Raw genomic sequence first — 57,671 nt, 5'->3', positions numbered from 1 at the left:
GGGCGACCAGCAGCAGGCCCCGGCCCCCCTCGTCGTAGATCCGGGCGCGCCGCATGTGCGGGGTGGAGCCGCTGGCGTCGTAGACCTCGCAGATCAGGGTGGGGTCCTGGTGGATCAGCCGCAGCCGGATGGGCGGCCGGCCGTGGCGGATGGCGTTGGTGACCAGCTCGCTGACCACCAGCTCGGTGGTGAAGGCGGCCTCCTCCAGCCCCCACGCGGAGAGCTGGTCGCTCGCGTGCTTGCGGGCCCGGGCCACCACCGTGGGATCGCTCGTCAGCTCCCAGGAGGCCACCCGGTCGGCGCGCAGCGCCCGGGTGCGGGCGACGAGCAGGGCGGCGTCGTCGTCGGGACGACGGGTCGTCAGCTCGGTCAGCACCCGGTCGCAGAGCGCGTCCAGGGTCGGCGCGGGCCGGCCGAGGGCGCCGAACAGCGGGTCCAGTGCCTCGTCGGCGTCGGGATCGTGGGGTTCGAGCAGTCCGTCGGTGTAGAGGACGAGCAGGCTGCCCTCGGGCAGCTCGGTCTCCAGGGCCTCGAAGGGGAGCCGCCCGCCGAGGCCGAGCGCCGGGCCGGCGGGCACGTCGAGGATGCGGACGGCGCCGTCCGGGGTGACCACGGCGGGCGGGGGGTGGCCGGCCCGGGCCAGGGCGCAGTGACGCGAGACCGGGTCGTAGACCGCGTACAGGCACGTGGTCCCGATGCCGCCCGCCGCCTCGCCGGCCGGGTCCGCGCCCTCGTCCGCGGCCAGCCGCAGCACGAGGTCGTCGAGGTGGGTGAGCAGTTCGTCCGCGGGGAGGTCGACGTCGGCCAGGGTGCGCACCGCCGTGCGCAGCCGGCCCGTGGTGGCGGAGGCCCGCGTCCCGTGGCCGACGACGTGGCCGGCGACCAGGGCGACGCGCGCCCCGGACAGCGGGATCACGTCGAACCAGTCACCGCCGGCCCCGGCCCGGGCGCCGGCGGGCAGACGGCGGCCGGCGATGTCCAGGGCGTCCTGGCCGGGCGGTGCGTGCGGCAGCAGGCCGCGCTGCGCGGCCGTGGCGGCGGGGTGCGGCCGGGCGTACCGCCGCTCGTTGTGCAGGCCGGTGGCCGCCCGGGCGGCCAGCTCCTCGGCGAGCAGCAGGTCCTGCGGGCCGAACGGCTCCCTGCGCCGGTCGCGGCCGAAGAGGGCGACGCCGAGCGTGCTGCCCTCGGCGAGCAGCGGGACCGCGATCAGCGAGTGCGGGCCGGACGGGCCCGGCCGCGCGGCGCCCGGGTCCGCGGCCGCCCTCCCCGGGCCCACCGGGTCCGAGGAGTCGCGCAGCACGGACCGGCCGGTGGCCAGGGACTCGGCGGGAGCCGTCCCCGGCTCGTAGGCGACCGTCCCGCCCACCCCGGGCCCGGCCGGGGGGCCGCCGTCGTCGGACTCGGCCCGCACCGCGGCGCGGCGCAGGACGGCCCGCCGGGCGCCGGCGCCGGACGCGTCGTGAGGGCCGCCGGGTGCGGGCGGGGAGTCGAAGAGGTCCACGGCCGTGAAGTCCGCGAGCCGGGGGACCGCGGCGTCGGCCAGTTCCCGCGCGGTGCGCTCCAGGCCGGGGGCGATGGGATCGTGCGCGGCGGTCTCGTCCGGGGCGTGCTGCCGGAGCGCGGGGCCGGGGGCGTGCCGCTGGGTCGCGAGACAGACCGCGCGCACCGCGCCGGTGCCGTCCTTGAGCGGGGTGAGCACGGTGGGCCGGTCGAGGTCGGGTCCGAGGACGGCCCGCACCTCGCGCGGCTCCCCGGTCTCCAGCACCTGGCGCATGGTCCGCTCGGCCTCGTCCCGCGCCGGCCCGGGCGCGATGTGCGTCAGCCGCAGCCCGCGCATCGCCGCCTCGGGCAGGGACAGCGCCCGTTCCAGCCGGCGGTTGGCGCGCATCAGCCGCAGTTCGGTGTCGAAGATCGCCAGCGGGAAGGGGGACTGGATGAAGGTCCACTCCTCCAGCGGCTCGCCGCGCGGCGGCTGCGGCCGGTCCGCGACGGCGGTGACCACGAGCCAGCCGGACTCGCCGGCGCGCCGCGTCCGGCGGTGGGCGAGCAGCCCCTGCTCCAGCCGCCGGCCGTCCCGGTGCCGCAGCGCGACCGTGCCGTGCCAGCGGTCGTGGCCGGCCAGGGCGTGCCGGACCGCCGGTCCGTCCGCGGCGGCGAGCAGCGCGGTGGCGGGCCGTCCGACGACGACCGCGTCCTCGTAGCCGAGCAGCCTGCGGGCACCCTCGCTCCAGCTGGTGAGGATGCCCTGCTCATCGATGGTGGCCGTGGCCGTGTACGTGGACTGTCGCTCCATCGCCGCTCATCTCGCCCCTGTCCGGCAGGCTCTCCCTGACCAGAATGATCCCGGGCGGCGCGGAGCACCAACGCAGCGCAACGGCGGCCGTCCGCGGGGACGGCCGCCGTGGTGGGACGCGGGGCGGGGATCAGCCGTTGGCCAGGGCCTGCACCCGGTCCAGTGCGCCGTTGAACTTGTCGTGGTCACCGACCGTCGGGCCGGAGGAGGTGTACTGCCACATCGTGTAGTACGACCAGCCCGCCGGCAGCGTCCCCACGGTCGAGGCGTAGCGGGCGATCCACAGCGGGTTGTTGGCGGCGAAGCCGCCGTAGTTGCCGGTGCAGTCGGTCCACCAGCTCGTCGCCGTGTAGATCACGGCGTCCCGGCCGGTGCGCGCCTTGTAGGTGTTGAGGAAGTCGGCGATCCAGCTGACCATCCCGCTCGCGGTCTTGCCGTAGCAGGCGGCGCCGTACGGGTTCCACTCGATGTCGAGCACGCCGGGCAGGGTCTTGCCGTCCCGGGACCAGCCGCCGCCGTGGTCCACGAAGTAGTTGGCCTGGGTGGCGCCGCTCGTGGTGTCCGGGGTGGCGAAGTGGTAGGCGCCGCGGATCATGCCGACGTTGTACGAGCCGTTGTACTGCTGGGCGAAGTACGGGTTCGTGTAGTACGTGCCCTCCGTGGCCTTGGTGTAGGCCCAGCGGACGCCGCTGTTCCAGAGGGTCGACCAGGCGACGTTGCCCTGGTAGCCGGAGACGTCGACGCCCTCGGTCTGGGTCGCGTCACCGGTGCTGGGGGTGCCGTGCTGCCCGTCGTGGGCGGCCACCCCCATGCCCATGGACGCCGAGCCGCGGCTGGGGGTGGTCGCCGCCTGGGCGGTGGTGAGCGGGAGGGCGAGGCCGAGCGCCATGAGCAGGGCCGTGACGAGGACGGCGAGCGGGCGCGGGCGGAGGGAACCAGGTCTGTGCACGGGCATGACGTGCCTCCGGGGAGAGGGGTGGGGGGGATCGTGGGGTGTCCGCTTGACCACTGGCGTGGGCATGTCATTGCTTGCCTGACACAGAAGCTACGCACGTAGATGACACCCTGGGAAGGGGCTCCGGATGCTGCCGTTGGTCTAAGCCTGCGAAATACTTGAAGAGCTGCGGCTATGAAGCCGGTTGGCGAAAACTTTCAGGACGGCGAAACCGATCAGGGGTGCTGACGTGCACGAGGACGCGAACGGCGACGGACGCCGTGTCACCGGACAGGTGACGCCCAGTGGTGCAGACCAGGAATTCCTGGCACTGGAACGCGAGTTGACCTTGCTGCTCCGGCGGGCCCGGGCCAACCAGGGCGAGATGGCCCGCGAGGTCCACCCCGACCTGGAGTCCTCCGCCTACGGTCTGCTCATCCGCCTCGACGAGCTCGGCGGCCAGCGCGCCACCGAGCTCGCGGCCTACATCGGCGTCGGCAAGGCCACCATGTCCCGCCAGCTCCGCGCCCTGGAGGAACTGGGGCTGATCGTCCGCGAGCCCGACCCGGCCGACGGCCGCGCCTGGCTGGTCACCCTGACCGACGAGGGCCGCCGCCGCGTCGGCACCGTCCGCCAGGCCCGCCGCGCCCGCTACGTCAGCCAGCTCGCCCACTGGGACCGCCGCGAGGTCGCGGAACTGGCCAGACTGCTCCACGAGTTGAACGGCGTCACCGAGCGCTGAGCCGCGTGCTCACAGCTCGGCGAACACCACCGTCGCGTCGTCGTGCGTCTTGCCGGGGCCGAGGAACGCCCGCTCCTCCCGGTCCGCCGACTCCAGCCCGCGCACCCGGTCGACCAGCGAGCGGGCGCCCTCCTTGGCGACGAGCGCGAACAGGTCCGCCCAGTCGCCCTCCCGGAACCGGTCCGTCCAGCGGGTCGCGCCGTCCGACAGCGCCGCCAGCGCGCGGACCCGGCCGCGCGGGAGGGTGCCGGCGACGGCGCGGGCGGCGACCGAGGGGTCGGCGGCGGCCGTGAAGAAGCCGCCCTCCCGGTTGCGGAGGTTGGCGTCGACCAGCGCGTCGGTCGCCAGGGCGGAGCGGGGCAGCCGGGCCAGCCGGTCGTCCAGCACCGCGGTGACCGCGCCCCCGGGGGCCTGCAGGAGCAGGGCCGCGTCGGACAGCACCAGGTACTCCACCAGGTCGGCGGACCAGCGGGCCAGGGCCACGGTTGCCTGCGGGGTGCGCGGGTGAGAAAGGTCACAGGTGTCCGCGTGGGCCTCCGCCGTCCGGGCGATCGCCCGCGACAGGACCTCCGGCAGCGTCAGATCTCGGCCGGAAACGGCCAGTTCGGTCAGCGCGCCGCCGAGCCGGGACGTGAACCAGTGGACGGAGTGTGTGCAACCCGTCGCGCCGCGCGGCGGTGTCACTCCGTCCAGCAAGATCACACAACCACCCTGACCGGAAGCGGGTAGTCCGACGCCCGCGAAGTCCTCGTTGGGGCGGTTCGCGTCGCCGGGTTCCGAAACGAGATCTGTTCGCATCCGGCCAGTCTGCACCAGCCCTTCACAGCTTCCGCCAAAGGCGGCCATCGGTCGCCGAATTGGCACGGCCTCGCAGGTCAGGTGCCTGCTTTGGGGGAAAATGACGTACTCAGGCAACGCGTGGTGGCGAATACTGCCAAAGCCTGCCGCGCGCGTCCAACCGGCCCGCCGCGCCCGCGCGCCGCACGCGCCGCCGGAACTTGCCCGCCAACTCCCCTCCGATGTTCACTCCTTCGAGTGGCGGGTCAGGTGATGCGCGACCACTGCCCACCGGCGCTGGGAGGGTCGGAAACCGTATGAACCGGGTGTACGCACCACTTGGCCCCGAGACGACGGGCCGCCACCCGGGCCCTTGAGCAGACGAGTTCAGGATTGCGAGCACCGGTGCAGAAGAAGTGGCCTCGGCGCACAGGCAGGCAGACGGCTCCCGAAGGGGGCGTCGGACAGACCCCCGTGGGCACGGGTCGCCCCCGTCACGTGCGAACCCGGCTGATCGTGGCCGTGACCGTGGTGGCCGCCGCCATCGCCGGAGCGGGAGCACCCTCGCTGCTCGCCGCCTCCCAGGACGTCAGCGACTCCCAGGAACTGGTCACCCTGTCCGTCCGCACCCAGGACGCCCTCGCGCTGGCCCACTCGCTGGCCGACGAACGCGACGAGGTCACCTCCTACATAGCCGCGGGCCGGCCCAAGTCCAAGGCGCCCACCGAGCAGCGCAGCGCCCGCGTCGACCGCCAGGCCGAGGACCTGCGCGCCGACCCCGACACACCGGCCGACCTGCGCACCGCCCTCGACCGCGTCGCCGCCGTCCGGCATGCCGCGCTCACCGGCAAGTCGGACGCGCTCAAGACCCATCAGGCGTACTCCGCGACCATCACGGAGCTGCACCGGCTCGCCGGCGAACTGGCCGACACGATGCCGCCGCGGGCCGGCTCCGGCGGCCACGCGCTCGCCGAACTGGACTCCGCCGTCCAGCAGTCCGCCGCCGCCCGGGGCCTGCTGCTGGCCGCGCTCGGCGTACCGTCCAGCACCCGGACGGTGATCGACCCCGCCACCGGCCTGCCCAGCACGACCAGCGAGCCCACCGAGGAGGGCCGCAAGCAGCGCGACGCGCTCACCGCCGCCGCCCAGCAGGCCCGGCTGCGCGCCGACGCGGCCCTCGCCGACTTCCGCGAGACCGCCCCCAAGGCGTCCGTCGCCTCCTACGACTCCACGGTCACCGGCCCCGAGGTCAACTCGGCCGAGAAGTACCTCGCCGCCCTCACCGACCAGCCCACCCTCACCGGCAGCGACCCCGCCACCAGCGCCAGGAAGCTGGACGCGGCCCTGTCCGCCCGGGTGGACCTGATGCGGGGCGCCGAGTCGGCCCTCTACGACCACCGCACCAAGGACCTCGAGAAGCTCCGGGACGACGACGTCACCGCGCTGGAGATCCGCATCGCCGTCCTCGGCGCCCTGATGCTCCTCGCCGTCGGCATCGCCACCGCCATGGCCCGCACCCTCACCCGCCCGCTGTCGGTGCTGCGCCGCGGATCGGCCCGGCTGGCCGAGGCGGAGGACCCGCTGGGCCAGGAGCCGGTCGCCTTCACCGGCCGCAACGACGAGTTCGCCCAGGTCGTCCGCTCGGTCAACGCCCTGCACGCGCGCGCCGCCGCCCTGCAGGAGCGGGTGACCACCCTGGAGGCCGACCGCAAGCACCTGGTCGGCCAGCGGCAGAAGATGGCCGACGCCCGCGAGGAACTGCGCGCCGAACTCGACGCGTCCGCCGCCCACCTGGAGCGGCTGCGCACCAGCATCGGCGGCACCTTCGTCAGCCTCGCCCTGCGCACCCTCGGCCTGGTCGAGCGGCAACTGGCGGTGATCGAGGGCCTGGAGGAGCGCGAGCAGGACCCGGAGCGGCTCGCCACCCTCTTCAAGCTCGACCACTTCGCCACCGTCATGCGCCGGCACAGCGAGAACCTGCTGGTCCTGGCCGGCACCGAGCACGTCCAGCAGTCCCACGGCCCGGTGCCGCTGGTCGACGTGGTGCGCGCGGCGGTCAGCGAGATCGAGCGCTACGAGCGCGTCCGCATCGCCGCCCTGCCCCCGCACGCCCACGTGGTCGGGTTCGTCGCCGACGACCTCTCCCACCTGCTCGCCGAACTCATGGAGAACGCCGCCTCCTTCTCCCCGCCGGACCTGCCCGTCGAGGTCTCCGGCTGGCTGCTGGAGTCCGGCGAGGTCATGCTGTCCGTCCAGGACGAGGGCATCGGCATGACCGGCGACCGCCTGGACCGCCTCAACGCCCGCCTCGCCCAGTTCGACCCCGAGTCGCCGTACGACCAGGAGGGCGACGACGGCCTCGGCCTCGGCCTGTACGTCGTGGCCCGGCTCGCCCACCGCCACGGCATCCGCACGCAACTGCGCGAGCAGAAGCAGGGCGGGGTGGCGGCGGTCGTGGTCCTGCCCCGGACCCTGCTCGCCGAGGCGCCCGCGAAGGCGGCCCCGCGCCCGGCCACCCTCTCGGACACCCAGAGCTTCTCCCTCCCGGGTGCCGACGCCGAGGTCAACTCCAACGTCCTGCACGCCCGCACCAAGGACGCCGACCCCCTGGTCGCCCTCGCCGAGAAGGCCGCCCGCGAGGCGGAGGCCGAGGCCGGTCCGGCGGAGGGCACCGAGGTCCACGCGCGGGCGGAGGCCGCCGAGCCGGCCGCCGAGGAGACCGCGACCCGGCCGAAGGAACCCGCGGAGACCTTCGCCGAGACGACGATGGAACTCCTGCTCCCGGAGGTCGCCACGCAGGCCGCGGCCGCCGTCGCCGAGGACACCCCACCGGTACCGCCCGCGCCCGCCGCCGAGAGCCGCACGGCCGAGGCGAGTGGCACCGAGTCCGCGGACGCCGAAGGCGAGGCGCTCACCAGCAAGGGCCTCCCCAAGCGCACACCCAGGATCACCGCTCCCGCCGCCGCCCAGCCCCGCCGGCGCGGCTCGTCCGTCGACGCCGACGCCCTCCGCCGCAGGCTCGGCGGCTTCCGCCAGGGAGCGCAGGCCGGCTACCGGGACGTAGAGGCGGAGATCACAGAACGCACCGAAGAGACCACGGGGGGCACCGTCGAGGAGGCAAGCAGTTGACCGCGCCCAGTACCTTCGGCCTGAGCAGGGAGGCCCGCAACCTGCACTGGCTGCTGACCAACCTGGTGGAGGAAGTCCCCGGCATCCAGTCCGTCGCCGTGGTCTCGTCGGACGGCCTGCTGCTCCTGTCGTCGGACCCCGGCCACGCCGAGCAGTCCCGCCAGTCCCGCCCGACGAAGGGCCCCCGGGGCTCCGCCGCGGACCTCGCGACCATCGTCTCCGGCATCGGCAGCCTCACCGTCGGCGCCGCCAAGCTGATGAAGTTCGGCGGGGTCAAGCACACGATGGTCGCGATGGACGAGGGCAGCCTGTTCGTGATGTCCATCAGCGACGGCTCGCTGCTCGGCGTGCACGGCTCCGCGGAGTGCGACATGAGCGTCGTGGCGTACCACATGGCGCTCTTCGTCGGCCGGGCCGGGCACGTCCTGACCCCCGAACTCCGCAGCGAGCTGCGGAAATCCATGGAAGCCGAGTCCACGGGGAGCGCCCGATGAGCGGCACACCGAACAAACTTCCCGTGCGCGGCGGCGAGCGCAAACCCGCCCGGGTCCGCCCCTACTCGCTCACCGGCGGCCGCACCCGCTTCGGCCACGTGCTCCTCGTGGAGACCTTCGTGGCCGCGCTGGAGGCCCCCGAGGAGCGCCGGGAACTGACGAACGGCTCCCTCACCACCCGGGTCATGCCCGAGCTGCGGGCCATCGTCGAACTGTGCCGCCGTATGCGCACGGTGGCCGAGATCGCCGCGCTGCTGAAGATGCCGCTCGGCGTGGTCCGCGTGCTGCTGAGCGACCTCGCGGACCAGGGAAAGATCCGTGTGTACGGCACCGGAACCGGTCACGGCACCGGCCGCCCGGACCGCGCGCTGCTGGAAAGGGTGCTGAGTGGACTCCGCCGTCTCTGACGCCACGGGCGTCGCCCCCCTCGTCGTCGGGTTCAGCGAACCCGACGAGGACCTGAAGGCCTGGCAGCAGGACCGGACGCAGGCTCCCACCGCCACGAAGATAGTGGTGGCGGGCGGCTTCGGCGTCGGCAAGACCACGCTGGTCACGGCCGTCTCGGAGATCACGCCGCTGCAGACCGAGGCGCTGATGACCGAGGCGAGCGAGGGCACCGACGACCTCACCGCCACGCCGGGCAAGTCGACCACCACCGTGGCCATGGACTTCGGCCGCCTCACGCTCGACGACGACCTGGTGCTCTACCTCTTCGGCACGCCGGGCCAGCAGCGGTTCTGGTTCATGTGGGACGACCTGGTGCGCGGCGCGATAGGCGCCGTCGTGCTGGCCGACACCCGCCGCCTGAAGGACTGTTTCCCCGCACTGGACTACTTCGAGAGCTGCGGACTGCCGTACGTCGTCGCGGTCAACCACTTCGACGACAGCGAGCTTTTCGAACCGGAGGACGTACGCGAGGCGCTGACCATACCCGCGCACATCCCTGTCATGATCATGGACGCGCGGCGCCGGATCTCGGCGATCGAGACCCTACTGGCCCTCGTCGGCCACGCGCTGGACGAAACCCCCGAGTAGTCCCGACCTAGGAGCACCACCCGCATGCGGAAGATACTCGTCGTCGGAGCCGGCCAGTCCGGACTCCAGCTCGCCCTCGGCCTGCAGTCGCACGGCTACGAGGTCACCCTGATGTCGAACCGGACCGCGGACGAGATCCGCTCCGGCCGGGTCATGTCGACGCAGTGCATGTTCGACACGGCCCTGGGGCACGAGCGCGACCTCCAGCTCAACTTCTGGGAGTCCCAGGCCCCGAAGATCGAGGGTCTCGGCGTCTCGGTCGCGGCCCCCGGCTCCTTCGACCCGGGCCCCTCCCAGCGCGCGATCGACTGGGTGGGCAGGCTGAACGGCTTCGCCCAGTCCGTCGACCAGCGGGTGAAGATGGCCGGCTGGATGGAGACGTTCGCCCAGCGCGGCGGCCAGCTCGTCATCCACGGCGCGGCCGTCGGCGACCTCGACTACTTCTCCCGCGCCTACGACCTCGTGCTCGTCTCCGCCGGCAAGGGCGAGCTGGTGTCGATGTTCAGCCGCGACCCCGAGCGCTCCCCGTACAGCGAGCCGCAGCGCGCCCTCGCGGTGGCCTACGTGCACGGGCTCGGCCCGCGCCCGGAGCACCCGGACTTCGACGCGGTCCGCTGCAACCTCGTCCCCGGGGTCGGCGAGCTGTTCATCATGCCGACCTACACCACCTCGGGCCGCGCCGACATCCTGTTCTGGGAAGGCGTCCCCGGCGGCCCGCTGGACGTCTTCAACGGCGTCAAGGACCCCGCCGAGCACCTCTCCCTGACCCTCGAGCTCATGGAGAAGTTCACGCCCTGGGAGTACGCGCGGGCGACGAAGGTCGAGCTGACGGACGCGGGCGGCACCCTGGCCGGCCGCTACGCCCCGACCGTGCGCAACCCCATCGGACGGCTGCCCTCGGGCGGGCTGGTCCTGGGCGTCGCCGACGTGGTCGTGGCCAACGACCCGATCACCGGGCAGGGGTCCAACTCCGCGTCCAAGTGCGCCGCCGCGTACCTCGCGTCGATCCTCGAGCAGGGCGACAAGCCGTTCGACGAGGACTGGATGCGGGCCACCTTCGACCGGTACTGGGCCACGGCCCAGCACGTCACCAAGTGGACCAACGCCATGCTGGCGCCGCCGCCGGAGCACGTCCTGAACCTCATCGGCGCGGCCGGCCAGCTCCAGCCCGTCGCCGACCGGTTCGCGAACGCCTTCAACGACCCGGCCGACTTCGAGAACTTCTTCTACGACCCGGAGAAGACGAACGCCTACCTGGCCTCGGTCGCCGGAGCCTGACGGGCCGGGCCCGGGCGGCCCCGGCCGCACCGGCGCCGAGACGCTCCTCACCTCGGCGCCGCAGGCCGGCTGCCCGCCTCCGGCGGGACGCCGCGCGGGGGGTCGTCCGGGCGTACGGCGCCGAGGACCGGCGCGGACGCCAGCGGGGTGACCTCGACCCGCTCGCCGGGTCTCGGCGCCTGGACCACCCGGCCGCCCCCGACGTACAGCGCCACGTGCGTCGCCCCGGGGAAGTACACCACCAGGTCGCCCGGGCGCAGCCGGTTCAGCGGGACCTTCGGCAGCCGGGCCCACTGCTCCTGGCTGGTGCGCGGGATGGGGGTGCCGGCGTGCCCCCACGCCTGCGAGGTGAGCCCCGAGCAGTCGTACGACGCCGGGCCCTGCGCTCCCCACTGGTACGGCTTGCCGACCTGGGACAGCGCGTAGCGGACGGCCCGGTCGCCCTCGCCGGACGGCGGCTTGTCGTCGCCGAGGGCGCCGGAGGCCGTGAGGCGCTGCTGGGCCTCGGCGACCCCGGTCCGCTCCAGCGCCGCCACCGCGGCGAGCTGCTCCGGGGTCAGCGAGGCGAGGAGCCGCTCGACGTCGCCGAGCCTGGCCGTGACGTCGTCGCGCTGCCTGCGCTGCTTCCCGGTGAGGGTGAGCTGCTCGTCCAGGGCCTTGCGGGCTGCCCTGGCCAGCGCGTCCCGCTTCCGCTCGGCGCCGGTGAGCTGGTCCACCGTCTCGGCGCGCTCGCGGGAGAGCCGGCCGATGACATGGCCCTCGTCCAGCGCGTGCTGCGGGTCGCGGGCGAGCAGCAGACGGAGGTAGGGGGAGAGGTCGCTGCTGTTCTGGTACTGCTGCCGGGCCAGGCGCCCGGCGTCCCTCCTGCCGCCCTGCAGCGCCAGCCGGGCGCGGGTGAGTTCGCCGTCGAGCCGGGTCACCTCGGCGCGCTGCCGCTTCAGCCGCTCCGCGGTGGCGTTGTACGACTCGGTGGCCTCCTCGGTCTGCCGGTACAGCGCCTGAAGGTCCGTCAGGAGCTGGGAGACGGACCGCGGCGGCGCTGGTTCGGCCACCGCGGGCACGGGCGCGAGGACGGCCTGGGCCGCCACCGCCGCCGTACAGGCCAGGCGCAGGAGTACTGCTGACACGTCTTCACCTCCGGTACGGGGCGGACGGTCCCTCCGTCCGCATCCGCACGGTGATATTCAGACGTGTTCATGGGCTTGTGTGCCGATTGTGGGCCGGACGGCCCCACGCTCTCACCCGGTCGTGTCACCCGGCTTGCGGGACGGAGCACCGCCCGGCTTGGACCAGGGCCACCTGAGCCCCTCGCCGGGCCCGCCCTCCGGGTCGTAGCGGTACTTCCAGCCCCGCACCAGACCGAGCCGTTTGCTGTGCCCCCTCGGCACGCGCCGATAGACGTGCACGAGGGGCGGGCCGCCGGCCGCGTCCGGCACCGGAACGCGGTACGTCTTCGGGGGATGGCCGGTCAGGCCCAGCAGCACCGGCAGCACGCGCCCGTCCAGGGGGCCGCCCTCGAACGGGGTGTCCTCACTCTTCACCGGTCCGGCCCTCAGCCTTCCTCGGCGAACGCGCCGACCACGTCCGCCGTCTGCGGATCACGCCCCGCGGTCACGGTCAGGACCGCCACGAACTGCTCGACCAGCCAGTCCCGCAGCTCCTCGACCGGCGGCTGCTTCCCCTCGTCCAGCCAGATCAGCGAGGCGGCCTCCACCGCCGTGATCCACGTCCGGACCGTCATGCGCAGGCGCGGCCCCGGCGCGCGGACGCCGAGGTGGCTGTAGATGTGGTCGGCCGCGGCCCGCCGTACGCCGTCCACGATGGCCGTCGTCCGGGAGGTCTCCACCACGCTGCCGCCCTGCAGCAGCGCGCTGAAGCCGGTGTCGTGCTGGTCCACGAAGGCCAGGTAGCGGTCGAGCGCGCGGGACAGGCGGGGCAGCAGGGGACCGAGCCGGGGCTCGTCGAAGCACTGCTGGAGCTCCTCGCCGGCCGACCTGAGCGCGGCCTCGTAGAGCTGCTGCTTGCCGCCGGGGAAGTACCGGTACACCAGCGGACGGGAGACCCCGGCCGCCTCGGCCACGTCGTCCAGCGACACGTCCTCCGGCGCGCGGTGCGCGAAGAGCGAGAGAGCGGCGTCGAGGAGCTGGCTGCGCCGCTCCTCGACACTGAGACGACGGTAGGCGGGGGTGGCGGCCTGCGGGGTCATGCCAAGAAGCGTAATCGGACCGTGAAGAAGCCGCGCAGGCACGGCCACACCCGGCCGTGCCCGCACCCCGCCTCAGTGGCGCGGAACCGTCCGGGCAGGGTCTGGGCCGAGCGCCCCGACGACTTCCACAGCCGCTTCGTGGCCGGCCTCGGGCTAGGCCAGGAGCCCCGACGACTTCCACAGCCGCCGGCCCACACCCCGCAGGACGCCGATGTCGTCGAGGAAGTCCGTGAGCCGCTTGGCGCCGGTCTGCATGACCTCCCGGCGGTGCCCGCTCGCCTTCACCTGCGCCATCGCCTCCCGCTTGTCCAGTCCCACGTTCGTGTAGACGTCGGGGTTGATGAACGCCACCGAGAACACCCGCGCGAACTCGCCGGACGTGACCCGGGTGAACTCCTGCGACCACTTCGGCGCCGTCAGCATCTGGCGCCGCAGCTCCTCACGCGCGTACCGCACATGACGGGCCTCCTCGACCACGTGGATGCGCGTGACGCCCCGGATCAGCGGCTGCACCCGCTCGTCCGGGAAGGTCAGCCGCTGCATCCAGTCCAGCACCTCCTCGCCGAGCAGCGTGGCCGTGAAGGAGCCGGGCGTGGTGGAGATGGTCTTGAACAGCCGGCCCAGGTTCTGGTGGACCCGGCTCACCGGGTACCAGGGGGTGCCGCCGTGCGAGATCAGCCGCGCGAACATCTTCGAGTGCCGGCACTCGTCCTCGATCTCGGTGAGGGCGTACCGCACGTGCGCGCTCGTCGCCGCCTTGTCGTAGATGTGCCGGACGAGGAGCTGCATCAGGATCAGCTCGAACCAGATGCCGAGCGAGGCCAGCGCCGCGGCCTCGTGCTGGGAGAGCAGGATCCGCTGCTCCTCGCTCATCCGCTCCCACATCGGCGTGCCGTACAGCGAGACGAGCTCCGGCGGCCAGAACCACTTGCCCTCCTCGAAGGGCGCGTCCCAGTCCAGCTCCTTGTCCGGGTCGAAGGAGTGCTTGGCGGAAGAGACGAGCAGCCGTTCGGCCACCTGTTCGCGGTCCTTGAGCAGGCCGAGCGCGTCGCGCAGTCCGTCCAGCGCGTCCGCTTCCGTCAGGGTCGTCATGGCTCCCTCACCTCGTTACCCGGGGGTACGTTCCGCTTCTTATGAGACTGCCTGTCAGCAAGCCCGTCAATCCCCCGCGCATGACTTGTTGACTCGGCGTCTACGTGTGAGCCTGCGAAGTATGCCGACGCATGACCTGTACACCGACGAGCCGGGAGACTCCCCCTGGCAGGTGCCCGCGAGCGGGGCGGCCAGGTTCAGCTGGGAGTACGACCAGGGCCGCGACCGCCTGCTCGCCCTGTACCAGAAGGGCAAGGACAAGCAGTGGGACGGGCAGCGGCGCATCGACTGGGAGCTGGAGGTCGACCCGTACGACCCGCTCGGCACCCCCGACGAGGCGATGTCCCTCTACGGCACCCGGCACTGGGCCGGTCTCACCGAGCGGGACAAGGGCGAACTGCGCAGGCACTACGCCTCCTGGCAGTTCAGCCAGTTCCTGCACGGCGAGCAGGGCGCGATGATCTGCGCCGCCCGGATCGTGGAGTCCGTGCCCGACCTGGACGCCAAGTTCTACTCGGCGACCCAGACCATGGACGAGGCCCGGCACGCCGAGATCTACGGCCGCTTCCTGCACGAGAAGATCGGGATGCTCTACCCGATCGACGACAACCTGCAGTCCCTGCTCGGCGACACCCTCCGCGACAGCCGCTGGGACATGCCCTACCTCGGTATGCAGGTGCTGATCGAGGGGCTGGCGCTCGCCGCCTTCGGCATGATCCGGGACACCACCAACAAGCCGCTGCCCCGGCAGATCCTCGCCTACGTCATGCAGGACGAGGCCCGGCACGTGGCCTTCGGCCGCATGGCCCTGCGGGATTACTACCAGCAGCTCACCGACGCCGAACTGCGCGAACGCGAGGAGTTCGTCATCGAGGGCTGCCACCTCATGCGGGACCGGCTGCGCGGCGTCGAGGTGCTGGAGAACTTCGGCATCCCGCGCGCCGAGGCCGAGCGGTTCAGCGAGGAGTCCGAGTTCCTCCGGCTCTTCCGCAAGCTGCTGTTCAGCCGCATCGTGCCCTGTGTGAAGGACATCGGCCTGTGGGGCAGGCGGCTCCAGCAGGCCTATGTGGACATGGGCGTCCTGGAGTTGGGCGATTCGAGCCTGGACCTGCTGATGGCGCAGGACGAGGAGATCGCCGAGCGGCTGGACGCCGAGCGCTTCGCGGCCGAGGAGCGGGAGCGGGTCGCCCAGGTGGAGGAGGCGATCGAGTCGGGGGCGGCCGAGGACTGAGCCCCACCCCCTGTGCAGTACGGTTCTGGCGTGTCCATGCCTCCACCCCCTCAGCAGCCGCAGCACCCGTACGGCCAGCAGCCTCCGGGCCCCTACGGGCAACAGCCCCCGGGCCCCTACGGCCAGCAGGCTCCGCCGGCCCCCGGTCCGTACGGCTCCCCGTACCCGCAAGGGCAGCCCTACCCTCCGCAGCCCCACCCCCAGCAGCCCTACCCCGGCTGGGGCGTGCCGCCGATGGGCCCGCCCCCGAAGAAGCGCGGGCCCGGTCTGGCGCTGGGCATCGTGGGCGGCGTCATCGGCCTGGTCGTGCTCGGCTCCGTCGGCGTCGGCGCGGTGCTCGAGACCGGCTTCCCCGCCGCCGAGAACGAGCTGTCCCTGCCCCACAAGCTGCTCGACGAGAAGTACGAACTCGCCGAGGACCTCTCCAGCACCGAGGGGCAGAAGGTCGAGGACGAGGCCGACGGCGCCTGGGACGCCAAGGACATCAGCGCCGTGGTCGGCCGCTACAGCCCGGGCGGCGACGACACCAAGGGCATGCTGTTGGTCTCCGGCATGTACGGCCGGTTCAAGAACGAGGCGGACGTCCGCAGCGGCATGCTCAAGGGCGCCGCCGAGACCGACGGCGTGACGGTCGCCGAGCCCGCGCGGGACGTCACCCCGGCGGGCTCCGACGTCACCGTCTCCTGCGAGGTGCTCACCCAGAAGCAGGCCCTCGTCACGATCACCTACCCGGTCTGCACCTGGGCGGACGGCAACACGGCGGCCGTGGTGGGCGAGGTCGACCTGCGGCGGAAGGACTCCGCCGGCATCGACCTCGACACCGCCGCACGCAACACCCTGAAGGTCCGCTCCGAGATGATCAGGCCGATCGGCTGACCTCGCTCCCTTCCTGTGCGGGGAACGAGTTCCGCAGCGTGAAGGCGTACGGCGTCGGGCCGTGCGCCCTCAGGTGCAGCAGCCGCTCCTCCGCCTCGGCGACGTCGGGCCGGTGCCCCGCCGGCACCCACCACAGCGCGGTCACCGCGTCCCCGGGACGCTCGAACCACTGACGGCGCCGCGCCAGCAGCTCCCGGTGCCGGCCCCGGTACATGAACGCGGTGAGCGCGTCGGCGTCCCGCCAGACCGACATGTTGACGATCAGCCAGGCGTCGCCGAGGAAGGCGATGTCGGTGGCGTTGCCGGAGTCACTCTGCAGCCGCCAGACGAAACCGTCCGACGCGTCCGCCACGGCGTTCACCGGGTCGAGACCATCGACGAAGTCCTTCAACTGCGGTGAATCCAAGGGGTACTTGAGGCGGGCGATGTTCACCTGGGCGAGATGGTGCACGGGCTCCGGATCCGTCATGACCGGACGTTAGGTCGGCCGGCGGCGCTTTCGGTACCCCCGTCTCACAGGCCGAGAACCGCGCGCATCACGTCCTTCGCGATCGGCGCCGCGTCCCCGCCGCCGCTGATCTCGCCCCGGTCCGCCGAGGCGTTCTCCACCACCACCGCCACCGCGACCTTCGGTTCCAGGTCGTCGTCGGCCTGCGCCCAGGAGACGAACCAGGCGTACGGCACACCGGCGTTGCCGAGGCCGTGCTGGGCGGTGCCCGTCTTGCCGCCGACCGTGGCGCCGGGGATGGCCGCGTTGGTGCCGGTGCCGTCCCGGACCACATCCGTCATCAGCTCCTTCAGCCGCGCGGCCGTCGACGGGCGCATCACCTGACGGTCCGGCCGCATCCCGCCGCCCGAGAGGGACTCACCGCCCCGGCGGGTGGTCGACTCCACCAGATACGGCGTCCGCAGCCGCCCGCCGTCGGCCACGGCCGCCGCCACCATCGCCATCTGCAGCGGAGTCGCCCGGGTGTTGAACTGCCCGATCGAGGACAGCGCGAGCTGCGCCTTGTCCACACGGGTGTCGAAGGTGCTGGGGGAGACGGCGAAGGGCACCCGCAGCCGGGTGTCGTTGAAGCCGAACGCCTGCGCCGTGGCCGACATGGCCGCCACCCCGACGTCCACGCCCAGCTTGGCGAACACCGTGTTGCACGACCACTTGAACGCCTCTCGCAGCGAGGCGTCCTTGCAGCCGTCGCCCTCGTTGGTCAGCCGGGTCCTGGTGCCGGGCAGCCGGTAGGGGTCGGGGGAGCGGGTGAGCGCGTCCAGGTCCCTGACCACCCCCGCGTCCAGCGCCGCCGCCGCGGTGACCACCTTGAACGTCGACCCCGGCGGATACGTCTGCCGCACCGCCCGGTTGAGCATCGGCTTCTCCGGGTCGTGGTTGAGCCGGGCCCACGCCGAGGCCGCCGCCTCGCTGTTGCCGGACAGCTCGGCGGGGTCGTACGAGGGCGTCGACACCAGCGCCAGGACCCGCCCCGTGGCCGGCTCGATCGCGGCCACCGCTCCCTTGCGCCCGTGCAGCCCGTCGTACGCGGCCCGCTGCGCGGCGCGGTTGATCGTGGTGACGACGTCGCCGCCCGGAGTGGCGCCCCGTGTCACGTCGTTCCACAGCGGCAGCGGCGCCAGCATCGGGTCGGAGCCGGAGAGCACCCCGTCCTCCGCGTCCTCCAGGAACGTGGTGCCGTAGAGCTGCGAGGCGTGCCCGGTGACCGGGGCGTACAGCGGGCCGTCGCGGTACGTGCGTTCGTAACGCAGTTGCTCGCCGGTGTCGTTGGAACCGGTGACCGGCTCGCCGCCGACCAGGATGTCGCCGCGCGGATGCTGGTAACGGGCGATCGTGGCACGGCGGTTGGCCGGATTCATCTCGTACGCGCCGGCCTGGAACACCTGCACCCGGGCGGCGTTGACGAGCAGCGCCACCAGCAGCAGGACGCCGAACGCGGAGGCGTGCCGGATGTACCTGGTCATGGCCGGCGCACCGCCGTACTCGGTCACCGCGCCCTCCGCCCCTCGTGTGCGGTCACGACGCCTCCCGGCCGTCGTACTGGCTGCGGGCCGAGTCGCTGACCCGGATCAGCAGCGCCACGATCGCCCAGTTGGTGACGACGGAGGAGCCGCCCTGGGCGAGGAACGGCATCGCCATGCCGGTCAGCGGGATCAGCCCGGTGACCCCGCCCGCGATCACGAACACCTGCAGCGCCAGGATCGAGGCCAGCCCGACCGCGAGGAGCCGCCCGAACGGCTCGCGCAGGGCGAGACCGGCCCGGTAGCCGCGCTCCACGAGCAGCGCGTACAGCAGGAAGATCGCCGCGAGGCCGGCCAGGCCCAGCTCCTCCCCGGCGGTCGCCAGGATGAAGTCCGACTTGGTGGCGAAGCCGATCAGCACGGAGTGGCCGAGCCCCAGACCGGTGCCCAGGACCCCGCCCGCCGCGAAGGCGAACAGGGACTGCGAGAGCTGGTTGGGCCCCTGCCCGGCCTCGATGGTGGCGAACGGGTGCAGCCAGTCCTCGATCCGGCCGCCCACGTGCGGTTCCAGCCGGCCGACGGCGACCGCGCCGAGCACCGCCAGCAGCAGGCCCACCGCGATCCAGCCGGTGCGGCCGGTGGCGACGTACAGCAGGACGACGAACAGACCGAAGAAGAGCAGCGACGTACCGAGGTCCCGCTCCAGGATCAGCACGCCGACGCTCAGCAGCCAGATCGCCACGATCGGGCCGAGCACCCGCCCGGTCGGGAACTGCAGCCGCCACAGCCGCCGGCCCGTGTAGGCGAGCGCGTTGCGGTTGGCGGCCAGATAGGCGGCGAAGAACACCGCGAGCAGCACCTTCGCGAACTCGCCCGGCTGGATGGAGAACCCGCCGATCCTGATCCAGATGCGCGCGCCGTTCACCGCGGGGAAGAGGATCGGCAGCAGCAGCGCGACGAGGGCGGCGACCACGCACACGTAGGAGTAGCGCTGCAGCACCCGGTGGTCGCGCAGCATCAGCACGACCAGGATGAACAGCCCCACCCCGAGCGTCGACCACACCAGCTGGGCCGGCGCCGCCCGGTCGCCCGGCGTCTCGAGGTCCAGCCGGTAGATCAGCACCAGCCCGAGACCGTTCAGCAGCACACCGATGGGCAGCGGGAGCGGATCGGCGTACGGCGCCCGCTTGCGGACCACGAAGTGCGCGAACAGGGCGAGCACGCCGAGCCCGGCGCCGTAGCCGGCGGCCCCCGGCGGAACGGTGCCGCTCCGGGCCAGCCCGACCGCGCAGTAGCCGTACACGGACAGCAGGACGGCCAGCAGGATCAGCGCCAGCTCGACGCCACGGCGCCGGGGCAGGCGTGCGCCGGGCGCGGGTGCCCGCGGCTCGGCGACGGCGGTTCCGGCCTTGGTCATGTCCGGAACTTACCCAAACAGGACACCCCGACCGGGCAGACTCCCCGCGCGGCGGAACGCCCGGGGGAGTGGGACCGGGGGCGCGGTGGAGCGCCCGGGGGTGTGGGACCGGGGGCGCGGTGGAGCGCCCGCGGGCCTGGGCCTGGGCCGGGTGTCAGCGGCTCTGTGGCGCGGGCGCCATGGCTACGTGGGTTTCGCCGGCTGCGGAGATCCGCCCTTGGCCGTCTGTCGGCCTCTCAGCTCCGGCGGGTTGAGCCCGGCGGATGCCTCTCAGGCCTCTGGCGCCCACCGGCCTCACACCTCCGGCGTGTTGAGCCCGGCGGATGCCTCTCAGGCCTCTGGCGCCCACCGGTCTCACACCTTCGGCGGGTTGAGCCGGCGGATGCCTCTCAGGCCTCTGGCGCCCACCGGCCTCACACCTCCGGCGGGTGCAGCCTGACTATGCCCCGCGCCCCCGCGGCGCCCGTCGGCCTCACACCTTTTGCGGGCCCCCGACGACCTCACGTCTCCGGCAGCGTCAGCCTCGCCACCGCGCCCCCGTCGTCGGCGTTGCCGAACGTCAGGCGGGCGCCCAGCACCTCCGCCTGCCCGGCCGCGATCGTGAGCCCCAGTCCGTGGCCCGTGGCGCCGCCCTCGGTGCGGAACCGCTGCGGGCCGTGCGCCACCAGGTACTCCGGATAGCCGTCCCCGTGGTCCCGTACCGTCACCACCGGGCCGTCCACCGTCAGCACCACCGGCGCCCGTCCGTGCTTGTGCGCGTTGGCCACCAGGTTGCCCAGCACCCGCTCCAGGCGCCGCCGGTCCGTCTCCACCCGGGCGTCCCGGACGATCCGCACCTCGGTGTCCGTCCCCGAGGCCCGCACCACCCGCCCGGCCAGCGCGCCCAGCTCCTGGAACTCCAGCTCGCGACGCTCCCGCCGGGTGTCCAGGCGGGAGATCTCCAGCAGGTCCTCGGTGAGCGTGCGCAGCGCCGCCACCCGGTCCCGGACCAGCTCCGTCGGCCGCCCCGGCGGCAGCAGCTCGGCCGCCGCGTGCAGCCCGGTCAGCGGGGTGCGCAGCTCGTGCGCCACGTCCGCGGTGAACCGCTGCTCGCTCAGCAGCTTGCTCTGCAGCGACGACGCCATGGAGTCCAGCGCGGCGGCCACCACGGCCACCTCGTCCTGCGGCCGGGTCGGATCCTTAGTCCGCGGGTCGTTCACCCGGGCGTCCAGATCGCCAGCGCTGATCCGCCGTGCCACCCGCGCGGTGCCGTTCAGCCGCCGCGTCACCCGGGTCACGGCGAACGCGCCGACCAGCACCGTCGCCCCGATCGCCAGCGCCGACGACCACAGGATGGACTGGTCGAGCCCGGCGATCGTACGGGCCTGCTGCGAGTAGTCGACCTCCACCGCGAGCGCCCGGTGACCGTCGGCCGGGCCCGCCGCCCACATCGTCGGCCGCCCCAGGTGCGAGGAGACCATCGTGCCGCGCTTCCCGGCCACCGCCAGCGCCCGCAGCCGTCCCGGCAGCCCCCGCGGATCCAGCCCCGCACCCGGCAGCAGCGCGTCCCCGGCCTCGTACGCCGCCGTGGCGTCGTCCAGCCGGGACAGCGCCAGGTCACGGGCGCGGCCGACCGTCTGGTTGGTGACCGACACATGCACCAGCACCCCGAGCAGCGCGGCCAGCGCACAGCTCATCACCGTGATGAACACGGCCGCCTTCACCGCCAGCGCCCCGGCCCACCGGGGCAGCGCGATCCTCATGATCCGCTCGCGGAAGCGCCGGGGGACGCCGGCCCGGGCGCCGCCGACGCGGAAGCCGACGGGCTCGGCAGGCGGCCGTCCGGAGCCCTGCCGGTGCGCAGGAACTCGTCCCGGGAGAACACCATGGCGCGCCGGTCCGGATCCCACGTCCAGGTGGTCCGGTACTCGTACCCCGCGATCCCGGCCGGCGAGCGCTCGATCAGGGCCCGGCCGGCCAGTTCCACGCCGATGATCGCGTCGTTGTCGGCCAGCACCTGCACCAGCCGGTGCTTCTCGACCGTGTAGACCCGCACCGCCGTCTGGTTGGTCGGGTACAGCCGGAAGCCGAGCGTCATCTCGTCCCGGCCGTCCCCGGTCAGGTCCCGGTGGTATGCCCTGAGCAGCGGACACCGCGCCCGCACCCCGCCCGGCTCGCACTCGCGCACCCGGTCCACGGTGGCGTGGTACGCCCCCTTCGATCCGTAGTCGTCCGGGTGCGCGGCGATCTCCGCCCGTACGACGTCCACCGGGTCGACCTTCCGGATGTCGTCGCCGGGCACCGTGATGCCCTTGACGGTCTCCCGGGTGGCCACGGCGTACGGGTACGCGGGGCTGGACGCCGGCCGCAGATCCGGCCAGAGCCGCGCCGGGCTGACCGCGGTCGGCGTCGTCCCGGCGTTCTCGAGACCGCCCCGGTCCCCGCAGCCCGCGACCGCCACCGACAGAAGGGCGGCGACGGCCGCGGCGCGGGCGGCGCGAGAGGCTGGCCTGCGGACGGACACGGGGCTCCTGGTGCTTCGGGGGACAGTGAGGACGGCGGCGACGGCCGGGGCCGCTACACCCTATGCGCAACTCGTAGGAAAGTCCTTTTTGCGTACCTGAACCCTCCAGTCGACCGCCGGCGCTTCTCGGCTCCGCCCGGCGCCGACGCCCCCCCGGCCCCGACCGGCGCCGCGGCCCTCCCCGGCCCCGCCTGTCGGCAGGCCGCCGTCGCTCCCCGGCCCCGCCCGACGCCGCGGCCCCCGCGGCCCCGCCTGTCGGCAGGCCGCCGACGCTCCCCGGCCCCGCCCAACACCGCGACCCTCCCGACCCGCCCCGCCGCGATCCCGCCCGCGCCTCGCCCTCCGAGGCCGGCCTTGTTCTTGCCGTCGCCGCGCCCGCCTGTTCCCATGGTCAGGGGGTGATGCACGCATGAGCGGCACGAGCGGCATGGGCATCGAGGGCGGCATGGGCGGCTTGAACGGAGTGCGCGTGGTGCCGGCCCGGCAGCAGGGTCACGAACGCCTGTACGTGTGCGGACCGGACGGATCGAGCGTCGCCTGGTACGACCGTGACACCGGCCGCGTGAACCTGGTCGCGGCGGACCGCGAGGCCGAGGTGCTGGACGCCCTCAAGCCGTTTCTGACCGGCCCGGTGACCGTGGGCCCGCCCCCGGTGCCCACCCCCGCCGAACTGGCCCGGCTCACCCTCCACCCCGACGACGACCTCGCCCCCAACCGCCCCGGCGAGGCCCTGCTGGTCGCCCTGGACCGCGATCCCGGCCCCGCCCACCGCCTCCGCCCCGACCCGCGCCGCCGCGCCCTCGCCGCCGAGCAGACCACCGGCGAGGCCCTGGACGGCCTGGAAGGGGCAGGCTGGCACGTCCTGCACTCGCTCCCGCTCCCCGGCGGCGACCGCATCCACCACCTGCTCATCGGCCCCGGCGGCCTCTTCGCCGTACACGCCCTGTACGCGCGCAAGCAGCGGGTCCTGGTCACCGACCCGATGATCACCCTGGGCCGCCACGACCCCGAGCCCGTCCTGCGCCGCCTCCGCGCCGGCGCCGACCGAGCCTCCTACGCCCTGACCGCCGAGGTCCACCCCCTCCTGGTCCTCCTGGACCCCGCCGACATACGCACCCCCACCCCACCCCGAGGCGTCCGCGTCCTGCGCACCGCCGACCTGCCGACCCTGGCCCGCCTCGGCGCCCTACTGAAGCCGGCGGACGCCGAGGCCCTGCACGCGATGGCCCGCGACAGGAGGACATGGGCGAGGCTGTAGCCGGGCACCTCGATCCCCCGGGGCTCGGTCAGGGCAACTGCCCGGCCCCCCGCCCCGCCACCAGTCCGTCCATCAGATCCCCGGACTCCCGCACCCGCCCCACCACGTCCCCCGCCAGGAACTCCAGCTCCTCCGCCCGCCGACACCCCTCCACCTCCGCCCACGTCACCGGCGCCGAGACCAGCGGAACGGACCGCGCCCGCACGGTGTACGGCGCCGCCGTCGTCTTGCGCCCCGCGTTCTGGCTCCAGTCCACGAACACCTTCCCCGGCCGCAGGCTCTTCGTCATCCGGTGCACCACCAGGCGCGGCATCGCCCGCTCCGCCTCCACCGCCAGCGCCTTCGCGTACTCACTGGTCCGCTCCGGCGACCCCCCGCGCACCGCGGCCAGCAGATGCAGCCCCTTCGACCCGGCCGTCTTCGCGTACGCCTCGATCCCGTCCGCCGCCAGCCGCTCCCGCAGCCACAGCGCGACCTCGCAGCACTGGACGATCGTCGCCGGCGCCCCGGGATCCAGGTCGAGGACCAGCCGGTCGGCCTCCTCGGGCGACTGCACCAGCCACTGGTGCGTATGGAACTCGGCGACCAGGTTCGCCGCCCACACCAGGCTCGGCAGATCCCGCACCACCACCATCCGCGCCGGTCCCTCCGACCGGGGCACCTCGGCGGTCATGACCCAGTCGGGGGTACCCGGCGGAACGTTCTTGGTGAAGAACACCTGCCCGTCCGGCCCGTCCGGATAGCGCAGCAGGGACACCGCCCGGTCCCGCAGATGCGGCAGCATCACGTCGGCGACGGTCGCGTAGTAGTGCAGCAGCTCACCCTTGGTGAAGCCGGTCGCCGGATACAGCACCTTGTCCAGGTTGCTGAGCGCGACCCGGCGGCCCTCCACCTCTGTGATTGGCGTCATAGGATGACAATCCCAGACAAGCGCCCCCATATCGCCGTACAGCACACACGACGCCCGATCGGAACGGAGGCCGCGGCACGTGCGATCCATCTGGAACGGAGCCATCTCGTTCGGACTGGTCAGCATCCCGATCAAGCTGGTGAACGCCACCGAGAGCCACTCGATCTCCTTCCGCCAGATCCACACCGAGGACAGCGGCCGCATCCGCTACCGCAAGGTGTGCGAGCTGGAGGACCGCGAGGTCGACCAGGCGGAGATCGGCAAGGCGTACGAGGACGCCGACGGCACGATCATCCCGATCTCCGACGAGGACCTGTCCCACCTGCCGATCCCGACCGCCAAGACCATCGAGATCGTCGCCTTCGTGCCGGCCGACCGGATCGACCCGCTCCAGATGGACACGGCGTACTACCTGGCCGCGAGCGGAGCCCCCGCCGCCAAGCCGTACACCCTGCTGCGCGAGGCCCTCAAGCGCAGCGACAAGGTGGCCGTCGCCAAGTACGCCCTGCGCGGCCGGGAACGCCTGGGGATGCTGCGCGTGGTGGGCGACGCCGTCGTCATGCACGGCTTGCTCTGGCCGGACGAGGTGCGCGCCCCCGAGGGCGTGGCGCCGGACGGCGACGTCACCGTCCGGGACAAGGAACTCGACCTCGCGGACGCCCTGATGGACACCCTCGGCGAGGTCGACCTGGAGGAGCTGCACGACGAGTACCGGGAGGCGCTGGAGGAGGTCATCGCGGCCAAGGCGGCGGGCGAGGCCCCGCCCGAGGCCCCCGAGCCCGCTGAGGGGGGCAAGGTGCTGGACCTGATGGCGGCCCTGGAGAACAGCGTCCGCGCGGCCCGCGAGTCCCGGGGCGGACGCACGCCCGCCGAGGGGACGGAGGAGGCCGAGGTCAGCTCCCTCGCCCGGCGTCGCTCCGCCCCCAAGGAGACGGGCGGCAAGAAGTCCACCGCCACGACGGCGAAGAAGGCCCCCGCCAAGAAGACGGCGGCCTCGAAGAAGTCGACGGCGAGAACCACCCGGAGCGAGAAGAAGACCACACCGGCGAGAACGACGTCCGGCTCCGAGGCCGACGCCACCACCGGATCCACGTCCAGGTCCACCTCGCGGTCCACGTCCAAGTCCACCTCCAACTCGACGTCCAAATCGGCCACTTCCGCCAAACAGACGGCGAAGAAGACCCCGGCGAAGAAGGCGGCCTCCCGCCGGCGCTCGGCCTGACGGCGGGGCCGCCCCGCAGGGCCGGAGCGGGCCCGGGCAGGGAATGGACCGGTATTCCCTCCCCTGATGTGGGACGACTCGGGCACGATGTGGGCGTGACTTACGTGGTGACCGTGACCATGGCCCCTGCCAAGGGCGCTCCGGAACTCGACACGCTGCAGCGGGAGGGCGTGATCTTCCTGCTGCGGAAGGGGTTCGACTCGCTCGAAGCGGTCGAGGGACCGGACGGCATGGAGATCGAGCTGATGGACGACGTCATAGCCGCCCATCCCGGAGGCGCCCTGCTCAAACTCTTCGTGGACGCTCCGGCACTGGAGTTCGCGGAGGACGCCGCGCGCGAGGTCGTGGCAGAACTCCTGGAGCGCACCGAACCGCTCGCCGACTGGCAGATCACCCGCTGCGCGGTGGAACTGAACTCCGCGCTCCTGCAGGAGAGCCTCGACGCCGCCGACGGCCCCGACGCCCCGCCGGCCGACCCGGCGGAACGCGCCCGCCGCCACGCCGCGGCCGAACCGGCACCCGCTCAGGGCCGCCTCGACCAGGCCGAGGTCGACGCCATGCGCACCAGGCTCCGCACCCTGGCCCCCGCCCTGGAGGCCTTCCCCCTCGACCGCTTCGGCTTCTGCGACGACGAGGACGAGCGCACGGTGTCCCGCGAGGCGGCCGAGATCGCCGCCGGCGCGCTCGTCTTCGCCATCGACCTCCTGGTGGACGAACTCTTCACCGACCTGGCCGGCCTGGAGGAGGACGGCCCCACGGTGGCCGAGAGCGACGCGACCTTCATGCTCCTGGACGACCTGCCCTCGCAGCACGCCGACGAGTACACCGTCCTCTTCGCCCGCCGCCTCACCGTCACGGCGGTCACCCTGACGGCACGCCTCACCCAGCCCCACTTCACCGGCCCCCACTGCGTGGCCGAGGACATCCTGCTGAGGGTCCTGCTCACCCAGGCGGAGGTCACGGCCGACCTCTACGACCTCCTCACCGACGAGGTCACCACGGCCTTCGAGAACCTCACCGACACCCTCGACGAGGACCCGGCCCACGACCCCCTGGACCACGCCCCGCCCGGAGTGGAGAACTGGTTCGTCCCCTTCGACGCCGAGAGCCCCGTCCACCCGTACGCCACCAACGACGACGAGGAGTCCCTGCAGGGCCGGTGACCGCGGCCGAGCGAGGGACCGCACCCCCCGGATGGCTTTCCCGATGAGCGCCGCGCGGAAAGTCGATCTAGCTTCGAAACGAGCACCGAGTGGATCATCCGACGGTGCGCTCTTCCGATTTCGAAGGAGGACGACACATGCGCAAGCTCCGAACGGCCGTTGCCGCGGCCGCCCTCATCGGTGGCGTCGGCTTCATGGGAGCCGCCCCCGCCACCGCCCTGCCCATGGGAGGAGGCGGTCACGGCGGCGGTTGCAAGTCCCACGACCTGAACATCGACATCCTCGGCGAGGTGGGCGTCGGCAACGGCGTGCTCGGCAACTTCATCAACGGCGAGGGCAGCCCGGGCGCCCAGTTCACCGACATCGGCTCCGACTGCGGAGGCTGGTAAGACCACCTCCAAGCACACCCGAATAGGTCCGGGCACCTGGCCGACGAAGCCGACGCCCACTCCACCGAATCTGTGGCAGAGACTCTCATCTCAAGGTGGACACCAAAGGCCCCGCACCATCACCGGTCCGGGGCCTTTGAGTTGGCGTCCCACCACTCCGATGTCCCCGTCCGCAACGGGCGATCCCTGACAAGATGACACCATGGAACGTGTGCTTGGAATCGGCGGCTACTTCCTGCGGGCCACCGACCCGACGGCATTGTCCGCGTGGTACCGCGACTGCCTGGGCCTGGACGCGGACGAGAACGGCCTGTGGCGACAGGAAGCGGGCCCAACGGTGTTCGCGACGTTCGAGCACGGGACCGACTACTTCGGCTCTCCCACCCAGCGGACGATGCTCAACTTCCGGGTCCGCGACCTGGACGCCATGCTCGCTCAACTGCGGACCAGGGGAGCGGACGTGTCCGAGGAGACGCAGGACATGGAAGGCGTCGGCCGCTTCGGCTGGGTCACCGACCCCGAGGGTAATCGCATCGAACTGTGGCAGCCCGCCTGACCCCGCCGCCTCGTGGGCGGCGACGCACTGCCGACCCGCCCCACTGCCCGCAGAGGGAACTGCGGTGGACGAGAGCCGGCCCTGCTGGCCCGAGTCCTGCCCTCATTCCGCCTCATTCCGTCCGCTCCCTAGCTAGGAGCACCTCCCTGGTGGCCCCCATCAGACAACCCGCAGCGAGCACGCCGAACACGATCGCCGCTTGCCGCGCTCCGTCGGCATCGCGTCCGTCGAGGTACGCAACGCTGCGAACCTCGGCGGGGTGCGCCGGGTCGTAGACGACAGCGATCTGCCCTCCCGGCGTCACGGCGTCCGCCGAGCCGGCCTCCACATCGACGTCCGCGCGCACCGAACCCGAAGGCGTGGCGAAGCGCACGATCGCGGAAGTGGCCCAGCCCTCCTCCGACCGCCCCGAGACCTCGACCACGGTGGCGTCGGTCCGCTGGCCCTGGTCCCGGAGGTCCGCCACCACCTGATACTCCTGAGCGGCATCCCACCCCGCGACGCCGGCAACAGCGACGCACACCAGAAAACCCCCGGCGGCCAGCCGCACCCTGGCCCAGCGGGGCGCCACGAGCCAGGACTCCGGCCCGAGCCGCAGCGCCCCAGCCACCAGAGAGGCCGGCGAAGGAACGGCCCAGCCCCGGCGGAGCAACAGCTTCAACACGCCGTCCACCGCGGCGAGCGCCACCGCCCAGCCGAGACCATAGACCCACAAGGACCCGAACGGCCCGAAGGCCATCCACACCACGATGGCCACGACACCCGCGAGCGCACTCCACCCACCGGCAGAGCCACCCGTGCCCAGACCGTCACTCAACCCGACTTCGCGCTGAGCCATCTGCGCCTCCAGACCCCGTCAGGAGAAGAGACTCACCGGACGCCGTACGGGTTGTAGGAGCACCTCGCCGCCTCGGCGAGCGCTTGTGGCAGTCCACGGCGCGTCAGGACGTCGCTCACCGCGCATGTGCCTTGTCGGACTATCCGACTAGTCTGCGCGCCATGGGGCTTGGCGACATCAACTACGAAGACGTGGTCGCGGCGACCGAGGAGGCCCGCCGTCTCGGCCGGGACAACTTCCTCCAGGTCTACGGCTTCAGGCGGGCCAAGTCGTACGAGCTGGTCCTGGACGGACTTCGTTACGACTCGAAGGCGATAGCCGGCGTCGCCCACGGGCATGCCACCGGCGACTTCCTGCGCGCGAAGGACTTCAGCGGCGGCGCGGCCACGGTGGCGCGACGCCTGCGCGAGCTCGGCTTCGTGGTGGAGACCGGAGAGACATCCCGGAACCGGGCAGCTCTGTTGGAGCGCCTCCGGACACTCCGGGTTTCCCGCGGCCCAGGAAACCCAGCCCCCAGCCGACACCAGCCGTTGAGCCTCCTGTGGGCAGTTGCCCGCGCAGCCGACGAGTGGCCTCGGATGACCCCGTGGCCCGAGTTCCGAGACGGAGTGGGTCCCCTTCTGGTCGAGTTCGGCCTTCCCAACGCGAAAGCCACTCCGGAGTACCCCTTCTGGCATCTCCGAGGCAGCGGGCTGTGGGAGGTCCAAGGCGTGCCGGCCGAGTCTGGCAAGGAAATGCCCAAGAAGAGCATCCTCGACGCACACCATCCGCAGGCTGGTCTGACGGAAGAGGCCACTGATCTACTCCGGGACCCGGTAATCCGCCTCGATGCCATCGCCACTATCTGCGACACCTATCTCGCGGACGTAGACCGCCGGGCCCTGTTCGAGCGAACGGGCCTGGGCGGATACACCACAGCCAGCGGTCTGTTGCGCCCGTCAAAGGACGCGAGCAGCAGTGCCGGCATGGACGAGTACGAGCGGTCGATCGGCCCCGCTTCGCGCCGTGACACGGTCCGCTCCGTCATCGTCCGCGACGAAGCACTGGCCAGAAAGGTCAAGGAACTCGAGCGCGACCGGTGTCAGATCTGCGACACGGCGCTCCGCTACCTCAACCGCCCGTACAGCGAGGCTGCGCACATAAGAGGCCTGGGCGGCCCCCACCACGGCCCCGACGATCTGCAGAACCTCCTGTGCCTGTGCGCCAACTGCCACGTCCTCTTCGACGGCTTGGAGATCTATGTCGACCCTGATGGCCTGGTCAGGGAGACAAGAGGCAACAGAGAACCCCGCCCGCTCCGTCGCGACCCCAGACATCCGATAGACGAAGCGCACATCGGCTATCACCGCAACCTGTGCACCGTCAACGTCTCCGGAAATACGATCAACTGACACACTTTCCGCAGGCCTGGCGCCAGAGAAGCGGGTACGAGCGCTCCGTCTACAGCCCATCATCAACAAGACACCACTGACAGCGCGCACCAACCGCCTCATCGGCGGCCAAGCGCTCTCCGGGCGCTTGCAGCGGCTCGCCAAGGCTGCCGAGACAAGCCCGGAGGGCGTCGAACAGCGCATCAGGACACACCCGGCGGACCCCGGCTAATGAGGGCCGACGACTTCGACGCCTTCGACGAGGGGTGGCGCAAGGCGCTCCAGGCACATATCGCAGCGGCTCTGGGCAAGCCGGTCGTGGACGACCACGTTCCCGGTCAGCGACCAGAGGTGGCGGTCCAGGCGACGGAGAACGACCTGACGTCGAAAGTTCCAGCGCACGTGGAGTCGTGCGCCCCCGGCTCACGCACCACCGGAGGGCTGACACCGGGGCGGACGAGCGCTCGCCTGCGAGCTCCACGCCTCCCGGCCGCCTGCCCAGCCATCCCAATCGGAGTAGACCAGTGGCGAGGCGACGGCTGGGGGATGCGGGGTGGTGGCCAGCGGGACATTCGCGAACAACCGGAGGGAGCGATGTCACAACTAGGTCACCTTCTTCACCGATCCCTCACATCTGCGGCTGCAGCGAGAGTAGTTTCACCCCTCACGTACTTAACCCCGGGGGGTCCCGTGAGCTACTACCAGCCTCAACCGCCGCCGTTTCAGCCTCCGCCCGTACCTCCGACCGCTCGTCCCGCACCCAAGTGGGCCAGGAAGCGCTTCGTACTGCCCGCCCTGGGTCTGGCGTTCATCCTCGGCGTGGGCAGCGCCGGCGCCGAGGACAAGCCGAACGCGACGAAGACTGTGGCCGACCACAAGGCGCGCCCGACGGCCACGGCCACGGTCACCGCGACAGCCACGGCGACGGAGACCGCGAAGCCGAAGCCTGCGCCGACAGTGACTAAGACGAAGACGGTCAAGGTGAAGGTGACCGTCACCGCACACGCCGCTGCGGCAGGGGCGGGAACGGGCAGCAGCTCGTCGTCTGGTGGCTCGTCGTCCAGCGGCGGGTCCAGCTCCTCGGGCGGCACCAGTTCCGCCGGCGGCGGCGCGACGGCTCTGTGCAACGACGGCACGTACTCGTACGCCGCCCACCATCAGGGGGCCTGCTCACATCACGGCGGCGTGGCTGTCTTCTACCGGTAGCCGACGCCTCGGGACGATGCTCCGACTGCTGGTGTGAGCGCGGGACCGGTAATCCCTATTAGGGGGCCGGTCTGACCGCCTCGGGACATCCGGCGCACACCTCATGCTGAAGCGCCCACAGGGACGGGGTGACGGGTGTGGTGATGGCGCCCAAGGGTTGCTGTTCAAGGCATCGGCCGTCGCAGTCGGAGTGCCTTGAGCGACAAAGCCTCGAGGCGCGGTCCCTCCTTCACCCGGAGACCCCACACACGGAGGGTGGCGTACTTGCGGTGCATAGGCGAAGACCCCGGCTTCAGCGTTTCCGGTGGTGACGGGGTCTTCGGGCACCTCAGGATGCCCCCGGCAAGGGGTCCAGAATATGAGAACAGGGCAACGCGCAAGTGAAGCGAGCCGAGCTGGCAATTGAGTCGATAGTCCCGCTGAAGCCAAGGCCTTACGAGCCCTAGCTCCGGAGTGCGGTCCCAGGAGCTAGGGGATGGTTCGGTGCGAACGAAGATGAAATGGACCTATCGTTACGATGATTGGGCTGTCTCGTCGAACAAGGCCAACTGCTCCTGCGCGTCGTACGGTTCCGGCTCCCGCTCCAGCCCCGGGGCTGGAGCGGCATCCGGTGGGGCATCGGCCGTGGCATCCGACGAGGGGCGCTCGTCCTCTACGGCTCGGGTGGGCAGGACATACTCCTGCGCAAGACCGGCGAGGTGCAAGGGCAGAGGCAGGCTCAGCGCATCCGGCAGATCGGGCGCCTGACGGAGCTGGTGCGCTGCGAGTGCCAGGGCCTCGGGAGAGTCACCGTCCTCGGGGTGACAGCCGAGTACTGTCAGCTCCACGAGACCCGGATTCCACGCGGCCTTGTCGGTGTCAACGGTCAGCTTCCCTTTTGTGTTCACCCTGGGGGCAAGCTTGTCGGCGGCCACCGACAGTTTGAAGGTCCGGGCCTTCGGGGTTGTAGACCAGAAGACGCGGGCCGGTTCCGGGTTGGCAGTAGGGTCTGTCCACAGATGGGCCGCCAGGCCGTTCGCCCCGTCCGGGTTTACGCCCCACCACTGCGCCGTTTCCCGCCCGCGTGACGTCCGTACCCGAACCAGCCGCAGATCCGGATCGAGGCGACGGGCGGGCGCGTGACCGTCACGGAACTTGTCGGCCACCACCTTGCTGTCCTGCAGCCAGGTCCAGTGCGAGCGCATGTTCTGGCCGTGGGCCAGCAACATCGTCGGCGTACCGCGCAGAGAGCGGCGAACCCGCTGCATCCACTCCTCGGTGGCTCGGTGCTGCTCGACCGTGTCCGCCCACCACGAAGGGTGGCGAGTGGCCGGAGTGCTGCCGTCGCGCGGGGTGGGCACTGTGCCTGCGGTCGGTACCTCTGCGCGCCTGGTCAGCCGCAGCAGCATCACCGGATACGGCACCCAGGCCCGGCCCTCGTCGTCCCAGCCCTCCACCCGGGCCAGGCCCTGTCCGGACGCCTCGGGTGTGACGAGTACCGCGACCGGCACATGGCCGGCCCAGCGCGTACGGCTGCGGCGATTCTTGCGGACCATCCACACGGCCGCGTACCGCATACCCGAAGGGAGCCGCTCACCGAGGCTGTGCTCGGGGTGGACCCGTACGCCGAGCTGCCGCAGACCGTCGTCCCACGCCTTGGCCGCGCGGAAGTCCTTGTTCTTCTCGCTGTTGTAGCCCTTGGCCTTCTTCGGCACCGCCATGAACTGGGTGAGCACACCGGCGTCCGCGCAGCCGAGCCGCACAGCGAACTTGGCATCATGGTCGGGGGAGGTGAAGTCCGCGACCCGGTCAATCTCCACCAGGGCGAGGGACGGAACTGAAGAGGGGGTGGCTTCCGCCACGAAGGCCGCCATCTCCCTCCGCCGGGCGCCGAGCGCGGTGGTCACCGCTTCACGTGAGTGCCAGGATGCCTCGGGCAGCGCCAGGTCGTGGCCCAGCGAGTGGGTGAGCTTGCGGCAGTGCAGCCGCACCATGAGCTCCGGGGTCTGCCACTCCAGCACGACGGTGCTCTCGAAGGCGTGCGTCTCCTCCGGTGCCCCTCCGTCTCCCTTGAGGCCGAGATGGGCGATCAGCGCGGCCACTGCGGTGTCGCGCATTGCGGGTGTCTGCCAGAACAACCTCGTCTCCAGCAGAGGCAGTTCGCCGGGATCCGCGTTCGGGCTCAGGCAACGCAGTGCGAAGGCGGCACCCTTCCTGCGCGCCTCCGTTCGCTGCCGCTCCTCCATAGCCTTCTTCGTCGCATCGGACGGCTCCCGGCGCGGATTCGCGGGAGTGCTCCCGGACAGACGCGTGTGCACCAGAGCGGGCGCCGGGCGCAGCTGAGCCGGCAGTGCCTCTTCGGCCCACTCGACGATCCGGGAGCGCTGGTCGGGCATCAGACCGGTGCCCACCTCGTGCGACCCCATCGCGGTGCTGTGGACGACGGCGGCCCGCATCCCGTCCTCCAGCCACTCGGTCGGGGCGGTGAGGATGGACGTGGCGTCGGGGAACGACTCGGTCAGGGACATGCTGCGCAGCATCCCGGCAGGCCCGCCGCCCACCCAGTCGTGGCCGCCCTTGTCCCACGCGAGCCGGGCAAGCGCGAAGCGTTCGCTCGCCGGGGCCCCGGGCAGCCACGGCACCCGGGGGCGCAGCAGGACCGTGGTCCTGCGGCCGTACGGCAGATAGAGCCGCCCGGACCTGGCGCCCACCCGGGTGGCGTAGCGCCTGATGTGGGTGTGCAGGTGGAAGCGGGGCAGCGGGTCGAACGGCACCGTCTGGAGCGTGATGTTCAGGACGACGGAGAACCACTCGGAGCCCTGGCTGCCCTCGTGTTTCAGCGCCTGTGACACCAACTCGGCACCTTGGTCGCGGGGCCCGCGCGGCATGGCGCGGAAGCGTAGCCGGCCCGCCCCGTAGTCATACGGCTCGAGCTGTTCGAGGAGCCGCCGGGCCAGCCAGTCCGTCGTCAGCTGGAACTGCCGGGAATCCGGGGCGGCCGTGCCACCGGCAGTGGGCGGGCAGCGCAGCAATTCCACCTCGACACCTTCCTGCCACTCGGGAGGGTCCTCGAAGAGCGCCTCGCGGGTCTCGCCCAGCAGCGAGCGGTACTCGCGCTCCGGACGCAGATCCTTCAACCAGGCTCCGACGAGAGCCCGGAAAGCCTCGGTGGGCAGCGGATCGGGGATGTCGTCCGGGGCGTACAGCCAGAAATCCGGGGCCTCGCCCCTGTACGTGGAGGGGCGAGGACGCACCAGCACGTCGGGTGCGAGCGTCTGGATCACCTGGTCCATACGGAAGGTGGGCACCGTCTCCAGCGGCTTGTTGCGGCCCGCGTTGCACAGCGCGAGCAGCGGACCGCGCCACCGCTCCGGAAAGGGCAGAGCGCGGTACCGCCCCGTCATCGAGGCGTCATGGGAGACGGGCAGCCAGGAGGCGGTGCGGATGGAGTCGTAGCGCTGAGCCATGTGGGTGTCCCTGTTCGTTCAGGAGGTGTGGTGGGTGATGTCCCGCAGCGCCGTGTAGAGCGGCGCGTACAGCAGGCGGGCAACCGCGGGATCACTCGGATCGGGGCAGTCGGGCGGGAGGGTGCCTTCGCCGAAGTACGGGGCGAGGACGTCCCGCAACCCGGTCAGGAGCCCGTCCTCCTGCGGCAGCGGGGAGGAAACGGCACCGGGCGAGAGCAGTTCGGCGGTGTGCGGGGCGAAGCGGGCGTCGACGAAGACCACACGGGCCGGCACACCACCGCGCACCAGTCGGCCGATGACCTGCCAGATCGTCACCAGCTGGTCCCAGGTGAACGACCGCTTCTCGTGGTCGGACAGCCGGGAGTAGATGTATCGGCGGGACAGCAGCCTGCGCCACTCGGCGCGTGCCACGTGCCGGAACGCGAGCCCCGCCTCGTCGAGGTGCGCGGCGGCGACCGCCAGCTTGCCGAACGTGCCCTGGGCCAGTCTGGGTTCGTCGCGGGCGAAGCGGGCGGCCCAGTCGTTGATCGCGAACACGGCTAGTGCCAGGTCGTCCGGGCGCGGATGCGGACGCGCCAGGAAGAGGGCCGTGCCGAAGGCGGCGTTGCGCTGGGCGTTGAGGATGTTGTGGCCGCGCTCGACCGCCATGAGCGGGGCGACGAGTAGTTCCGCGCCGCGGTCCTCGGCGAAGGCGGCCAGGTCGCCGCGACGCAGCGCGGTGGCGCGCTCGGTGCCCGCGGGCACCGGACCCGTCCCGCGCACCGCCTGGTCCAGGTCGGCGTCGTCGGAGGCCAGAACGCGGACGCGGCCGTGCCACCGATCCATGGCGTGCAGGACGTCCGCGACGGTGTTGGCCTCCTTGTAGCTGCCGACCAGCAGGATCGCCCGCCTTCGTCGGTCGTCGGCGATCTTCGCCAGTTCCTGTTCCAGGGGGCTCGGGGCACCGCCGCGGCCCGGGGAGCCGAGCCTGCTAGCTATTGCCCGCGCTGCCGCGGGCCTGGCCTTGGGCTCGGTGCCCGACAGGCTCATCGGGCGGCCCTCGTCGTCGTACAGGAAGTGGGTGGTGAAGACCGACTGGCTCACGGCTTCCAGCGAGCGCGGCGACGGCTTGAGCACGGCGTCTACCGGCGCCGGCACATGGGCGCGGGTGGAGGTCCCGGCCCAGCTCGTGCCGGACATCAACACCACGTGGGGTCCCCGGCGCCCGATGCCCGGGTCGGCTCCTACCTCGTGCAATGAGAGCAGCAGTTCGCGGCCGACGCCGGCACAGCGGAAGAAGCGCAGGGTGCCGCTGCGCCGTCCGTCCGTATCGCGTTCCCGGTCGTCGGGCAAGTACTGAAAGCCCAGGACGTTACCCATGGGCGCCTCCGGCACCAGCGGGGCGTAGTCGAGGGGAGGACGACGGGAGAGCTCGTTGCCCGTCGAATCCAGGTGCAGGGCGGCCTCCACCTGCGGCCACAGGAAAACCAACCGGTCAAGACGGTGGTTCAGGGCACTCAGCAGGAGCATGAACTCCAAGCGTCGGGCAGTGAGATCGAGCCAGGATTCGCCCTCCGCCCTCGCGGCGGCGGGGCTGTCGGCGAGCAGGGGACGCAGTACGGTCAGGACGCGGGCGCGGGTGTCCGACGAGGACAGCGTGGCCAGCAGATCCTGGGCCAGCCGCACCAGATCGTCCGTGGTGTTCCCGTAGGGCCCGAGGCCGCCCAGCGGGTCGTCACGGAACGCGTCGAAGAGGCCGGTCAGTTCCTGACGGCGGGCGTCGGAATCGGGCCCCGACGGCTCGGGTTCCGAAACATCGTCCTCGTACGCTTCGAACAGGTCCGCCTCATCGGCCACACCGTCGGGGGTGCCCGGTGTGCGCTCCGGCCTGAACCAGTCGCCCAGCAGCTTCTCCTGGAGCGTCCAGGGGCTGAAGTACTCGATGTCGGCCCACTCGCGCAGTTCCCCGTCGGAGATCAGCAGCTTGTACAGCCGGTCCGTTGCGGCGTGCACCACGGTCAGAGAGGCGGACCAGCGCTCGATCTCCTGGTCGGTGAGCGGCAGCCGGCCCTGCCGGGACAACTCCTCGATACGGTGCGTCTGCACCTGGTCCAGCCAGGACTCGGGGCCGGGCGAGACCAGTGTCGCCGACGGGGCGAAGATCTCGTCGAGTTTCATCTGCACCGAGTCGGCCTCGTCGACGATGATGATGTCACTGCGCAGGCAGGCCAGTTCCAGGTGGCGTAGCCGTTCGTCGCCCAGATGCCGAGGCACGGCCGTCTGCACCAGACTCGCCGGGTTGGCCACCCAGATCCGGGCGTCGACGAGTTCGCGGGCCGCGCGGTGGCGCGGGCAGGCGTACCAGAGGGGGCATCCGTGGGGGGTGCCTTTGACTTCAGGTGTGCGCGGCTGCGCGGCCCGATCCCTCTGTCCGGGGCGGTAGGGGTCCGGCAGTGGGATGGAGCCCGCCGGCTCGTTGCCGGTCCTCTCCGCTGGGCGCTTCTCCGGGTACAGCGAGGTGCAGGGGGCGTCGGCGAACCGCAGCGGCTGGGCCGCCTCGGTGCCGCGCAGGGCGTCCACCACGCAGACCGTGCTCAGGTCGTCGAAGCCTGGCGCGTCGTGGTCCAGCAGGTTGGCCCGGCCACGGGAGGCCTGCCTGCGGTGCAGCCGCTGCACATGCGTCTCACGCGTGGTGAGCCCCAGGACCGGAGTCGCGGCGAGCCCGAGGTCGCGCAGCAGCGCACTGAGCCGCAGCTGCTCCGCCACATCGCCGACGACGAGCGTCGTCCGCAGTGCTGGCTTCTGCCGGGCGCCCCATACGGCGATCAGCGTCATCAGCGTCGACTTGCCCGCGCCGACCATGCCCGCGAGATGCAGCAGCCCGTCCAGCCGCAGGTCACCGTCCTCGGAGAAACCGAACCCGTCCGCGTCCCTCGGCGCAATGTGGAGCTCGGCGAGCCGACTCTCCCAGCGTCCCGGGTTGTCGACCTCCTCCTCCCGCTCCACCCGGTCCATCCAGCGCGCGGTCTCCAGCAGGTCCGCCCTGGTCAGGGTGATCGGGGCGCCGCCCCCCGGACGCCCGGCCCCGGGGTTGTGGCCCGGTACCGGTTCGGGCCGCAGCCGTTCGGGCAGGGTGACCGAGACGGCGCGCCGCCGGTCGATGAAGGTGGCCCGCCCTGCGGGCGCGATCGGCAACTCCTTGCGGGCGATCGGGGGAAGCGCGGAGAGCGCAGCGTCGTACACAGCGATTCGGTCGGAGGCGACGGCCGGTTCGCAGCGTCGCGCCGGGACGTCGTCCGCGGGGACGGTGTAGGCGCGCAGCCGCTCGGGGAGCGTCGCATACGTCTCCAGGGCCTGCCGCCAGGTACGGCGCCGCCGCAACGTCCACAGCAGATGGCGGCCGGCGGCGAGCATTACCTCGTGTTCGGTGGTCACCGCGATACCGCGGGCCCGTGCGAAGGGATAGCCGCCGAAGAGCACATACGCCCCGCGGGCCGGTTCTCCCGGCGCGAGGCGCTCCAGCAGCCGGAGCGCCAGTTCGACCTGGCAGAGCAGAGCGGGCTTCACCCCGGACAGTTCGGCGGGCACTTCGGCCCACAGCCGGGCGAGCTCCCTGCTGACCGGTTTGTGCCAGCTGTCGCGGTCACGCATCGGAGGCCTCCTGCCGTCCGCCGGGCCGGTTGCCCCGCATGCGGGTCCGGGCTCGGGCGATCAGTTCGGTGTCGGTGAGCAGTGGCAGGTTCCGGGCCGCCGCGGGGCGGTTACGTTCGTACGAGGTGACGTAGCCGGGCCGGTCGTCCACGCGGGCCTGGGGCACCACCCAGAACGCCTCGTCGTACGGGGGCTCGGGCGGAACGGGACGTGCGGCCCGGCCGAGGAAGGCGGGGTGCGCCCAATCCTTCACGTCGACCGCCCACACCCAGCCGTCGGGGAAGGTGACGTGCACGTCGTACGCGTCGTACGCGGGCCACATCCGCACCCGCAACCCGAGTGCCGACAGCCGCGCCTCCAGCTCCGCTTCGGCCCGTCCCGGACCGGTGACGAACTGGCGCAGCGGCCGTTCGAGCTGAAGCAGCCCGCCGGCCTCCTCCTTGAGGATGCGGCGCCCCAGCGGCGGCGGGCCGAGGCGGCGGCAGCGGTCCCGCTCGCACCACCAGCCGCCGCCGTGCAGCGGGGTCAGCAGGGTGAGGCAGCGGTCGCAGATCGCGTAGCCGTCACCACGAAGGTAGCTCTCCGGGACGGGCTGGTAGATACGCCGCAGCAGCTCCTTGACCGGGTCGAGGACGTGATCCATCGAGACCGCGAACTCCTCGGCCGCGGTGAGTACCGGCCGGGTGACCAGCAGCCGCCGGAACTCGGTGTACGCGTCCTCCTCGCCGTGTTCGCGGCACAGTCGCAGTGCGGCCCGGACGATTTCCCGGTCGCGCAGGGCGAGGGCGCTGTCCTGCGTCTGCTCCGCCCATTCGTGGCACAGTTCGGTCGGCCGTGAGGAGTCCGGGTCCAGCAGCAGGTCCCCGGGGCCCACGGCGTCGGCGGGAAGGTCGACCGGCCAGTCGGCCACGGGACGTTCCCGACACCATGACAGTAGGTCGGGGAGGCTCATCGGAGGCTCAGCGCCCCGCTCCAGACAGGCGAGCACGGTCCGGTCCAGGGCGCGCTGGACCTCGGGCGCATACGGCAGGGTGAAGGCTTCGAGTCCGGTCGCGGCGTCCAGCGCGGTCAGGGCCGAGGCCAACGTGCGCATCAGAGGGATGCCATGGTGGGCGGACCAATCGGCAGCGGGGGAGGGCAGGGCGTTGTCCACGCTCTCGTGCACCGTGCTCACCCGGCCTTCAGGTGGGCGCGTCCGGCGGCACAGTGCAGGAGCATCTCGCAGCCCGTGCAGTGGTCCCCCGGCGTCGGCGTGTACGTCTCGTCTACGGCCCAGGGACCCGCCAGCTCGGCGATGATCCGGCGTGCCTCGGCCTGGGTGTCGGGGTCGCCGGGGTCGATCTCCTCGCAGCCCGACCCGTCCCCGTACAGCAGTTCCAGTTCGATCAGTGACCGGCGTGGATCGCCACCGGGCACGCCCGCCGCCATCAGCAGTACCGCGAAGGGGAGTTGTGGATACGTCTCCATCAGCTCCCGCCCCTCCCAGGGACGCCGGGAGGCTGTCTTCGTCTCGTGCCAGATCCAGCCGCCGGAGCGGGTGTAGAGCAGATCGGGGTCGGCGATGAGGACCACGTCCAGCTCGGGGTCGTACGCCGTCAGACGCGGTTGCACCCGCACGGTCTCGCCGGGTGCCAGGCCGTCCAGCGGGCAGTCGAGCAAGTGTTGGGCGAGCATGGCGAGGGCGGTGGGCTGTTCGGTCTCGGACAGCCCCGGAAAAGCGTCCGGCAGGGTGACTCCGCGGCAGCTGCCCTGCCTGTGCCGTTCGTTGAGCCAGTCGTCGACCGCCCGCCCCCTGCGGACGGGCTCGCTCTCCGGTTCGCCGGACCGCAGGTGCAGCACCCGGGTGAGGTGGAACAGTGCCGGGCAGCGGGCATGGACCCGAAGATCGGCGGCCGAGACCGCCCGGCGCTTGCGGGGACGCCGCGGTCCTGCCACCCCCAGCAGCCCGGCCGCCCGGGGTGGCTGAGAGCAGCCCGAGAGGGCCTCGCACCGCTCGCACCCTGAACCGGGGTTGAGCCGGTCGTCTGCGACCACGCGGGCCAGCACGGGTTTGGCTTGCCGCGCGAACTCATATGCCGTGCGGTCGGTGTCCCAGTCCGCGAGCACCCTGTGCTCACCGTCCCCGCAGCCGACGCCGATCACCCGGACCTGCCGTGGACGGGCGGTGCCGCCCGCCGCGGGGCGGTGGATGTCACCGAAGGCGGCCTGTGAGGGAACGCCGTCGGCGGTGACGGCCGCCGCTTCGGCGATCTCGGCGGCGGGGCGGTCTTCCTTGACGGAGTTCACGGACAGCAGCCACAGTTCGCGCTCCGAACCGTCGGCGGACGCGTACCGCCGTCCCCAGGCGGTGCGTTCGTATCGCGTCGCACCGCGGTCGTCCGGCGTGTCTCTCTGGATGATGGCAGTCCACTGAGCGCGGACGGCGATCGTTGCGGGGCGCCCGAGCGCGCGGCGGCCGGTTTCGGACAGCTCACGTGCCGTCAGGTAGTTGCGCACGGCCATTTCAGCCCAACTGGCATGCGCAGTATGCCATTTCGTGTTGCCGTGGAGCCGCCGCAGTGCCGTCTCCGGATCCACCCCGTCGTACTCGATGAGGTCCAGGGTGCGCATGACGGGACCGAGTGCGAAGTCCTCGACGGGTTTGCGGCGCGGCCGTTCCGGCACCTGCCGGACGAACGGCCGTGCCCGCAGGGCGTTGCCCCGCGGGCAGTCCTGCGGATCCTCCCGCAGCAGCGGCAGCGAGGTGCGGATGAGTCCGGTATTGCCGTCGGTGCCGGGTGGGAGCGGATGGAGCGTCACGACGTTCCCTTCGCGACGGAGTTGGGAAAGGCGGCCACCCCAAGGAGAGCGTAAGTCTGTGAACTAAGTCAAGGCGCTTTTTTGTTCTGCTCTTGTGAACCGTTATCGTGGGTGCGGCACAGTGCCGTGGTGAACCGGGGGTACGGGTGGAATCCGGCGAAGTCCTCGACGGCCGCTTCCGTATAGAAGAAGCGCTCGATCAAGGGGGCATGGGAAGCATCTGGACGGCGACGGAAACCGCCACGGGGCGGCTCGTCGCGGTCAAGGTGCTGCGCCTCGACGCTTACACGCAGGGCCGGTTCACGCCGGCTGAGCGCGCGCGGCGCCGCGTCGAACTGCTGAAGCGGTTCGAGCGCGAGGGAGCGGTCCTCGAAGAGCTTGACCACCCCGCCATCCCGCGTCTGCTGCATCGCGGCTACCGCCAGGAGGAGCCGTACCTCGTGATGGAGTACGTCGATGGGCCTAGCCTGCGCGAACTCCTGGACCTGCGCCGCCCGTTCCCCTTCGGCGCGGCCGTCGCGGTCGCCGCCCAGATCGCCGAGGCCCTCGGCCACGCCCACACCAATGGCGTGGTGCACCGGGACCTCAAGCCCGGCAACGTGGTGATCGCCGCCGAGGACGGAACGGCGAAGCTGCTCGACTTCGGCATCGCCCACCTAACCGACCCTGACGCCACGCGCTACACGGCGCTCGGTGCCACCCCCGGCAGCGCCGGTTACATGGCGCCGGAGCAGCTCCGCGGCCAGCAGGACGTCTCCGCCGCGGTGGACCTCTACGCGTTCGGCTGTGTGCTGTTCGAATTGCTCACCGGCGAGAAGCCGTTCGAGGACAAGCCGGACCGGAACAAGGATGCACAGCACCTCGAAGACCTACCGCCCCGCGTCCGAGACATCAACCTCGGCATTCCGGAGGACCTCGACGACCTTGTGTGGGACCTGCTCGGCAAGACACCTGCCGACCGTCCGGCAAGTATCGGCGACGCCCTCGCCGTACTGCGCGGATACCTGCCCGTACCCGGCGACCCCGGGCCCGATCCGGAGTTGCACCCGGACCCCACGGCCCGGTACCGGCTGGGCGGAGCAGGCCTCGCCGTCGGGCATGCCGGGCCGATGGGGAAGGCGGACCCCGTCGGGCGTGCCGACCGCGTCCGCCGCGGGGGCTCCCATCGTTCCGTGCGGCGACGCGGCCTCTGGCTGGGACGCAGGGAATTCGCGGACCTGATCGCCCTGGCCAGGGCGGAACTTGCGGCGACCGGACGCGGTGCCGAATGCGAACGGCTTGCTTCGGTGCTCGCTCGCGCTGTGTCCGAGTGGGGGCTCCAGGAACCTGCTGTTACGGAAGCCCACCTGGTGTGCGGCGATGCCGCGCGCCTCGACGGCGGCACCGGCCGCGCCAAGGAGCTCTACGAGAAGGTGGTCGCGCTCGGCGACCGGCAAGAACTCCGCCACGGCGCACTGACGCTGGAGGCGCGGCTGGGCGTGGCGGAATGCCGGATCCCCGAGGGGGACCTGCGGACCGCGCTTGAGGAGTGGCGCCGGACCGCCTCGGAAACGCTGAATCTCACCTCGCCTCCGGCTCACTTGGTCGAACGGTGCCATGAGGTCGCACTCGAACTGAGCGAGCGCGGCTTCGGAGCCGAGGTCTCTTCCCTGGTCCGCCGCCTGGCCGAGTTGTAGGAGCGTCCGGCAATTGCGGCTGGCCCGCTGACCAGTGGCGGCGGTGCCAGGTGCGGTGGCCCGGCTGGTGGACGGTGGCAGAACCGGGTACGGCGGTCAGGTGCGCGGCAACCGGCCGTGGGCCAACAGATCACCGAGCGAACGGACGAGTTCGCCTCCCACTTGGCGAATCCCCTGGAGTTCCCTCTCGAACGTCGTGATCCTCCGGTAGATCTCTCCGTACCGTCGTTGCTCCTCCAGGGAGAACCGGGGCACCCGCAGCCGCCGTACATCCACACGGGACGTGGTGGACGCGTGGGTGCCCGCCTGGCGGGCATTGTCGGGAGCCCGTAGGCAGCCCGCCAGGAACCAGGGATCGAGGACCGAAGGGTCCACGCGCAGAGCGCAGAGCTGCGGCCCGAGAACCGACGGAGCCTCAGTGTCCACATGGACGTCGAAGTCCCGCGCCAGCACCGACAGGACCACATCCTGCGAAGCGGTGACGGTCAGTGCACCGCTCTTCTCGCCCCGGGCCACCTCCGCCGCTGGCAGCCAGAGCTCAGGGCCCCCGGGCCGACGAAGACCGGTCAGCACCCGTGCCCCGTCCGCCGGAGGCACACCGCGCTCCACTTCCGCCTCGGGCAGCGTCTGCCCGCCACGGATCTCCAGGGCTCCGGCCCGTTCCAGCTCGGCGACGGTGATCAGCGGCGCGATGTCGCAGGCTTCGACCGGCTCCAGGGCCGACAGCGCGCCCGCGGCGTCATGGAGTTCACTCGCATGGGCGTCGAACAGGGTCCAGGACCGTCGCATGTCCACGAGGTCGGCGGTGTGGCTGCGTGGAATGTGCCGAGCCGGTGTGAGGTCCACCGCCTCGTCCAGCAGATCGATGACCGGAACCATCACGCTTCCCGGCCCGCCCGATCCCCGGAGGGCCTTCACCACCTGCTGCGTGATCCGCTTCCAGTCGACATTGCTGCCGCCGGTTCCACCGCTCCCGCTCCCGGTGCCGCGCTGTCCGGCCACGGTGTCCACCAGGGTCACCTCGCCCGGGGAAGCCCCGGGTTCCCCGCCGGTACCCGCTGCGCGGAGCACCCACAGATGGAGGCCCACCCCGTACGGAGGTGCGGCGCCGGGTGGCAGGGCGATCACGGTCTGCAACACCCCGGCGCGCAGCAGGCCGGCCCGGATGCGCCGGCCGGCCCGCCGCGCCGCGACCGCGGGCGGCAGCACCACGACCCCGACCCCTTCCGGGGCCAGCGCGGCGGCGATGTGCTGGGCCCACGCCAGTTCGGACTCTGTGCGCGACGGCTGGCCGTACACCCAGCGCGGGTCCGTCGCGAGTTCCGCGTGCCCCCAGTCCCGCTCGTTCGACGGCGGGTTGCAGAGGATCACGTCGGCCTGTACGTCCGCCTGAGCATCGGCGCGCAGGGTGTCGGCCGCTGTCACCGTGACCTCCGGCAGGGCCGACCCTGTGTATCCAGTGGCGGCCAGCCGTGCCAGCGTCAGGGAGGCAAGCACGGGGTCGCTGTCCTGTCCCCGTAGCTCGGCCAGTCCCGAGTCGTCCCATCGCCGTCCCGCCGCCAGAAGCAGGGACCCGGTGCCGCACGCGGGATCGAGAACGACCCGTATCTCCTCGTCACGGACCGCCGAAGCGATTTCCGTCATGAGGTCCGCGAGTGGTTGGGGTGTGACGGCGATCTGCCGTACGTGGGTGCGCAGCCACCGCTCCAGCAGGAAACCGAAGGTTTCGGCAGCACCTCTGGCCTCGGCCAGGTGCAGGGTTCGCTCCAGGAGTGCGGACTGCTGCTCGTCAAGACCGGACTGCCCCGTGTCGAGCACCGCCGAAGCGGCTTGACCACTGGCGTCCGGCTTGGCGGGCTCCCCGCACAACCGCAGACCCACCTCCGCGACGAGGAGCCCCATCGCATCCCGGTCGCCCAAGGCATCGTACTCCGGCCACAGCCGTTCCAGTGGCCCCACGGCGGCCTTCAGCTTGCCTTCCTGGTGCAGCCATGCCTCGATCTCGGTGAGCGAGAACAGCGGGCTCGCATCCGTGCCCCCGACCGGTGCGGGGAAGGTCTCGTGGCGCCGCCGCCAGTTGCTGACCGCGGCACGCCCCACACCCGCGATCCGCGCGACCTCGGCGAGGGGCACGGAGACGGCGGCGGACTCTGCGGACTCGGGCATCGGACTCTCTCCGGGAGGGGCACAGACCTGCTGCGCGTGGGGTTCGCGGCCCACGCTACAGAAACTGAGCGCACGGAGCCATGCATGGCTTGACTGAGTTTATGGACGCAGTGGCGACAGCCGAAGGCGTCGCCCAGGACCCGAGCCCGACGAGAGGCTGGGCGCTGTCGAGCATCGGCATGACTGTTTGGTCTGGTGAGCCGGCTCGCAGAAGCAGTTGAGGCTCTCCGCGAGACCTTCGCCGATGGCTCATCCGCAGCCGGAACAAGATGTGCGACTTGACTCCCGAAGTGACGTCACCGCTACTGATCGAGTCCAGGCAGAGCACACCCCTGCCGCGATGGTGGAGTATGGGTCGCCTGGGACTCAGTGGGGGGAAAGACGCGCGTGCACGCTCAGGAGACCACTTTCAACGAACTCGTCCAGGGCGAGAAGCAGTACCAGGTGCCGCTCTACCAGCGCACCTACAGCTGGCAGCGGGAGGAGTTGCAGCAGCTCTGGGCCGACGTAGAGGAGTTGGTCGAGGAGCAGTTGGAAGGACGGCACCCCGCGGCGCACTTCCTCGGCTCCGTGGTGCTGGCGCCGGGCCGGATCACCGCGGGCGGCATGCAGCGCTGGCTCGTCGTCGACGGCCAGCAGCGGCTCACCACCCTCATGCTCGCCTTCACCGCCCTGCGTGACCGCCACCGGGAACGTGGCTCGGAGCAGAAGGCCGAGCGCATCCACGACCTCGTGCTGGTCAACAAGTACCGAAGCGGCGACGATCACTACCGCCTCCTGCCGACGCAGGCGGACCGCGACGCCTTCACCGCCTGCGTCGAGAGCTCACCCAGGGCCGGCGGCCCCGGCAATGTGGGTGCTGCCTACCGGTTCTTCCTGGGCGTCCTCGCCGAGGGCGAGGAGAACGGCGGTGAGGCGTGGACGGACGCGGTGGAGACCGTGCTCAGCGGACTGCTGTCGATCGTTGAGATCACCGCGGCGGAGGGCGACAACGTCTACCGGATCTTCGAGTCGATCAACAACACCGGGGTCGGACTCAGCCAGAGCGACCTGCTGCGCAACTACCTCTTCATGTGCCTGCCGACTCGCGGTGAGTCGGTGTACCGCAGCCTCTGGTTGCCCATGCAGGAACGGCTCGGTCCCGCCAGCCTCGAACTCCTCGTCTGGCTCGACCTGGTGGTGGCCGGCAACAGCCGGGCCAAGCAGAGCGAGATCTACCGCGACCAGAAGAAGCGCCTGGAACCACTGAGTTCCGACGAGGCGGCCCTGGAGGCCGAGATCGCCTCCCTCGCACGGCGGGCGGAACGCCTGATGCGCATCCTGGAACCCGAGCGGGAGCCCGACCCGGACCTGCGCGAAGTGCTGGAGCGGCTGTCCCGGTGGGGGGGCCAGACCCACTACCCGCTTGCGCTCCACCTGCTCGATCGCGTGGACCAGGGACAGGCCACACCCCACCAGGCCGCCCGGGCACTGGCGTACGCCGAGAGCTACATGGTGCGGCGCCTCTTCACCGGGTACTCCACCACGGGCAGCAACCGGGTGTTCATGGAGATGCCCAAGGAGATGGAGGAGGACGGCGACCCGGCTGAGGCCGTACGAGCCTTCCTTTCGAAGAACAAGACGGGCGCCCGTGTCTGGCCCGATGACGACGCGGTCCGCGAGGCCATCCGCACCCGGCCCTTCTACAAGGCGGGCCGCAGCAACCAGCGGTTCCAGGTGCTGCGCAGGCTGGAGGAGAGCTACGGAGCCAGCGAACCGGTCGACTACGCCAAGGCGCGTCTGACCGTCGAGCACGTGCTGCCGCAGAGCCCCGCCCACCAGTGGCTGGACCTGCTCGCCGAGGAGACCGAGGACGGCCAGGGACCGGAGGAACTCCACGCCCTCCTGGTCCACACACTGGGCAACCTGACCCTTTCGGCGGACAACGCGAAGCTGTCGAACCATCCGTTCCGCCGCAAGCAGGAGATCCTGGACTTCAGCGCTCTGCGGATGAACCAGGAGATCGCCGGGCGGGAGCGGTGGGGGAAGGCGGAGATCCTCGACCGGGCCGGCGACCTCGCCGACCGGGCGGTGCGGTTGTGGCCCGGCCCCGTCGCGGGCACGGCCCCCGTGGACGACGAGTGGTCCGGTTGGAAGGAGCTGCGGACCGCACTCCTCGCCATGCCGGCCGGGACATGGACGACGTACGGCGATGTAGCGGCGCTCATCGGTACCCATGCCGTCCCGGTCGGCCAGCACCTGGCGTCCAAGGCGGGTCTGCACGGCGCCTACCGGGTGCTGACGGCGGATGGCCGCGTCTCGGCGGGCTTCAGGTGGCCGGACGGCCAGGAGTCGGGGGATGCGCGGACCCGCCTGGAAGCTGAGGGCGTCCCCTTCGACGACGCCGGCCGGGCCCGTCGCTCCCACCGGCTGACCACCGCCGACCTGGCGGCGTTGCTGGGCAGGGATGTGGCTGAGGAGGCCGAGCCGTCACCGCAGGCCGACGACGAGCAGCAGGCGGCGGCCGGCCGCTTCGAGACGCAACTGCGTGACAACCAGACCAAGGAGACAGTCGACGGCGTGCTGGGCGCGCTGCGCTTCTGGGAGCAGCAAGGTGGCAGCCTCGCCTATGGCCGGGCGAGCGAGACCAGTTGTTCCCCATTGGCGCGTTTCGGCAGCGCCCCCGGCTCCCGCGCGCTGTGGCCCCTGGCGATCTATCCGGTCTCTGGCACGGTAGAGGTCGTCTTCCAGTATCTGAAGCGGCGTCCCCCGTTCGACGACGAGCCGCTGCGGCGCGAGCTGATGACCCGGCTGAACGACATCGAGGGCATCGACCTGGCTGAGGCCAAACTCGACCTGCGCCCGTCGTTCGCGGTGGAGGTCTTCGCCGAGCACAGCGACGAGATCTGCGCGGTGCTGGAGTGGTTCGCGCACACGGTGGCCCTCGCCGAGGCCCGCCGTATGGCGGACGAGGATCCCGGCACCCTCTAATACTCGGCATCCGCGGCCCCACCCACATCGCGTCGCCCCTGCACGCAGCGCTTCCCGCGGGTGCCGGGGGGCGCTGCGGGCGTCAGGGGTGCGGGTTCGTGACCGGCGCCAGGAACGGGCTGGGAGCGCCGTGCCAGGACACGCGTAGCGCCTCGCGCGCCCGTGTGCAGGCCACGAACAGCAGGCTCAGCTCGCTGGTCATGTCCTCCTGGTGCTGCTGGGCGTCGACCTCCACGGAGGTCACGGCCGACTTCATCGGCACGGTTCCGTCGCTGACGCCTGCCACGGCGACGCAGCGGAACTCCAGCCCCTTCATCCGGTGCATGGTCCCGATCCGCACACCGGGGCCACCGCGTCCGGAGCCGAGCACGCACGCCGCGATACCGGCCCGTTCCAAGGCCTGTGCGATGTCCCACCCCAGCTGGATGAAGCGCACCGCCACTCCGATGTCCTCCGCCTCCACTCCCGAGCCGGTCCAGTCCCGCACCCGGGCGACCAGGGCCTCGATCTCCTCGGGTTTGGTGGCGTGACCGGCCGTCGTGGGCCGCTCCCCGTGCATGGTGGAGCGGTACCCGGCCAGCGTCTCGTCCCCGCCGTCCATGTCGTCGGGCTCCTCGCCGGTCAACAGCGAGGAGGACCAGGCCAGGATCTCCTGAGTCGTGCGGTAGTTGATCCGCAGCCGGTGCGATCGCCCGACCACCTGGATGCCGAGCGAGCGCAGCGACACCCGGTTCCCGTAGATCCGCTGGTAGGTGTCCCCGGCGAGGAACAGATCGTCCGGGCCGGGGGGTGCCAGGGCGCGCAGGAACCGCCACTGCGCGGGGTGCAGGTCCTGGGCCTCATCGACCACGACATGGCGGTACGGCCGCTCCTCCCGATCGTCCAGGATGCGTGCGGCCTCCGCGCACACCTGCAGGAACGTCCACTCGCCCGCCTGGCGCAGCTGCTCCTCGAACGCGGAGACAGCCCGCCACACCTGAAGGCGCTTCAGCGGCGGGAGCGCGGTGCCGCGGCCGGTGCGCGGCGCCTTCAGGTACTCCTCCGGGGCTGCCAGGGACTGCGCCAGGATGATCTGACGCCATTCCTGGTCGAGGAAGACGTCCGCGAAGTCGATCCCCAGCCGCCGCGCGATCCGCGCCCAGCGGGCGGCGATCTCCTTCTGGTCGAAGACCAGCTTCAGGGGTGTGCCGCCACGCTCCGCCCGGACGACCTCGTTGGCCAGGGCGTCGACATTGACCACGCGTATCCTCGCCCGGACGTCCTCCTCCTTGACCAGTAGCCCGAGACAGCGCTCCAGCTCGGCGGCGAGGTCCTTGGTGTACGTGGTGAGCAGGACGCACCCGTCGGGGGCGTCCGCGGGCAGTCGCCGCGCCAGGTGGTACGCCCGGTGCAGGGCGACCACGGTCTTCCCGGTGCCGGGCCCGCCGGTCACCCGCGCCGGACCGGCGTAGCTCTCGTGGTACGCCACCCGGTACTGGCTCGGGTGCAGGAAGACCCGCCAGGCGTCGAACGGCCGCTCCAGGATCCCCTGCAGTTCGACGGGCCCCGACACCAGCGCGACCCGGCCGCGTGAACGGGCCATCGCGGTTCCCAGCTCATCACCGTCGTCGGCTGCGGGAGCCTGCGCGGCGGTCCGGGCGTACGCCTGCACCAGTTCCCGGTCGATCGCCTCGGGCTTCATACCGGTCGCGAGCCCCAGCAGCACGTCGTACTGCTGCTCCGGCAGCACCTTGTGCAGAGCCTCAAGATGATCCTCGTCGGGGATCAGCCGGATGACCGGCAGGATCTCCTCGTCCACACCGAGGCTGCGCAGCACGTTGTCCGGATACTCGGATGCCGGGAACAGACGGGACGGTTCATCGGCGGCCAGCGCCCGCAGCCCGGCCGTGGCCCGTTCCAGGGCCACGTCGTTGCGTATCTCGATGCCCTGGGTCGCCTCGTTCACCGACGCGCGGTGCTTGGCGGCCCAGTCGTTGGCCTTGTCGTGGGGGAGCACCTTGAGCAGCAGATAGCTGCCACCCGACTCCGCCTTCAGGACCACGCCGCGCCAGAAGTCGGTGATGCGGATGGTCCGCAGCCGCGGATCCTTCTGGTGCGTGAGCTTCTCCAGGTGCAGCCCGGCGTGCGTGGCCGCCGCGAACTTCTCGAACACCTCGAAGACGCGTTTCTGGACGGGTTTCTCCAGCGCGGCGAACTCCATCAGGAAGTCCCGGTGCATGCCGAGCGTCGCCATCCGTGCCCCCTCCAGAAGACTACGATCACTTTACTGGCCGGCTCTCACGTGCGAGGCCGGTCCGTACGTGCCAGGGCGCGAAGGTGGACGGCTCGTGTCTGCCTGCGGCGCGTGTCAGTTGACTCGGCGGTTGCCCGGCGGAACCTCGCTCCGGTGCATCCCCACCACCACGGACCCCGGCCCCCCGGCGGCCAGACTCTCGCGTATCAGGTGGATGACGTAGTCCCAGCCGGTGCCGCGCGTGCCGATCCACCCGTCCCTGAGCAGCGTGGTGAAGGTGGTGTTGTTCAGGTACCGGGGAACCGACTCCTCGTCGATGCGTGTTCCACCGGACGGCCCGTCGGCTTCGGGGCGCTGAAGCAGTTCCCAGAAGTGCTCCCGCGTCAGGTACATGCCGGGGATGAGGGCGGCGGAGTTCATCATGAAAGGAGTGGTCCGGCACAGCTTGACCATGCTGGGCGTGGAAACCAGTCGCGGGTCTCCCAGTGTCGTCGAGCCCTTCTGGCCGGCCCGAGCCCGCTCCTCCTCGGCCTTGCACTCGTTGTCCACGGCCTCCATCCGCTTCAACTCCCGCTCACCGGTGGCGTCGTGCCAGTACACCCAGCCGCGCCCGCTCTGCCGCATGCGCTTGTACTGGACCATGGCCACGCTCCGGGCCTGCTCGTTCACGTAGATCATGTCGACGCCCATGACGGTCTCGGCGTTCGTGCGGTTGGCGTTGTACACGAACAGCCGATGAGGGGATTCGGAGTTGCGGCGGTAGATCCGCCAGCCGACCTGAACGGCGTCCTCGCCTTGCATGCCGGGGAACCGCATGTAGTCATGGACGATCTGCTGATCCTCAATCTGACGGAGGGCGGGCAACCCTTCGACGAAGGGGACGGACCGGGAGCGGGGATCGTCCCCGCTGAGCGGCTGCTGCCACGCTTCGAGCGGGTCGCGGTCCGCGCCGAACGTCTCAAGGAGGGTGCCAAGCGCGTCCTTCTCAAGGCTCCGCTGCTCGCCCTCCTGCCCTGTCGGAGGGTTGGCCCCCAGGCTGTTCTCCAGGTCGTCCAGCGTCTCGTTCAGTTCCGGCCGCAGATTCCGGACGGCGGCGAGCAGTTTGTCCCCTGCCGCGGGAGACATACGGCCGTCGTCGCCGAGGAACCGGCGGCTGGCCCCCATGGCGTCCTCAAGGTCGACGAGCGGCAGCGGAACCCGGAGCGCGGTGAAGTCCCGGGTGAGCAGGGCGCGTTCGTAGGTACCCGACCGTCTGCCCGGGAAGACGCTGCCCACCCCGATGATCTTGTGCTGCCCGGCGCGGGCGTGGCGGTCGGTGAAGAAGGCGAGACACCAGACCCGCGGCTTTCTCCAGTCCTTGTGCGGGTACGCGAAGGTCCGCTCACCGCGGACCAGCCATGCTGGAGGCTTCTCGGGGAGCCGCTCCATCATCAGCGCGGTGCTGTGCACCAGAGCGACGGCGACCATCTGTGACCTCCTGGATCTTGTGGCACTGGAGGGCCATATTGTTGGGCAGGTCCCCGGCCGGCACGACGCTGTAGCTGCCAATCGGCCATGTGAATGGCGATGTCTCGCCGGTGACGGCGCTGGCGGAGCAAGGTTCAGGAGGAAGATCGTGCACGCCATCGGCCAGGGCACCGTGCTCGGCGACCGCTACGCACTGGACCGTCCGCTCGGCCGCGGCAGAATGGGGCAGGTCTGGCAGGGACGCGACCTGCACCTGGGGCGTCCGATCGCTGTCAAGACGGTCGCTGCGGAACTCCTCGCCGAGGCGGAGGACCGCGACCGGGCACGGCGCCGCTTCGTACGGGAGGCGAAGGCCGCTGCGGCGCTCGACAGCGACAACATCGCCACTGTCCACGACGCGGCCGTCACCGGTGGCACCCACTGGCTCGTGATGCAGCTCGTCGAGGGGGCGACGCTCGGCACGGTCATCGAGGAGGCCGAGGACCAACGGCTCGATGTGGCCTCCGCCGTGGCCGTAGCCGCCCAGATCTGTTCCGGCCTCGCTGCCGCGCACGCCGCCGGTCTCATCCACCGCGACCTGAAGCCCGAGAACGTCATGGTCCGTCGCGACGGCGTGGTGAAGATCCTGGACATCGGTCTGGTGAAACTGATGGCGGACGACGGCCCGAGGCTGACCGCCACGGGCGAGCAGCCCGGCAACCTCCGCTATGCGTCACCCGAGTTGCTGTCGGGCGACGCGGCACTCGACGGACGCAGCGATTTGTACAGCGTCGGCTGCCTTCTGCACCACATGCTCGCCGGAACCCCACCGTTCCCCGCCGAGCGGCCCATGGCCGTCCTGTGCGGGCACCTGCACGACCCACCACCCAGCCTTGCCGCAGCAGGCGTGCCGGTACCGGACGCGCTCCAGGAACTGGTCCTCGCCCTCCTGGCCAAGGACCGCGAGGACCGGCCCGACTCGGCCGCCGAAGTGTACGGCGCGCTCGGGCCGTGGCTGCCCACCGCCCGCCCGGGACCCGGGACCCTGCGCGGCTTCGGCCCCGAGGACCCGCGCCGCCCGTTCGTGCTCCCGCAGGGCCCGTACCCGGTGTGACCGCCCGATCACCGGTCGCGTGAGAATATGCCGTACGGGTGACCGCGCGAACTGGGCAGGAGGCCGGGTACGGCGTGACACGACGGATCAGAGGACACTACGAGCTGGTCGACCGCCTGGGCCGCGGCGGTATGGGTGAGGTGTGGTCGGCCCGGGACCTGCGGCTGGACCGGCCCGTCGCGGTCAAGTTCCTGATGGCGGGCGGCCACGGCGTCGACCTCGACCGCATGGAGCGGCGCTTCCAGCGTGAGGCCCGCCTCACCGCCCGGATCCGCCACGCCGGCGTGCCGGTCGTCCACGAGTCGGGTCGGCTCGACGGGGACGACGGCGACGGCCTGTACCTCGTCATGGAACTCGTGCGGGGCGACACCCTCTCCCAACTCCTCAAGCGGAACGGCCCCTTCCCGATCCACCTCGCCGCCGCGGTCGCCGCACAGACGGCCGACGCCCTGGCCCATGCCCACCGCATCGGCGTCGTCCACCGGGACCTGAAGCAGTCCAACCTGATGCTCACGCCGGACGGCACGGTGAAGGTGCTCGACTTCGGCATCGCGGCGGCCATGGAGCCCGACCCCGACGAACCCCGGCTCACCCGCACCCAGGAAGTGCTGGGCACGCCCGGGTTCATCTCACCGGAACAGGCGGACGGCGGCAGGGCGACGGAGCGCAGCGACCTGTACGCCCTGGGCTGCGTGCTGTACGAGATCATTGCAGGCCGCCCGCCCTTCACCGCGGGTACGGCCGTCGCGCTCCTCTACCGGCACGCGTACGAGGAACCGCCCCCACTCCGTGATCTGCGCGGTGCCGTACCCGCGGACTTCGCCTCTCTGGTCATGCGGCTGCTGGCCAAGTCCCCCGACGACCGCCCGTCGGCGGAAGAGGTCCACGGCGCGGCACGCGCCTGGCTTGCCCGACCGCCCGGCCGGGCCGTCCCCAGAGGCACGTCCGGCGGGCCGGACAGCGCGGCAGCCGCCGGATCCGGCGCCCTGCGGTCCGCTTCCCTCTTCGCGTCGCCCCCCGCCGGCCGTGCCCCGTCCCGACCGATTCCCGTCCCGCGCCCCGCGCCCACCGGAGAAACCGCCCCGGCCGCCGCAGTGCCCCAGGAGATCCTCGACCAGGCCGCCCGGGGCGACCACGCGGGGGCCGCCGCCTCACTGGAGCGGCGACTGCGCGAGGCGGGCCGCCCGCTCGACGACGCTGAGTCCGTGGCAGCGCGGCTCACGCTGTGCGACCTGTTGATGAAGGCCGAGGAGTTCACCCGCGCCTACGACGGCTTCTCCGCCCTCGGCGGCGCGCTCCGCCGCAGCCGCCCCGCGACCGACCCCGCCGTACTGGCCTGCCGGGCCGGCGCGGCCACGTGCCTGGCCGAGCTGGGGCGCACCACTGAAGCGCTGCACGAGTTCGAGGACCTCCTGCCGGTGCAGCGGAAGGCCTTCGGCGCCGCCGACCCGGATGTGTGCGACACCAGGTTCCGGATCGGCTCGCTCGTCGCCCGGACGGGAAGGCTGCGCGAGGCGCGAGACCAGCTCACCGCCCTGCGGCGGGAGCAGGAGCGGATTCTCCCGGTCGACGACGAACGCCACGCGCGGACGGATAGCCTGATCGCCCGGCTGGATCGGATGCTCACCGACCCTCGAGGCCGTGCGTGAACTGTGTTCACGCGATCGTCTCTGGTGCTAGCTTACTGCCGGGGATGGGGCGGAGGCCCCGTATTGCGTAGGGTTCTGGCCGTATGGCAGGCCAAGGGGAGGCGGATCACCGATGACGCAGACAGCTCACCGGGAGCGGGGCACGGCGGCTCCCCAGGAGCGACTGCCCGGGGACGGTGAGCTCGTGGAAGTACGGGGCCAGAGCTGGGTCGTCGCCCGCGTGGACCCCGCCCCGCCCGCCGACGGCGGTCGCACGGCCACCCTCGTCCACCTGCAGTCCGTCGCCGACGGCCGGTTCGGCGACGCCCTGTCCGTCATCTGGGAGGTCGAGCCCGGCCGCCGCATCCTCGACCGAGGCTCGCTGCCCGACGCCTCGACCGGCCAGTACGACCCGCCGTCCCGCCTCGCCGCCTTCCTCGACGCCGTCCGCTGGTCGGCCGTCGCCTCCGCCGACGTCAAGACCCTCCAGGCGCCCTTCCGCTCCGGTGTCGCCGTCGAGCCCTACCAGCTCGAACCCGTCTCCCGAGCCGTCGGCGCCCCCCGCGTCAACCTCCTCCTCGCCGACGATGTCGGCCTCGGCAAGACCATCGAGGCCGGACTCGTCGTCCAGGAGCTGCTGCTGCGCGGCCGCGCCCACCGCGTCATGGTGATCTGCCCGGCTGGCCTCACCCTGAAGTGGCGCGACGAACTCGCCGAGAAGTTCGGCCTGGAGTTCACCATCGTCGACGCCGAGCACTGCGCGCGGCTCCGCCGCACCCACGGCACCGCCGCCAACCCCTTCCGTGTCCACCCGCTCACCATCGTGTCCCTGCCGTGGCTGCGCGGCACCAAGGCGCAGCGCCTCCTCGACGAGGTCGTCCCGCCCCGCCAGGAGACGAACGAGGACGGCACCGAACGCCGCTTCTTCGACCTGCTCGTCCTCGACGAGGCCCACCACGTGGCGCCTGCCGCGCCCAAGCAGGTGTACGCCGTCGACTCGCAGCAGACCAAGCTGATCCGACGCTTGGTCCCCCACTTCGAGCACCGCCTCTTCCTCTCCGCGACCCCGCACAACGGCTACCCCGAGTCGTACACCGCACTGCTGGAGCTCATCGACAACCAGAAGTTCGCCCGCGGAGTCGACCCCGACGAGCAGGCCCGCAAGGAAACCGTCGTCCGGCGCCTGAAGTCCACGATCACCAACCCCGACGGCTCCCCCCGCTTCCGCACCCGTCGCACCCGTGAACTCCCCGTCGAGTACACCGATACCGAGCGCGAGATCCACGGAGTGCTCAGCAGCTTCGCCGACCTGCGCCGCAAGCGCATGACCCCCAAGGCCCGCGGCGGCCGCCGCGCGGCTGACCTGGTCACCCTGCTGCTGAAGAAGCGGCTGTTCTCCTCCCCAGCCGCCTTCCTGCACACCGTGCAGGTCTACCTCTCCCACCTGGACGACACCCGGAGCCGCACCCGCTCGGCCGCCGCCGACGTCCCCGACTGGCTGGAGGACTTCACCGACCTAGTCGCCGAACTCGATGACCTGGGCCTGGCGGAGGCCGAGGACGACGCCCTCACCCGCTCCACCAGCCTCACCCCCCAGGAGGACGGCGAGGAACTCGCCCTGCTCCAGCGGATGGAGCGCTGGGCTCTCACCCACGAAGCCGCCGCCGACTCCAAGGCAGACGCGCTCATCCGCGAACTGAAGGCCATCTGCCGCCCCGACGGTCGCCTCTGGACCAATGAACGCGTCGTCGTCTTCACCGAGTACCGCGACACCCAGAAGTGGCTGCTCAACCTGCTCCAGCAGGAGGAGCTCACCGACGGCGGCCGCGTAGCCGTCCTGCACGGCGGCCTCAGCACCGACGACCGCGAGGACATCCGCCTCGGCTTCCAGGCCCATCCCGCCACCGACGAGGGCAAGGTCCGCATCCTGCTGGCCACCGACGCCGCCAGCGAGGGCATCGACCTCCAGAACCACTGCCACCGCCTGTTCAACTACGACATCCCCTTCAACCCCAACAAGCTCGAACAGCGCATCGGCCGCATCGACCGCTGGGGCCAGAAGACCGACCCGGAGATCACCCACTTCATCGGCGCCGGCTGGGAGAAGGCCGCCGCCGGCTCCTACGAGGCCGACCTGGAGTTCCTCTCCCGTATCGCCCGCAAGATCGCCCGCACCGAGGCCGACCTGGGCTCCGTCAACGCCGTCATCGCCGACGCCGTACAGCGCCGCATGACCGGCGACACCACCCCCGTCGACATTGAGAACGCCAAGCCGAAGCAGATCGCCGGCCGCCGCACCGGCGGCACCGTGGCCCCCGAGCAGAACGTTACCGCTCAGGCCAGGCGCCTCGCCGAGCAGTACCGGGAGACCGTCGACACCCTCGGCCTCACCCCCGCCAACATCAAACGCGTCGTCGACACCGCCCTCGCCCTGGACCACCAGCAGCCCCTCACCCCGCACTACAACGAGGACCTGGACGGCCTCTGGACCGTCCCGCCGCTCTCCGGCACCTGGGAACGCGCCACCCGCGGCCTCGCCCACAAGCTCCGCCCCGCCGAGCAGCGCCCCGTCACCTTCGACCCGCAGGTCGCCGCCCTCGGCCGCGACGACGTGGTGCTCACCCACCTCAAGCACCCGCTCGTCGCCCTCTCCACCCGCCTGCTCACCGCCGCCGTGTGGAACGCCGACACCGTCGGCCTGCACCGCGTCACCGCCGTCGTCACCGACGACCCCGCCGTCGAGACCGCTCTCGTCTCCGCCTACGCCCGCTACGTCCTCGTCGGCAACGACGGCACCCGCCTGCACGAGGAGATCCTGTACGCGGGCGGCTGGTTCGGCGACACCGGCCGCTTCCGCCGCTGGGAGTCCGTACGCACCCAGGGAGCCGTCCTCGCCCGCGCCCTCACCGACGGCACCGAGGCCGCCCCCGACCTGCGCCGCGCCTACGCCGAGGCCTGGCCCCGGCTGGAGAAGCCCCTCCACGACTCCCTCAACGCCCGCGCCCGCGAACGCGGCGCCTCCCTCGAATCGGCGCTGGCCGCCCGCCGCACCGAGGAGGAGAACCGCATCCAGGCCACCCTGGACCGCTTCGAAGCCACCCTGCGCGCCAAACTGAAGGAGGAGGGCGACGACGCCAACGAGCAGATCGCCCTCTTCGGCACCCGCGAGGTCACCACCGCCGAACAGCGCCAGTACCGCGAGGACCGCGAACGCTGGCAGGCCCGCATCGAAGGCCTCGGAGCCGAACGCGACCGCGAACTCGCGGCCATCGCCGCCCGCTACCGCGAACCGAGCTCCCACCTCTTCCCCGTCGCCGTCGTCTTCGTGATCCCCGCAAAGGAAGCCAGCCGATGAGCCGCCCCGCCACCTCTCCCTCCCGTGGCTCGTCCCGCGTCTCCTCCCGAGGCGTGTCCCACGGAGTCGCCGCCGCCAGGGCCAAGGCCCTCGACGGCCGGGGCCAGCACCAGGAATGGCTGGACCTCACCGAGGTCTCCGGCCCCTTCCTCACCATGCCCGTGCTCCTCCAGGCCTGGCCCCAGCTCGACGCCGTCGACAAGGACCAGCGCGCCCGGCTGCGCGCCCGCCACGCCGACTGGCAGGCCGACACCACCTCCGGCCGCGACGAGTGGATCGCCTACGTCCTGCGCTCGCTGCTGGAGTGGGGCGACGCGCTTG

The 57,671-nt window shown here is 71.7% G+C and carries 43 protein-coding genes (2 of these 43 cut by a window edge); 21 read left to right on the top strand and 22 right to left on the bottom strand.

Annotated features, from left to right (window positions below):
* Together ACFYU0_RS32990 and ACFYU0_RS32985 are read right to left on the bottom strand one after the other, a co-directional pair.
* On the bottom strand, nucleotides 1–2,293 hold the 5' portion of the coding sequence (locus ACFYU0_RS32990; RefSeq protein WP_389305992.1) for a SpoIIE family protein phosphatase. The gene continues 80 nt to the left of window position 1, outside the view; 2,293 of the gene's 2,373 nt are visible here — the first part of the coding sequence; its start codon is at nucleotides 2,291–2,293; the stop codon falls past the left edge of the window.
* A gap of 130 nt (nucleotides 2,294–2,423) precedes the next feature.
* On the bottom strand, nucleotides 2,424–3,248 hold the full coding sequence (locus ACFYU0_RS32985; protein ID WP_351662762.1) for a lysozyme: 825 nt from the start codon (nucleotides 3,246–3,248) through the stop codon (nucleotides 2,424–2,426).
* A gap of 229 nt (nucleotides 3,249–3,477) precedes the next feature.
* Here ACFYU0_RS32985 and ACFYU0_RS32980 point away from each other — a divergent pair, with 229 nt between their 5' ends.
* On the top strand, nucleotides 3,478–3,969 hold the full coding sequence (locus ACFYU0_RS32980) for a MarR family transcriptional regulator (protein WP_351662765.1): 492 nt from the start codon (nucleotides 3,478–3,480) through the stop codon (nucleotides 3,967–3,969).
* A 9-nt stretch (nucleotides 3,970–3,978) separates the two neighbouring features.
* On the opposite strand, the gene ACFYU0_RS32975 is transcribed toward ACFYU0_RS32980, so the two are convergent.
* Nucleotides 3,979–4,767, bottom strand: a complete 789-nt coding sequence (locus ACFYU0_RS32975) for a protein phosphatase 2C domain-containing protein (RefSeq protein WP_389305989.1) — start codon at nucleotides 4,765–4,767, stop codon at nucleotides 3,979–3,981.
* 384 nt (nucleotides 4,768–5,151) lie between these two features.
* Here ACFYU0_RS32975 and ACFYU0_RS32970 point away from each other — a divergent pair, with 384 nt between their 5' ends.
* The 5 genes from ACFYU0_RS32970 to ACFYU0_RS32950 are packed head-to-tail and all read left to right on the top strand — an operon-like array spanning nucleotide 5,152 to nucleotide 10,682.
* A complete protein-coding gene (locus ACFYU0_RS32970) occupies nucleotides 5,152–7,875 on the top strand; it encodes a nitrate- and nitrite sensing domain-containing protein (RefSeq protein ID WP_389305987.1) in 2,724 nt (907 codons plus the stop codon).
* Nucleotides 7,872–8,369 (top strand): roadblock/LC7 domain-containing protein, encoded by a 498-nt coding sequence (locus ACFYU0_RS32965; RefSeq protein ID WP_351662774.1) that lies wholly within the window; start codon nucleotides 7,872–7,874, stop codon nucleotides 8,367–8,369. The genes ACFYU0_RS32970 and ACFYU0_RS32965 overlap by 4 nt, the downstream gene beginning before the upstream one ends.
* Nucleotides 8,366–8,776, top strand: a complete 411-nt coding sequence (locus ACFYU0_RS32960) for a DUF742 domain-containing protein (protein ID WP_351662777.1) — start codon at nucleotides 8,366–8,368, stop codon at nucleotides 8,774–8,776. The genes ACFYU0_RS32965 and ACFYU0_RS32960 overlap by 4 nt, the downstream gene beginning before the upstream one ends.
* The gene (locus tag ACFYU0_RS32955; RefSeq protein WP_389305984.1) at nucleotides 8,757–9,404 is read left to right on the top strand and encodes an ATP/GTP-binding protein; all 648 of its coding nucleotides are present in this window, start codon (nucleotides 8,757–8,759) and stop codon (nucleotides 9,402–9,404) included. The genes ACFYU0_RS32960 and ACFYU0_RS32955 overlap by 20 nt, the downstream gene beginning before the upstream one ends.
* Nucleotides 9,405–9,428: 24 nt before the next feature.
* Nucleotides 9,429–10,682 carry a styrene monooxygenase/indole monooxygenase family protein gene (locus tag ACFYU0_RS32950; protein ID WP_351662783.1) on the top strand — a complete coding sequence of 418 codons (1,254 nt, stop codon included), beginning with the start codon at nucleotides 9,429–9,431 and terminating at the stop codon, nucleotides 10,680–10,682.
* A gap of 47 nt (nucleotides 10,683–10,729) precedes the next feature.
* On the opposite strand, the gene ACFYU0_RS32945 is transcribed toward ACFYU0_RS32950, so the two are convergent.
* The 4 genes from ACFYU0_RS32945 to ACFYU0_RS32930 all read right to left on the bottom strand — a co-directional run bounded on the left by ACFYU0_RS32945 (nucleotide 10,730) and on the right by ACFYU0_RS32930 (nucleotide 13,980).
* On the bottom strand, nucleotides 10,730–11,809 hold the full coding sequence (locus ACFYU0_RS32945; RefSeq protein WP_389305982.1) for an NlpC/P60 family protein: 1,080 nt from the start codon (nucleotides 11,807–11,809) through the stop codon (nucleotides 10,730–10,732).
* A gap of 111 nt (nucleotides 11,810–11,920) precedes the next feature.
* Nucleotides 11,921–12,223 (bottom strand): hypothetical protein, encoded by a 303-nt coding sequence (locus tag ACFYU0_RS32940; RefSeq protein ID WP_351662789.1) that lies wholly within the window; start codon nucleotides 12,221–12,223, stop codon nucleotides 11,921–11,923.
* An 11-nt stretch (nucleotides 12,224–12,234) separates the two neighbouring features.
* Nucleotides 12,235–12,888, bottom strand: a complete 654-nt coding sequence (locus tag ACFYU0_RS32935) for a TetR/AcrR family transcriptional regulator (protein WP_351662791.1) — start codon at nucleotides 12,886–12,888, stop codon at nucleotides 12,235–12,237.
* Between the two features lie 153 nt (nucleotides 12,889–13,041).
* A complete protein-coding gene (locus ACFYU0_RS32930) occupies nucleotides 13,042–13,980 on the bottom strand; it encodes a diiron oxygenase (RefSeq protein ID WP_351662794.1) in 939 nt (312 codons plus the stop codon).
* Nucleotides 13,981–14,101: 121 nt separating this feature from the next.
* Here ACFYU0_RS32930 and ACFYU0_RS32925 point away from each other — a divergent pair, with 121 nt between their 5' ends.
* Together ACFYU0_RS32925 and ACFYU0_RS32920 are read left to right on the top strand one after the other, a co-directional pair.
* Nucleotides 14,102–15,211, top strand: a complete 1,110-nt coding sequence (locus ACFYU0_RS32925) for a ferritin-like domain-containing protein (RefSeq protein WP_389305979.1) — start codon at nucleotides 14,102–14,104, stop codon at nucleotides 15,209–15,211.
* Between the two features lie 36 nt (nucleotides 15,212–15,247).
* Nucleotides 15,248–16,087 carry a hypothetical protein gene (locus ACFYU0_RS32920; RefSeq protein WP_351662800.1) on the top strand — a complete coding sequence of 280 codons (840 nt, stop codon included), beginning with the start codon at nucleotides 15,248–15,250 and terminating at the stop codon, nucleotides 16,085–16,087.
* Here the strand turns inward: ACFYU0_RS32920 and ACFYU0_RS32915 are convergent.
* The 5 genes from ACFYU0_RS32915 to ACFYU0_RS32895 all read right to left on the bottom strand — a co-directional run bounded on the left by ACFYU0_RS32915 (nucleotide 16,071) and on the right by ACFYU0_RS32895 (nucleotide 21,975).
* On the bottom strand, nucleotides 16,071–16,556 hold the full coding sequence (locus tag ACFYU0_RS32915) for a DUF3291 domain-containing protein (RefSeq protein ID WP_389305977.1): 486 nt from the start codon (nucleotides 16,554–16,556) through the stop codon (nucleotides 16,071–16,073). The genes ACFYU0_RS32920 and ACFYU0_RS32915 overlap by 17 nt on opposite strands.
* A 44-nt stretch (nucleotides 16,557–16,600) precedes the next feature.
* Nucleotides 16,601–18,058 (bottom strand): penicillin-binding transpeptidase domain-containing protein, encoded by a 1,458-nt coding sequence (locus tag ACFYU0_RS32910; RefSeq protein ID WP_389305975.1) that lies wholly within the window; start codon nucleotides 18,056–18,058, stop codon nucleotides 16,601–16,603.
* Nucleotides 18,059–18,110: 52 nt separating this feature from the next.
* Nucleotides 18,111–19,472: an FtsW/RodA/SpoVE family cell cycle protein gene (locus ACFYU0_RS32905; protein WP_351662808.1), complete on the bottom strand. Its 1,362-nt coding sequence runs from the start codon at nucleotides 19,470–19,472 to the stop codon at nucleotides 18,111–18,113.
* 500 nt (nucleotides 19,473–19,972) lie between these two features.
* The gene (locus ACFYU0_RS32900) at nucleotides 19,973–21,214 is read right to left on the bottom strand and encodes a HAMP domain-containing sensor histidine kinase (protein ID WP_351662811.1); all 1,242 of its coding nucleotides are present in this window, start codon (nucleotides 21,212–21,214) and stop codon (nucleotides 19,973–19,975) included.
* Complete coding sequence (locus ACFYU0_RS32895) at nucleotides 21,211–21,975, bottom strand: hypothetical protein (protein WP_389305972.1); 765 nt, start codon at nucleotides 21,973–21,975, stop codon at nucleotides 21,211–21,213. The genes ACFYU0_RS32900 and ACFYU0_RS32895 overlap by 4 nt, the downstream gene beginning before the upstream one ends.
* Before the next feature lie 454 nt (nucleotides 21,976–22,429).
* Between ACFYU0_RS32895 and ACFYU0_RS32890 the strand changes: the two genes are divergently transcribed.
* Nucleotides 22,430–23,233 carry a nuclease-related domain-containing protein gene (locus ACFYU0_RS32890; protein ID WP_351663011.1) on the top strand — a complete coding sequence of 268 codons (804 nt, stop codon included), beginning with the start codon at nucleotides 22,430–22,432 and terminating at the stop codon, nucleotides 23,231–23,233.
* Between the two features lie 28 nt (nucleotides 23,234–23,261).
* Here ACFYU0_RS32890 and ligD read toward each other — a convergent pair whose 3' ends face one another.
* Nucleotides 23,262–24,143 (bottom strand): non-homologous end-joining DNA ligase, encoded by an 882-nt coding sequence (gene ligD / locus ACFYU0_RS32885; RefSeq protein WP_351662817.1) that lies wholly within the window; start codon nucleotides 24,141–24,143, stop codon nucleotides 23,262–23,264.
* A gap of 79 nt (nucleotides 24,144–24,222) precedes the next feature.
* On the opposite strand from ligD, the gene ACFYU0_RS32880 reads away from it, so the two are divergent.
* From ACFYU0_RS32880 to ACFYU0_RS32865, 4 genes are all read left to right on the top strand, one after another.
* Nucleotides 24,223–25,365, top strand: coding sequence for a Ku protein (locus ACFYU0_RS32880; protein WP_389305970.1), 1,143 nt, complete (start codon nucleotides 24,223–24,225; stop codon nucleotides 25,363–25,365).
* Nucleotides 25,366–25,460: 95 nt separating this feature from the next.
* Entirely contained in the window at nucleotides 25,461–26,528 is a 1,068-nt protein-coding gene (locus tag ACFYU0_RS32875) for a hypothetical protein (protein ID WP_351662823.1), read from the top strand.
* A 137-nt stretch (nucleotides 26,529–26,665) separates the two neighbouring features.
* Complete coding sequence (locus tag ACFYU0_RS32870) at nucleotides 26,666–26,917, top strand: hypothetical protein (RefSeq protein WP_351662826.1); 252 nt, start codon at nucleotides 26,666–26,668, stop codon at nucleotides 26,915–26,917.
* 202 nt (nucleotides 26,918–27,119) lie between these two features.
* A complete protein-coding gene (locus tag ACFYU0_RS32865; protein WP_389305967.1) occupies nucleotides 27,120–27,473 on the top strand; it encodes a VOC family protein in 354 nt (117 codons plus the stop codon).
* Nucleotides 27,474–27,585: 112 nt separating this feature from the next.
* Here ACFYU0_RS32865 and ACFYU0_RS32860 read toward each other — a convergent pair whose 3' ends face one another.
* Entirely contained in the window at nucleotides 27,586–28,311 is a 726-nt protein-coding gene (locus ACFYU0_RS32860; protein ID WP_389305965.1) for a DUF3592 domain-containing protein, read from the bottom strand.
* Nucleotides 28,312–28,472: 161 nt separating this feature from the next.
* On the opposite strand from ACFYU0_RS32860, the gene ACFYU0_RS32855 reads away from it, so the two are divergent.
* Nucleotides 28,473–29,702, top strand: a complete 1,230-nt coding sequence (locus ACFYU0_RS32855; protein WP_389305963.1) for an HNH endonuclease — start codon at nucleotides 28,473–28,475, stop codon at nucleotides 29,700–29,702.
* Nucleotides 29,703–30,371: 669 nt separating this feature from the next.
* Nucleotides 30,372–30,887 carry a flagellar motor protein MotB gene (locus ACFYU0_RS32850; RefSeq protein ID WP_389305961.1) on the top strand — a complete coding sequence of 172 codons (516 nt, stop codon included), beginning with the start codon at nucleotides 30,372–30,374 and terminating at the stop codon, nucleotides 30,885–30,887.
* Between the two features lie 512 nt (nucleotides 30,888–31,399).
* On the opposite strand, the gene ACFYU0_RS32845 is transcribed toward ACFYU0_RS32850, so the two are convergent.
* The 5 genes from ACFYU0_RS32845 to ACFYU0_RS32825 all read right to left on the bottom strand — a co-directional run bounded on the left by ACFYU0_RS32845 (nucleotide 31,400) and on the right by ACFYU0_RS32825 (nucleotide 40,965).
* Nucleotides 31,400–34,333 (bottom strand): pPIWI_RE module domain-containing protein, encoded by a 2,934-nt coding sequence (locus ACFYU0_RS32845; RefSeq protein WP_389305959.1) that lies wholly within the window; start codon nucleotides 34,331–34,333, stop codon nucleotides 31,400–31,402.
* An 18-nt stretch (nucleotides 34,334–34,351) separates the two neighbouring features.
* Nucleotides 34,352–37,963, bottom strand: a complete 3,612-nt coding sequence (locus tag ACFYU0_RS32840; protein ID WP_389305957.1) for a hypothetical protein — start codon at nucleotides 37,961–37,963, stop codon at nucleotides 34,352–34,354.
* Nucleotides 37,956–39,056: a Fis family transcriptional regulator gene (locus ACFYU0_RS32835; RefSeq protein WP_389305956.1), complete on the bottom strand. Its 1,101-nt coding sequence runs from the start codon at nucleotides 39,054–39,056 to the stop codon at nucleotides 37,956–37,958. Before ACFYU0_RS32835 ends, ACFYU0_RS32840 begins: the two co-directional genes overlap by 8 nt.
* 77 nt (nucleotides 39,057–39,133) lie before the next feature.
* Nucleotides 39,134–40,762, bottom strand: a complete 1,629-nt coding sequence (locus ACFYU0_RS32830; protein WP_389305954.1) for a PD-(D/E)XK nuclease family protein — start codon at nucleotides 40,760–40,762, stop codon at nucleotides 39,134–39,136.
* Between the two features lie 68 nt (nucleotides 40,763–40,830).
* Nucleotides 40,831–40,965, bottom strand: a complete 135-nt coding sequence (locus tag ACFYU0_RS32825) for a hypothetical protein (RefSeq protein ID WP_388291532.1) — start codon at nucleotides 40,963–40,965, stop codon at nucleotides 40,831–40,833.
* A 6-nt stretch (nucleotides 40,966–40,971) separates the two neighbouring features.
* Here ACFYU0_RS32825 and ACFYU0_RS32820 point away from each other — a divergent pair, with 6 nt between their 5' ends.
* The gene (locus tag ACFYU0_RS32820) at nucleotides 40,972–42,438 is read left to right on the top strand and encodes a serine/threonine-protein kinase (RefSeq protein ID WP_389305951.1); all 1,467 of its coding nucleotides are present in this window, start codon (nucleotides 40,972–40,974) and stop codon (nucleotides 42,436–42,438) included.
* Nucleotides 42,439–42,534: 96 nt separating this feature from the next.
* Here ACFYU0_RS32820 and ACFYU0_RS32815 read toward each other — a convergent pair whose 3' ends face one another.
* Nucleotides 42,535–44,604 (bottom strand): N-6 DNA methylase, encoded by a 2,070-nt coding sequence (locus ACFYU0_RS32815; RefSeq protein ID WP_389305949.1) that lies wholly within the window; start codon nucleotides 44,602–44,604, stop codon nucleotides 42,535–42,537.
* 387 nt (nucleotides 44,605–44,991) lie between these two features.
* Here ACFYU0_RS32815 and ACFYU0_RS32810 point away from each other — a divergent pair, with 387 nt between their 5' ends.
* On the top strand, nucleotides 44,992–47,574 hold the full coding sequence (locus ACFYU0_RS32810) for a DUF262 domain-containing protein (protein ID WP_389305946.1): 2,583 nt from the start codon (nucleotides 44,992–44,994) through the stop codon (nucleotides 47,572–47,574).
* An 82-nt stretch (nucleotides 47,575–47,656) separates the two neighbouring features.
* On the opposite strand, the gene ACFYU0_RS32805 is transcribed toward ACFYU0_RS32810, so the two are convergent.
* Complete coding sequence (locus ACFYU0_RS32805) at nucleotides 47,657–49,807, bottom strand: UvrD-helicase domain-containing protein (RefSeq protein WP_389305944.1); 2,151 nt, start codon at nucleotides 49,805–49,807, stop codon at nucleotides 47,657–47,659.
* 114 nt (nucleotides 49,808–49,921) lie between these two features.
* The gene (locus ACFYU0_RS32800; RefSeq protein WP_389305942.1) at nucleotides 49,922–51,274 is read right to left on the bottom strand and encodes a hypothetical protein; all 1,353 of its coding nucleotides are present in this window, start codon (nucleotides 51,272–51,274) and stop codon (nucleotides 49,922–49,924) included.
* A 148-nt stretch (nucleotides 51,275–51,422) separates the two neighbouring features.
* Between ACFYU0_RS32800 and ACFYU0_RS32795 the strand changes: the two genes are divergently transcribed.
* The 4 genes from ACFYU0_RS32795 to ACFYU0_RS32780 form a co-directional block, all read left to right on the top strand.
* Complete coding sequence (locus tag ACFYU0_RS32795; protein WP_389305940.1) at nucleotides 51,423–52,367, top strand: serine/threonine-protein kinase; 945 nt, start codon at nucleotides 51,423–51,425, stop codon at nucleotides 52,365–52,367.
* Between the two features lie 38 nt (nucleotides 52,368–52,405).
* Nucleotides 52,406–54,016: a protein kinase gene (locus ACFYU0_RS32790; RefSeq protein WP_389305938.1), complete on the top strand. Its 1,611-nt coding sequence runs from the start codon at nucleotides 52,406–52,408 to the stop codon at nucleotides 54,014–54,016.
* 112 nt (nucleotides 54,017–54,128) lie between these two features.
* Nucleotides 54,129–57,350, top strand: a complete 3,222-nt coding sequence (gene drmD / locus ACFYU0_RS32785) for a DISARM system SNF2-like helicase DrmD (protein ID WP_389305935.1) — start codon at nucleotides 54,129–54,131, stop codon at nucleotides 57,348–57,350.
* 53 nt (nucleotides 57,351–57,403) lie between these two features.
* On the top strand, nucleotides 57,404–57,671 hold the start of the coding sequence (locus ACFYU0_RS32780; RefSeq protein WP_389305933.1) for an Eco57I restriction-modification methylase domain-containing protein. 4,031 nt of this gene lie beyond the right edge of the window; only the first 268 of its 4,299 coding nucleotides appear in the window; its start codon is at nucleotides 57,404–57,406; the stop codon falls past the right edge of the window.

It is taken from the genome of Streptomyces sp. NPDC003720 (assembly GCF_042875075.1).
GTDB lineage: Bacteria > Actinomycetota > Actinomycetes > Streptomycetales > Streptomycetaceae > Streptomyces.
This window is presented reverse-complemented; position numbering and strand designations above follow the sequence as displayed.

Bases quoted from the DNA above. Each gene is read 5' to 3' on its own strand.
- ACFYU0_RS32985 (WP_351662762.1), bottom strand. From the start codon at position 3,248: ATGCCCGTGCACAGACCTGGTTCCCTCCGCCCGCGCCCGCTCGCCGTC.
- ACFYU0_RS32975 (WP_389305989.1), bottom strand. From the start codon at position 4,767: ATGCGAACAGATCTCGTTTCGGAACCCGGCGACGCGAACCGCCCCAAC.
- ACFYU0_RS32960 (WP_351662777.1), top strand. From the start codon at position 8,366: ATGAGCGGCACACCGAACAAACTTCCCGTGCGCGGCGGCGAGCGCAAA.
- ACFYU0_RS32950 (WP_351662783.1), top strand. From the start codon at position 9,429: ATGCGGAAGATACTCGTCGTCGGAGCCGGCCAGTCCGGACTCCAGCTC.
- ACFYU0_RS32935 (WP_351662791.1), bottom strand. From the start codon at position 12,888: ATGACCCCGCAGGCCGCCACCCCCGCCTACCGTCGTCTCAGTGTCGAG.
- ACFYU0_RS32930 (WP_351662794.1), bottom strand. From the start codon at position 13,980: ATGACGACCCTGACGGAAGCGGACGCGCTGGACGGACTGCGCGACGCG.
- ACFYU0_RS32925 (WP_389305979.1), top strand. From the start codon at position 14,102: ATGCCGACGCATGACCTGTACACCGACGAGCCGGGAGACTCCCCCTGG.
- ACFYU0_RS32920 (WP_351662800.1), top strand. From the start codon at position 15,248: ATGCCTCCACCCCCTCAGCAGCCGCAGCACCCGTACGGCCAGCAGCCT.
- ACFYU0_RS32915 (WP_389305977.1), bottom strand. From the start codon at position 16,556: ATGACGGATCCGGAGCCCGTGCACCATCTCGCCCAGGTGAACATCGCC.
- ACFYU0_RS32910 (WP_389305975.1), bottom strand. From the start codon at position 18,058: ATGACCAGGTACATCCGGCACGCCTCCGCGTTCGGCGTCCTGCTGCTG.
- ACFYU0_RS32905 (WP_351662808.1), bottom strand. From the start codon at position 19,472: ATGACCAAGGCCGGAACCGCCGTCGCCGAGCCGCGGGCACCCGCGCCC.
- ACFYU0_RS32900 (WP_351662811.1), bottom strand. From the start codon at position 21,214: ATGAGGATCGCGCTGCCCCGGTGGGCCGGGGCGCTGGCGGTGAAGGCG.
- ligD (WP_351662817.1), bottom strand. From the start codon at position 24,143: ATGACGCCAATCACAGAGGTGGAGGGCCGCCGGGTCGCGCTCAGCAAC.
- ACFYU0_RS32870 (WP_351662826.1), top strand. From the start codon at position 26,666: ATGCGCAAGCTCCGAACGGCCGTTGCCGCGGCCGCCCTCATCGGTGGC.
- ACFYU0_RS32865 (WP_389305967.1), top strand. From the start codon at position 27,120: ATGGAACGTGTGCTTGGAATCGGCGGCTACTTCCTGCGGGCCACCGAC.
- ACFYU0_RS32860 (WP_389305965.1), bottom strand. From the start codon at position 28,311: ATGGCTCAGCGCGAAGTCGGGTTGAGTGACGGTCTGGGCACGGGTGGC.
- ACFYU0_RS32855 (WP_389305963.1), top strand. From the start codon at position 28,473: ATGGGGCTTGGCGACATCAACTACGAAGACGTGGTCGCGGCGACCGAG.
- ACFYU0_RS32845 (WP_389305959.1), bottom strand. From the start codon at position 34,333: ATGGCTCAGCGCTACGACTCCATCCGCACCGCCTCCTGGCTGCCCGTC.
- ACFYU0_RS32840 (WP_389305957.1), bottom strand. From the start codon at position 37,963: ATGCGTGACCGCGACAGCTGGCACAAACCGGTCAGCAGGGAGCTCGCC.
- ACFYU0_RS32835 (WP_389305956.1), bottom strand. From the start codon at position 39,056: ATGCGCACGTTGGCCTCGGCCCTGACCGCGCTGGACGCCGCGACCGGA.
- ACFYU0_RS32820 (WP_389305951.1), top strand. From the start codon at position 40,972: ATGGGAAGCATCTGGACGGCGACGGAAACCGCCACGGGGCGGCTCGTC.
- ACFYU0_RS32815 (WP_389305949.1), bottom strand. From the start codon at position 44,604: ATGCCCGAGTCCGCAGAGTCCGCCGCCGTCTCCGTGCCCCTCGCCGAG.
- ACFYU0_RS32805 (WP_389305944.1), bottom strand. From the start codon at position 49,807: ATGGCGACGCTCGGCATGCACCGGGACTTCCTGATGGAGTTCGCCGCG.
- ACFYU0_RS32800 (WP_389305942.1), bottom strand. From the start codon at position 51,274: ATGGTCGCCGTCGCTCTGGTGCACAGCACCGCGCTGATGATGGAGCGG.
- drmD (WP_389305935.1), top strand. From the start codon at position 54,129: ATGACGCAGACAGCTCACCGGGAGCGGGGCACGGCGGCTCCCCAGGAG.